The 42,052-nt window shown below is 44.3% G+C and carries 39 protein-coding genes and 1 riboswitch; of the genes, 23 read left to right on the top strand and 16 right to left on the bottom strand.

The window, feature by feature from the left end; translation table 11 throughout:
* Positions 1-513: 513 nt before the first annotated feature.
* From alr to cobK, 10 genes are all read left to right on the top strand, one after another.
* A complete protein-coding gene (gene alr / locus AC3WVG_RS04430; protein WP_488796972.1) occupies positions 514-1,629 on the top strand; it encodes an alanine racemase in 1,116 nt (371 codons plus the stop codon).
* Positions 1,630-1,673: 44 nt separating this feature from the next.
* Complete coding sequence (locus AC3WVG_RS04425) at positions 1,674-2,897, top strand: mechanosensitive ion channel family protein (RefSeq protein ID WP_488796971.1); 1,224 nt, start codon at positions 1,674-1,676, stop codon at positions 2,895-2,897.
* Positions 2,898-2,968: 71 nt separating this feature from the next.
* A complete protein-coding gene (locus tag AC3WVG_RS04420; RefSeq protein WP_488796970.1) occupies positions 2,969-3,823 on the top strand; it encodes a DMT family transporter in 855 nt (284 codons plus the stop codon).
* Between the two features lie 129 nt (positions 3,824-3,952).
* A riboswitch (cobalamin riboswitch) is annotated at positions 3,953-4,147 on the top strand.
* A gap of 239 nt (positions 4,148-4,386) precedes the next feature.
* The gene (locus AC3WVG_RS04415) at positions 4,387-5,274 is read left to right on the top strand and encodes a sirohydrochlorin cobaltochelatase (protein WP_488796969.1); all 888 of its coding nucleotides are present in this window, start codon (positions 4,387-4,389) and stop codon (positions 5,272-5,274) included.
* A gap of 47 nt (positions 5,275-5,321) precedes the next feature.
* The gene (gene cobI / locus AC3WVG_RS04410; RefSeq protein ID WP_488796968.1) at positions 5,322-6,092 is read left to right on the top strand and encodes a precorrin-2 C(20)-methyltransferase; all 771 of its coding nucleotides are present in this window, start codon (positions 5,322-5,324) and stop codon (positions 6,090-6,092) included.
* Between the two features lie 352 nt (positions 6,093-6,444).
* Complete coding sequence (gene cbiD / locus AC3WVG_RS04405; RefSeq protein ID WP_488796967.1) at positions 6,445-7,494, top strand: cobalt-precorrin-5B (C(1))-methyltransferase CbiD; 1,050 nt, start codon at positions 6,445-6,447, stop codon at positions 7,492-7,494.
* An 18-nt stretch (positions 7,495-7,512) separates the two neighbouring features.
* Positions 7,513-8,163, top strand: a complete 651-nt coding sequence (cbiE, locus tag AC3WVG_RS04400; RefSeq protein ID WP_488796966.1) for a precorrin-6y C5,15-methyltransferase (decarboxylating) subunit CbiE — start codon at positions 7,513-7,515, stop codon at positions 8,161-8,163.
* On the top strand, positions 8,144-8,923 hold the full coding sequence (locus AC3WVG_RS04395) for a cobalt-precorrin 5A hydrolase (protein ID WP_488796965.1): 780 nt from the start codon (positions 8,144-8,146) through the stop codon (positions 8,921-8,923). Before cbiE ends, AC3WVG_RS04395 begins: the two co-directional genes overlap by 20 nt.
* Complete coding sequence (gene cobJ / locus AC3WVG_RS04390; protein ID WP_488796964.1) at positions 8,878-9,639, top strand: precorrin-3B C(17)-methyltransferase; 762 nt, start codon at positions 8,878-8,880, stop codon at positions 9,637-9,639. Before AC3WVG_RS04395 ends, cobJ begins: the two co-directional genes overlap by 46 nt.
* Before the next feature lie 58 nt (positions 9,640-9,697).
* The gene (gene cobK / locus AC3WVG_RS04385) at positions 9,698-10,459 is read left to right on the top strand and encodes a precorrin-6A reductase (protein ID WP_488796963.1); all 762 of its coding nucleotides are present in this window, start codon (positions 9,698-9,700) and stop codon (positions 10,457-10,459) included.
* A gap of 31 nt (positions 10,460-10,490) precedes the next feature.
* Here the strand turns inward: cobK and AC3WVG_RS04380 are convergent, their stop codons facing one another.
* From AC3WVG_RS04380 to AC3WVG_RS04370, 3 genes are all read right to left on the bottom strand, one after another.
* The gene (locus AC3WVG_RS04380; RefSeq protein WP_488796962.1) at positions 10,491-11,213 is read right to left on the bottom strand and encodes a putative periplasmic lipoprotein; all 723 of its coding nucleotides are present in this window, start codon (positions 11,211-11,213) and stop codon (positions 10,491-10,493) included.
* Between the two features lie 544 nt (positions 11,214-11,757).
* The gene (locus AC3WVG_RS04375) at positions 11,758-12,573 is read right to left on the bottom strand and encodes a ZIP family metal transporter (protein ID WP_488796961.1); all 816 of its coding nucleotides are present in this window, start codon (positions 12,571-12,573) and stop codon (positions 11,758-11,760) included.
* Positions 12,574-12,575: 2 nt separating this feature from the next.
* The gene (locus AC3WVG_RS04370; RefSeq protein ID WP_488796960.1) at positions 12,576-12,752 is read right to left on the bottom strand and encodes a hypothetical protein; all 177 of its coding nucleotides are present in this window, start codon (positions 12,750-12,752) and stop codon (positions 12,576-12,578) included.
* 13 nt (positions 12,753-12,765) lie between these two features.
* Here AC3WVG_RS04370 and AC3WVG_RS04365 point away from each other — a divergent pair, with 13 nt between their 5' ends.
* A complete protein-coding gene (locus AC3WVG_RS04365; protein ID WP_488796959.1) occupies positions 12,766-13,194 on the top strand; it encodes a hypothetical protein in 429 nt (142 codons plus the stop codon).
* Here AC3WVG_RS04365 and AC3WVG_RS04360 read toward each other — a convergent pair.
* The 8 genes from AC3WVG_RS04360 to rfbC all read right to left on the bottom strand — a co-directional run bounded on the left by AC3WVG_RS04360 (position 13,145) and on the right by rfbC (position 22,390).
* The gene (locus AC3WVG_RS04360; protein WP_488796958.1) at positions 13,145-13,516 is read right to left on the bottom strand and encodes a hypothetical protein; all 372 of its coding nucleotides are present in this window, start codon (positions 13,514-13,516) and stop codon (positions 13,145-13,147) included. The two genes, AC3WVG_RS04365 and AC3WVG_RS04360, sit on opposite strands and share 50 nt — an antisense overlap.
* A 254-nt stretch (positions 13,517-13,770) precedes the next feature.
* Complete coding sequence (locus AC3WVG_RS04355) at positions 13,771-14,496, bottom strand: class I SAM-dependent methyltransferase (RefSeq protein ID WP_488796957.1); 726 nt, start codon at positions 14,494-14,496, stop codon at positions 13,771-13,773.
* Positions 14,497-15,436: 940 nt separating this feature from the next.
* Positions 15,437-16,666 (bottom strand): menaquinone reductase integral membrane subunit QrcD, encoded by a 1,230-nt coding sequence (qrcD, locus tag AC3WVG_RS04350; protein WP_488796956.1) that lies wholly within the window; start codon positions 16,664-16,666, stop codon positions 15,437-15,439.
* A 3-nt stretch (positions 16,667-16,669) separates the two neighbouring features.
* Positions 16,670-17,437 (bottom strand): menaquinone reductase iron-sulfur cluster-binding subunit QrcC, encoded by a 768-nt coding sequence (qrcC, locus tag AC3WVG_RS04345; RefSeq protein ID WP_488796955.1) that lies wholly within the window; start codon positions 17,435-17,437, stop codon positions 16,670-16,672.
* Between the two features lie 31 nt (positions 17,438-17,468).
* The gene (qrcB, locus tag AC3WVG_RS04340) at positions 17,469-19,523 is read right to left on the bottom strand and encodes a menaquinone reductase molybdopterin-binding-like subunit QrcB (RefSeq protein WP_488796954.1); all 2,055 of its coding nucleotides are present in this window, start codon (positions 19,521-19,523) and stop codon (positions 17,469-17,471) included.
* Positions 19,524-19,537: 14 nt separating this feature from the next.
* The gene (gene qrcA / locus AC3WVG_RS04335) at positions 19,538-20,101 is read right to left on the bottom strand and encodes a menaquinone reductase multiheme cytochrome c subunit QrcA (protein ID WP_252380684.1); all 564 of its coding nucleotides are present in this window, start codon (positions 20,099-20,101) and stop codon (positions 19,538-19,540) included.
* Positions 20,102-20,338: 237 nt separating this feature from the next.
* On the bottom strand, positions 20,339-21,748 hold the full coding sequence (locus AC3WVG_RS04330; RefSeq protein WP_488796953.1) for a mannose-1-phosphate guanylyltransferase/mannose-6-phosphate isomerase: 1,410 nt from the start codon (positions 21,746-21,748) through the stop codon (positions 20,339-20,341).
* Between the two features lie 84 nt (positions 21,749-21,832).
* On the bottom strand, positions 21,833-22,390 hold the full coding sequence (rfbC, locus tag AC3WVG_RS04325) for a dTDP-4-dehydrorhamnose 3,5-epimerase (RefSeq protein WP_488796952.1): 558 nt from the start codon (positions 22,388-22,390) through the stop codon (positions 21,833-21,835).
* 86 nt (positions 22,391-22,476) lie between these two features.
* On the opposite strand from rfbC, the gene bioF reads away from it, so the two are divergent.
* From bioF to AC3WVG_RS04310, 3 genes are all read left to right on the top strand, one after another.
* On the top strand, positions 22,477-23,649 hold the full coding sequence (bioF, locus tag AC3WVG_RS04320; protein ID WP_488796951.1) for an 8-amino-7-oxononanoate synthase: 1,173 nt from the start codon (positions 22,477-22,479) through the stop codon (positions 23,647-23,649).
* A 120-nt stretch (positions 23,650-23,769) separates the two neighbouring features.
* Positions 23,770-24,399 carry an alpha/beta fold hydrolase gene (locus AC3WVG_RS04315; RefSeq protein WP_488796950.1) on the top strand — a complete coding sequence of 210 codons (630 nt, stop codon included), beginning with the start codon at positions 23,770-23,772 and terminating at the stop codon, positions 24,397-24,399.
* Positions 24,371-25,114: a methyltransferase domain-containing protein gene (locus tag AC3WVG_RS04310; RefSeq protein ID WP_488796949.1), complete on the top strand. Its 744-nt coding sequence runs from the start codon at positions 24,371-24,373 to the stop codon at positions 25,112-25,114. Before AC3WVG_RS04315 ends, AC3WVG_RS04310 begins: the two co-directional genes overlap by 29 nt.
* Before the next feature lie 3 nt (positions 25,115-25,117).
* Here AC3WVG_RS04310 and AC3WVG_RS04305 read toward each other — a convergent pair whose 3' ends face one another.
* Together AC3WVG_RS04305 and bioB are read right to left on the bottom strand one after the other, a co-directional pair.
* Complete coding sequence (locus AC3WVG_RS04305) at positions 25,118-26,296, bottom strand: ATP-binding protein (RefSeq protein WP_488796948.1); 1,179 nt, start codon at positions 26,294-26,296, stop codon at positions 25,118-25,120.
* Positions 26,297-26,534: 238 nt separating this feature from the next.
* Complete coding sequence (gene bioB / locus AC3WVG_RS04300) at positions 26,535-27,515, bottom strand: biotin synthase BioB (protein ID WP_488796947.1); 981 nt, start codon at positions 27,513-27,515, stop codon at positions 26,535-26,537.
* Between the two features lie 536 nt (positions 27,516-28,051).
* Between bioB and lysS the strand changes: the two genes are divergently transcribed.
* From lysS to AC3WVG_RS04255, 9 genes are all read left to right on the top strand, one after another.
* Positions 28,052-29,557 carry a lysine--tRNA ligase gene (gene lysS / locus AC3WVG_RS04295; protein ID WP_488796946.1) on the top strand — a complete coding sequence of 502 codons (1,506 nt, stop codon included), beginning with the start codon at positions 28,052-28,054 and terminating at the stop codon, positions 29,555-29,557.
* A complete protein-coding gene (locus tag AC3WVG_RS04290) occupies positions 29,557-30,786 on the top strand; it encodes a lipoprotein-releasing ABC transporter permease subunit (RefSeq protein ID WP_488796945.1) in 1,230 nt (409 codons plus the stop codon). The genes lysS and AC3WVG_RS04290 overlap by 1 nt, the downstream gene beginning before the upstream one ends.
* Complete coding sequence (locus AC3WVG_RS04285; RefSeq protein ID WP_488796944.1) at positions 30,779-31,459, top strand: ABC transporter ATP-binding protein; 681 nt, start codon at positions 30,779-30,781, stop codon at positions 31,457-31,459. Before AC3WVG_RS04290 ends, AC3WVG_RS04285 begins: the two co-directional genes overlap by 8 nt.
* On the top strand, positions 31,449-34,148 hold the full coding sequence (bamA, locus tag AC3WVG_RS04280) for an outer membrane protein assembly factor BamA (protein WP_488796943.1): 2,700 nt from the start codon (positions 31,449-31,451) through the stop codon (positions 34,146-34,148). The genes AC3WVG_RS04285 and bamA overlap by 11 nt, the downstream gene beginning before the upstream one ends.
* 92 nt (positions 34,149-34,240) lie before the next feature.
* Complete coding sequence (locus AC3WVG_RS04275) at positions 34,241-34,786, top strand: OmpH/Skp family outer membrane protein (protein WP_488796942.1); 546 nt, start codon at positions 34,241-34,243, stop codon at positions 34,784-34,786.
* Entirely contained in the window at positions 34,786-35,811 is a 1,026-nt protein-coding gene (gene lpxD / locus AC3WVG_RS04270; protein WP_488796941.1) for a UDP-3-O-(3-hydroxymyristoyl)glucosamine N-acyltransferase, read from the top strand. Before AC3WVG_RS04275 ends, lpxD begins: the two co-directional genes overlap by 1 nt.
* Positions 35,812-35,854: 43 nt before the next feature.
* On the top strand, positions 35,855-36,319 hold the full coding sequence (fabZ, locus tag AC3WVG_RS04265) for a 3-hydroxyacyl-ACP dehydratase FabZ (protein WP_252380424.1): 465 nt from the start codon (positions 35,855-35,857) through the stop codon (positions 36,317-36,319).
* On the top strand, positions 36,319-37,107 hold the full coding sequence (lpxA, locus tag AC3WVG_RS04260) for an acyl-ACP--UDP-N-acetylglucosamine O-acyltransferase (protein WP_488796940.1): 789 nt from the start codon (positions 36,319-36,321) through the stop codon (positions 37,105-37,107). Before fabZ ends, lpxA begins: the two co-directional genes overlap by 1 nt.
* Positions 37,108-37,110: 3 nt before the next feature.
* A complete protein-coding gene (locus AC3WVG_RS04255; protein WP_488796939.1) occupies positions 37,111-37,947 on the top strand; it encodes an LpxI family protein in 837 nt (278 codons plus the stop codon).
* A 40-nt stretch (positions 37,948-37,987) separates the two neighbouring features.
* Here the strand turns inward: AC3WVG_RS04255 and thrC are convergent, their stop codons facing one another.
* The 3 genes from thrC to tyrS form a co-directional block, all read right to left on the bottom strand.
* Entirely contained in the window at positions 37,988-39,436 is a 1,449-nt protein-coding gene (thrC, locus tag AC3WVG_RS04250; RefSeq protein WP_488796938.1) for a threonine synthase, read from the bottom strand.
* 147 nt (positions 39,437-39,583) lie between these two features.
* The gene (locus tag AC3WVG_RS04245) at positions 39,584-40,453 is read right to left on the bottom strand and encodes a 4-hydroxybenzoate octaprenyltransferase (RefSeq protein WP_488796937.1); all 870 of its coding nucleotides are present in this window, start codon (positions 40,451-40,453) and stop codon (positions 39,584-39,586) included.
* Positions 40,454-40,729: 276 nt separating this feature from the next.
* Complete coding sequence (gene tyrS, locus AC3WVG_RS04240) at positions 40,730-41,932, bottom strand: tyrosine--tRNA ligase (protein WP_488796936.1); 1,203 nt, start codon at positions 41,930-41,932, stop codon at positions 40,730-40,732.
* Positions 41,933-42,052 lie beyond the last annotated feature (120 nt).

Raw genomic sequence — 42,052 nt, 5'->3', positions numbered from 1 at the left:
GACTGCCTTAACTACTCAAAAGTATCGGCTGGTATATCTTTCCTAAAAAGTGACCAAAATTTAACCGGACACTAGTGGGTTAGCGTAAAAATTAAAACTTTCCATAGGAATTATTAGATCTAAAAAAACTTCCTTTTTGCCAACCTAATATAATTACTTTATTTCCATTAAAAGACTATATCGCTTCTTTTAGTGGGTACTCGTGAGTACGTTAAAAACTGAGCCAACTCAAGTCTTACATAGTTCTTGTCGGGTGCATCAGCTAGTTGCTCTGATTACGTCATTCTGAGCAAAGCGAAGAATCCCGTTCGCTACGGTAGAGATTCTTCGGTCGTTTCGCTCCCTCAGAATGACGAGAAGTGAAAAATACTTTTGAGCTAGAACACTAGCGGATGCACCCAAGCAAACGGAATCATGGGCGCGCACTGTTTTCGCTGGCATAATAATGGTTTACAAAGCAAAAGAGAAAAAATATACACCAAAACAAAATCTGCTGGATTAAAGTGAGCAAATATGTCTACTATCTGGTATAATTTGGTAAAAACAAGGATAAACTTGTCCAAGATCAGGGCAAATTTTTTGTTTTTGAAAAGCAAGGCCCCTAACCCTATCCCTGTGATCAAAGCTGATGCCTACGGTCATGGCCTGGCCCCTGTGGCCACGACTCTGGCCCAGGCCGGGGCCCAAATACTGGCTGTTGGTACCGTTGATGAGGCAGTGGTATTGCGGGAGGTTCCTTTTGACGGGGAGATCATTTCTTTACTCGGACCTGTGACAAAAGAAGACTATGAAAAGATTGTGCCCCATAAAATCATGCCTTTTATCTATACGTGGGAGCAGTTGGCCTATTTAAACGAAAACAGCGATAGGCAGATACACATTGTTCTTAAATTTGATACAGGCATGGCCAGACTAGGCTTTACCAGGGACGATGTCCCTAAACTCATCGACAAGCTTAGATCCATGCCCCACGTGCGAGTAAAGATAGTCTGCTCTCATCTGGCCACGGCTGATGATCCGGAAACCAGGGAATTTGTCCTGGCCCAGGGCAAAAAATTTGATGCTATTTGTCTGGATTTAAACAAAGGGGGCCTGTCGTTTGCCCGGGTTCTGGTTAATTCTGCCGGCATCCTGGGCTACCCTGAACTTCATTATGATGGCCAACGTCCAGGAATTTCCCTGTACGGCTCTAATCCATTTTGGGGAACCAAATGGGAGGCAAAGGGGCAGGAGCTTACTCCGGCAATGGAGGTCACGGCCCCGATCCTTTCCGTACATGACCTGTCCAAAGGACAAAGTATAAGTTATGGTCAAACTTTTACTGCCCCGCGAGACATGCAAGTGGCTCTCGTCGCCTGTGGCTATGCAGACAATTACTCCCGCTCTCTGTCCAACAAAGGATGGATGCTTGTTCATGGCAGAAGGGCGCCCGTTATCGGCCGCGTCTGTATGCAACTGACAGCCATAGACATAAGCCATATTCCGCAGACCAGACCGGGGGACTTAGCCTATGTGTTGGGTGGACAGGGTAAAGAGAAAATCTTGCCAGAAGAGCTGGCCAAATGGTGGGGTACCATCACCTATGAGGTTTTTTGTTTACTAGGTCAAAACTCTAGGGAATATGAGTAAGCCTCGATGTTCAGGAAGGCTAAAAGGTTAAGAGGGGAAAAGTTATGCTGGATAAAATCTGGGATGGAATAAAAAATATCCCTTATGGTATCGACCTAATTAAATTAGCCTTTATCTTTATGGTCAGCTGTCTAAGTTATGTAGCGAGCAAAAAATACCTGCTCGGCTTGATCAATAAAATTCTTACAAAGACCAAGACCAAATGGGACGATGTATTGATCAAGAACAAGGTGTTTAACCAGTTGATCTTACTGATCCCGGCCATGGTCTTTTATTATGGTCTAAAGGCCCTTCCCACATTATTTCCCTATGGCCAAAAACTTGTCTATATTTATGTAACCATAATTATCATTCTTGTCGTAAACAAACTTCTCGATTCCTTTGTTGACATCTACAATACCTACCCCATTTCAGCCAAACGCCCCATCAAAGGTTATCTGCAACTAGTCAAAATTTTTGTCTATATTATTGGGGGAATTTTTCTTATCGCCCTTATCCTGGATAAATCTCCATGGGGCCTGATAAGTGGAATTGGTGCTTTGACCGCCGTGCTCATGCTCATTTTTAAGGATACGGTTTTATCCTTTGTGGCCAGCATTCAAATTGCCAGTTACGACCTTTTGCGAAAAGGTGACTGGATTGAGATGCCTGCGTTTGGAGCTGACGGCGATGTCATTGATATTGCCCTGCATACAGTCAAAGTGCAAAATTTTGACAAGACCATTGTGGCAATCCCTACCTTTAAGTTTTTGGATCATTCCTTTAAAAACTGGCGGGGGATGGAAGAGACCGGAGCACGCAGGATTAAAAGATCTATTTTAATTGACCAGTCCAGTATCAAATTTTTGGACGACGAGCTCATGGAGCGTTTATCAAAAATAGATATTATCAAAAGTTATCTAGAGCAAAAAAAGATAGAAATCGAAGAGCACAATAGAAATGTAGGAGCCAGTCCGGAATCAGTGCTCAATGGCCGGCGCCTGACAAACCTGGGTACCTTGCGGGCCTATATCCTGGCTTATCTTAAGTCCCATCCCAAAATCAGACAAGACCTGACCCTGATCGTGCGTCATCTACAGCCTACAGCAGATAAAGGTCTGCCACTGGAGGTTTACTGCTTTGTGAATGATACCGATTGGGCCAATTATGAGGCTATCCAGGCCGATATATTTGACCATATCCTGGCCGCCTTGCCAGAATTTCATTTGCGGGCCTATCAGCGCAACGCCCTGGTAGATCACAGGGTTATAAACCAGGCTCAAACATAATGTGTCCTTCACGTGAATAACTTTATTAAACTTCCTCACCTAGGCCCGAAACCTGCATACTAACCGAACTGATGTGGATTGTTCTCTCTTTGTTTACCGCCCTTTGCGAGGCCATTAAAGATGGCCTCTGTAAAAAAGGGCTACAGGGTAATGATTTTCTGGTCATTGCCTGGGCATGGAAGGCATTTTCCCTGCCGTTTCTCCTTCCTTTAAGTTTCATAACCCCTGTCCCTGATTGTTTAAATCTGCGTTTTTTGGGGATCCTGGCCCTTGGAGGCGGATTAAATATCCTGGCCACAATCTTGTATATCCGGGCCATTCAAGCCTCTGACCTATCCCTGACCCTGCCTCTCCTTAGTTTTACGCCGGTTTTTTTGCTCTTTACTTCTCCGCTCATGGTCGGCGACAAGCCAGAACCTACTGGTTTTTTGGGCGTGTTTCTGATTTTTCTGGGTTCATATATTTTAGGCAGCTCAAAGCCTGGCTTTTGGGGGCCCATCAAGGGACTATTTTCAGAAAAAGGCCCCAGACTTATGCTTTGTGTGGCCCTTATCTGGAGCATCGCCGCCAATGTGGATAAAATGGGTATAAGGGAGACTTCCCCTTTTTTCTGGGCCTTTAGCGTTCAAGCATTTATTGCTTCCGGCCTGACCTTGCTTTTATTCAGGCAACAAAAAAATATTTCCCTTGGTTCCAGAAAAAACATCTTTTTGCTGAGTCTAATCGGACTATTTACTGCAATGGGGCTCATTTCGCAGATGTCGGCTGTAAACATTGGCCTGGTCCCTTATGTAATAGCCATCAAGCGATTAAGCATTGTTTTTGGGGTAATTATCGGTGCAGTGGTTTTTAAGGAAAAGGATTTAAAGCTAAGGCTTTGCGGGGCAATGATTATGCTGGCAGGAGTCTTTTTGATGACGACTTAATTCGATTTAGTTTCGCCTGGATGGACTGAACCGCTTCAACTTCCTGACTTTACCCCCACCCCACTCACCTACTCAACTATTCAACTAATTCCCTTGCCTTCCTCTGCGTCCTGAGCTAAAAAATTATCATTGTTCATTTTATCTTTTGGTGCTTGTAAAGCTTAATAGGGAATCCCGTGAAAATCGGGAGCGGTCCCGCCGCCGTGATTCCCACAAAAGTCAGTCTCCGTGTGTGCCACTGTCCTATTTTGAGTTCTCAAAATGGATGGGAAGGCCGAGGCTGATGGGATGAGCCGGAAGACCTGCCAAAAGATGTCCATTTCTCCTGAGCAACGGGGGCTTTGTTCAGGAGGCCGGGTGTATAGTTACCTGCTGGAAGCGATCAAGCTCAAAATTTAAGCTTCATAGACGAAGAAAAATTGATACCGGGCGCCCAAACTTCATAAAATTTGAATGCCCGGCTGAAAGAAGCTATAAGCTACCTAGCAGGCCTGTCGCATTTATCCCCATATACACCATTTAGATTTAGTTATTAGCCCCAAAAAAATTTTGGGAGGTTTATTATGCGTAATTTTTTGGGATTGCGGGTTTTACCCGTTGTGGTGGGATTGTTTTTCTTACTTACTTTGGCAAGTGATGTCCTGGCTCATGGCCATAGGCAAGAGAAAAAAATAGGTATTTTATTGGTGGCTTTCGGCACGACTTATACGCAAGCTCAAAAGGCCTTTACCAATATTGAGAGAAAAGTGCGTCAAGCCTTTCCGGGCATACCTGTCTACTGGGCTTATACCTCCAAGATTATCCGCCATAAATTGGCTAAGAAGGGGCAAAAACTCCTTTCTCCGGCCCAGGCCTTGGCCAAAATGATGGATGAAGGCTTTACCCATGTGGCTGTGCAATCATTGCACACTATTCCAGGCGCGGAATATGATTATCTGGTGCAAGTGGCGCAAAGCTTTTCAGGTCTGCCCAAGGGCATGCAAAAAATTTTGGTGGGTCATCCGTTATTGGCAACACACGAAGATTTTCAAAAAACGGTTCAGGCCCTGCTCCAAAATATCCCGACACAAAGGAAACAAAAAGAGGCAGTTGTTTTCATGGGTCACGGCACACATCATCTGGCCAATGCCTGTTATCCGGCCCTGCAATATTATCTTTGGCAAAAGGACAAAAATATTTTCGTGGGCACTGTAGAAGGTGCGCCATCCCTTGAAGATACTGTCAAGGAGCTAAAGAGCCGCGGAATAAAAAAGGCGTATCTCCTGCCGTTCATGTCTGTGGCTGGTGACCATGCCCGCAACGATATGGCCGGAGATGAACCAGACTCCTGGAAGTCAGTGCTCACTGCACAAGGAATAGAATGTATACCGGTACTTAAAGGCACGGCTGAATATGATCAGATTGTGGATATCTGGGTCGAACACTTAAAAGCTGTAATGGACCAACTTTAAAGTACGAAAAGGGGTTTAAACCCCGCATCTACAGGACAAATCAGTTTATGCATCGCTATTTTACTTATCCTGAGAAAGGACATTTTTATGCCTTGGGTGTTGGCCCGGGAGCGCCAGACCTTTTGACTATCAGGGCAGTGAACATGATTAAAGGGGCAGATGTAGTCATCTGCCCCTGTTCAGCCCGTTCTAAAACCAGCCTCGCTTTAGAGGCGATCAAGCCATGGCTTGATCGCCAGGAAATAGTCGAGCATGTCTATCCTATGGCTAGGGATGAACAAAAGACCTGGAAATCATGGGAGAAAATGGCCTCGTTGGTTGTTAAGCGATGCAATCAAAAGCAAACAGTAGTGCAGGTTACACTAGGTGATCCGCTGGTCTATAGCACCAGTTGCTATCTTCTGCATCTTTTATCCAAAAGAATGCATCGCTCGATGATCCATGTGGTACCTGGCATCACTGCATTTCAGGCCGTGAGTGCAAAGCTTGGTTATCCTCTGACCATGCAGGAAGATAGACTTTTACTCGTCCCTGGCACAGACATGCAGGAAGTAGAGAAATGCCTTACCAGGTGTGAAACACTGGTGTTATATAAGGTGGGCAAAAAAATTTCCGAGCTTTACGCTCTTCTTAAAAAACATGGTTTGGAACATAGGGCCAAAATGGTCTGTTATGTAGAACAGGAAGATAAAGAGTTTGTCTGTGAAGACCTGGCCCAGGCTTTGAAATCCATGCCCGGCTACCTGGCCACAGTGATTGTGAATATTGGAAGAAGGAAGTGGAATAACCATAAAAGAGCCTGTGGCCGAAGCTTTTAGGCTTAATTCCCATGGGGTTTATTCCAGTCCTGGTTTCTTTCATGCTGGTACAAAGACTTGGACCAATCTAAAGTTTGCTTGCGGACAGAGCATAATGGGATATTTTGGGTAAACAAATATTCTTTTTATTGTCGATAGTTATGATCAATATCGCAAAATATTCAGCCCATGCATCCCGATGCTCTGTTTTTCCGCAAGCTTTATTAAGATTGGGTTACCCAAGCCGTTTGTAATGCATTTCAGAAACCAAGACTCTCAATCAGCGGTTAAAATAGGGTGTGGCCACTGGCTCAATAGAGAAGAGGTAAAAAGGTTAAGAGGAAAAGAGGTCTGGAAGAAGGTGTAGCCGGTAATGAGCAAGTTAAAAACAGGCCTGAGCACTGGCACGTGTGCAGCTGCCGCGGCCAAGGCTGCGGTTTTACTACTTAGCGGCAGCGTAAGCAAAGATGAAGTTCAGGCAGTTGAAATTACCCTGCCCACGGGCAAAAGAATCAATGTCCCTATTAAAGGGTGGAGCAAGCAGGATAATTTGGCCTGCGCCTGGGTAGAAAAGGATGCCGGCGATGACCCGGATGTAACTCATGGTCTGGAGGTTCATGTTCAGGCAAGATTTAGCGAAAGCGAAGGCAATGAAATTGAGTTCGTCCGCGGCAAAGGTTTAGGCGTAGTAACCAGACCAGGACTACCTGTACCAGTGGGTGAGCCAGCCATAAATCCCGTTCCAAGACAGATGATTGTCCAGGCCATCAGGGAAGTAACTGCTTTTGGTGTACAAATAAAGATCTCCATTCCCGGCGGCGAAGAAGTTGCTCACAAAACCTTTAATCCCCGTTTGGGCATTAAAGGCGGCATCTCGATTTTGGGAACCACTGGTGTGGTCAAGCCCTATTCCGTTGCAGCCATTAAAGAAACCATAGGCTTAAATATTAATATGGTTTGGGAAATGGGTTACAGGGAACTGGTCCTGGTACCGGGAAATATCGGGAACAGGGCTGCAACGAATCTTGGATTTAATACGGACCTAATTGTCGAAGTAAGTAATGAATGGGCCTATGCTCTGGACAAACTCAAAAACTATGACTTTAGAAAAGTAACTATCCTCGGCCATGCTGGAAAACTTTTAAAATTTATTAACGGTCACTTTCAGACCCATAGCCAAAATTCCCCTTCAGCAGTGCCCATATTTCTAGCCGCAATAAAGCAGGTACTGGGCATCAAACTTACGGATGTAACTACTGTGGAAGGAGGATTTTCCTGTCTGGGTGCCAAAGAGCGACAGGTTATTGGCAACCACCTTGCCAGGCAGGTATTCGAAAAAGTACAGCAAAGGCTAAATACCGTTCCTCTCTTACAAGTTGTTTTAATCAACCTAAAAGGTGAAATTGTAGGCAGGAACCTTTGATATCGTCCAAGTCGCATCATGATCAACAAGCTCAATAAACCCAAAATCACTATTATTGGCTGCGGACCGGGGGGCAAAGAATTTTTAACTTTGGCCGCGCTAAAAGAAGTGGAGAAAGCAGATATTCTGGTTGGTGCTCCCAGACTACTTGAACTTTTTCCAGAGTTTAAAGGCCGGGTATTTTCCTTAGGTGCGAACATAGACCAGGCCATTGAGTTCATAGAGACCAGTTTTAAAAACCAAAAGATAGCCGTGCTCGTCAGTGGCGACCCCGGCTGTTTTAGTTTCAGCCAGAAGGTTGTGCACAAATTTGGCCGTGAAAATTGCCATCTGGTTCCGGGAATTAGCTCGGTGCAACTTGCCCTCTCCCGGCTTAAGCTCGAGTGGACAAAAGCGAAGATCGTCAGTGTACACGGACGCGAACCTGAATTTAAGGCCAGCGAACTTTTATCTTATCCGGTAGTTGTTATTTTATTGGGTAAAGATTTAACCTGGTTTAAACCATTATGGCCAAAGCTTAATAAAAATTTTGAGGTGTATTTGGTGCAAAATTTAAGTCTTGAAAACGAGAGGCTGGACAAGCTCAGCCAAGAGACTGATTTAAATCAATCCATATACGGCCAAGCCATGTTAATTCTGGAGGCTAAAAGTGAATCTGGCCTTGGTTAGTCTGTCTCTTCCCGGGGCCTACCTGGCAAAAAAATTGGCTGCTGAAATGAATGGAGAAATTTTTGTCCATCAAAAATGGGCACGGGAGACTCAGACCATTAGCTGTAGCTATTTTGAACGCATTTTTGACCTTTCTAGCGATCTTTTCCAAAATTTCAAAAGAATCGTCTATTTTGCCCCCTGTGGGGTAGTGGTGCGGGCCATTGCGCCTTTTCTGAAAAATAAACTGGACGACCCAGCCGTGGTAGTTGTGGATGCAGGTGCCAGATATGCCATAAGCCTGCTTAGCGGTCATGAAGGCGGCGCAAATGCCCTGGCCTGCCAGGTGGCCAACATATTAGGCGCCGAGCCGATAATTACCACTACGACCGAGGCCGTTAAGGATATTATAGCCGGCATCGGGTGCAGAAAAGGGGTGCAGGCCGAGGAGATTATTACCTGCTTGCACATGGCCTTAAATAAAGTAGGCAAAAAACTGGATGCGGTGCGTATGCTATCGTCGGTTGATTTGAAAAAGAACGAGACCGGCCTTATTTTGGCGGCCCAAAAATTAAATTTGCCGCTCAGATTTATCCCGGCCGAGGAGATCAAAAAAACCACCTTCAAATTTAACACGTCTGAGTTTGTCCAGCAAAAAATAGGACTGCCTGGTGTTGCCGAGCCTGCTGCTCTTTTGGCCGGGACGCGAACCAGGTTGATACTGGAGAAGACCATATGCAACAGAGTGACCATTGCCCTGGCCCAGGAAAACTTGCTGTAGTCGGCATAGGTCCGGGGCATAGATTAGACCGCACTTTCCGCTGTGAACAGACGATATTGAATAGCGATGTTGTGGTCGGGTACCCTCGCTACCTGGAACACATCAAGGACCTGCTACCGGGAAAGGAAGTTTATTCCTCTGCCATGACCAAGGAGGTTGAGCGCTGCCATCTGGCTGTAGATAAAGCTCTCGCTGGCTACTGGGTAGCCTTGATCTCTTCCGGTGATGCCGGGGTCTATGGCATGGCTGGCCTGGCCCTGGAAATTCTGGGCCAGAAAAACGAATTTTTACCCGTGGAGATCGTGCCTGGGGTCACAGCCGGTCTGGCCTTGGGAGCCAAGCTTGGTGCCCCGCTCATGCTTGATTTTGCCTGCATAAGTCTCAGTGATCTTCTGGTGGACTGGAGTGTAATCGAAAAAAGACTCCATGCCGTTGCCCAGGCCGACATGACCACGATCCTGTATAATCCCAAAAGCAAAAAAAGGGTCTGGCAAATTCAAAAGGCCCGAGAAATCTTTTTATCTTATCGCTCCCCCAAAAATCTGGTCTCCATTGGTACTGATTTAACTCTTGATGAGGAAAAGGTGATTATCACTGACCTGGAGCACATGCTGGAGCACGAGATAAACATGCGCTCGGCAATTATTATTGCCAGCAGCGAGACCAGGAAAATCGGCCCCTGGTTAGTCACGCCCAGGGGATATTCTCTTAATTAATGTTGGATGTTGAATGATGAATGTTGAATTCTAGACGCCAGTCTGTGAGTGTTGTGGTATGAAAATTCTCCATCTGGCAGGCACAGCAGAGACCAGAGAGATCGCCAGACCCCTGGCTTTAGCCGGCTATAATGTTTTGGTGAGCACGGCCACTGATGAGCCTCTGGATTTAGGAGCCCAAAACATAACCAGACGGACTGGTGCGCTGAGTGAAGAACAGCTTTTTAGGCTCCTTGCTGATAAAAAATTTGTGGCCGTTGTTGACTCCACTCACCCCTATGCCCAAGAAATTTCCCACCAGGCCTTTAAAATATGCCAAAGGCTTAATCTGCCCTATTTTACATACAGGCGGGCTGTAACCACAATCTCATATGATAAAGTTGTCTGGGCAAACGATCATAGTGAGGCAGCAATGCTTGCCGCTTCGTTTAATCGACCCATCCTACTCACCATTGGCTCTAAAAATATTGCCCCTTATGTTGAAATGGCCCGGAAAAAAGGACTGAAAATCATTGCCAGGGTCCTGCCCAGGCAAGAGTCACAAGAAACATGTCTTGGAGCCGGCTTAAAACAGGAGGATATAATTACCGCCAAGGGTCCATTTTCGGTAGAGGAGAACCTGTCTCTTTTACGCAAATATCAAATCGGCTGTATGGTAAGCAAGGATAGCGGACAGGCTGGCGGAGTACCAGCCAAGATTGAAGCCGCCAAAAAGGCTGGTGCTTATGTGGTGATGGTCAGACGGCCAGATAAACCTGAAGGGATAAGGTTTTTAAATCCCGACGATTTAGTGGAAAAGTTAAAAAACTTGATAGGTTAAAAAAGGAGGCCAAAGCCTCCTTTTTTTGTCTCTATCTCTGTTTGCTTGCGGACGGGGGATCCAGAAGTTTTAGTTCATAAGAATAGATTTCTCCATCCGCCCTGACCGCGATTCTTATCCGGTCTATACCCTGGTTGCCTGGCAGGTAGATGTAGCCCATGCGGGTAATATTGGCAGGGATAGAATCTTCTTTCCAGGCATAATCGTAAATTTCCTGCTCGATCATCACTTTTAATTTTCTTTCGGCCTCGGGCACGGATGATACACCCAGGGCCATTCCGCCAATTCCCGCTCCAATGGCTGCACCGGAAAGGGCATTGTCTCCGCCAATGACAGCAAACAAGGCACCTAATCCTGCCCCTACAAACGCACCCAAAGAGCCTGAACGCAGGGCATTGCGCGTTGTTTGCTTAAAAGATTCCGAGGCAAACACAAGACGCAAGGCCTCGTCTTCCGTATAGGGCAAAAATTCGCCTGTTTTCCCAATACCGCGGATCTCATCTTTGCGTACAATAGGCATGGCAAAATCTTTATTTTTAAAGACCAAAAAAACAGGCTCCAGATTTGCTTTGGTGTAATTCAACCCCTGGCCTGAATAAACATAACGCAAGGCTGCTATATCCCACTTTTCAGTATGCACTGCGCCCTGGATGGTACTGGGGTCAACAACTCTTCTGGGCTGAGGCAGTGGATGGGTCGGTGCACAGCCTACAATAAAACCGACCAACAAAATAAATAAAAAAATCTTCTTCATATTTTCCTCCTCTCTTATAAGGCAGAACTCTGGGTGTTGAATATCAAATCGTCAGCCCTAACCCTATTAATTTTAATTCCAGCGGAAGTTCTAATCCTTTTGGGACATAACGAGCCAGTAGAAAATCCATTTTTCAGAGCTTGTTTACACAGTTTTTGACTTTTGTCCGTCCTAGCCAGTTCATGTTGCCGTCGTCAAGAAATCATTCTTTTGCAGTTGATACCAGGACAAGCTTGTTCAGGTTGTTTTGCTTCCGAATAGACTTTTCCGAGGCCCCAGAAATATTATCATAAATTATTGCACAAAACCAGTTCATAATGATGATTCTTCTTCAAATGACGTTAATCAGCCGGGCAAATGCAGTAACTCAAACCTCGGGAAAGCTACAGACAAGAAAGCCGTGCAGATACTCTGTGCTTTGGTAATAATCCGGAATCCGGCGGCAATCAGGGGAAAATTCTACTACGGAATCCCAATATCCACTGACCACCCTACCTACTCAACCACTCACCTAACTCACCTACTCAACCCAAGTTCAGACCTATCACCCAAAAGATACATCGAGAATCATCATTACCGAAAAACCGAGCATTGTTGCCATTGTTACTAAGTCGATGTTTGCATAATTTCTTTGAGATTCCGGAATTAGTTCCTCCACCACAACAAAAATCATGGCTCCTGCAGCAAAACAGAGAGCGTATGGTAAAATATTTTGCATTTTCAGGACAAATAGTGCTCCGATAACTCCAGCAATGGGTTCAACCATACCGGAAGCCTGACCCATCAAAAAACTTTTCCACTTACTCATCCCGTCTCTTCTCAATGGTATTGATACAGCAGTCCCTTCAGGAAAATTTTGAATCCCAATGCCGATTGCCAAAGCAATTGCACCTCCAATTGTGGCAGAAGAAAGATTAGCAGCTACAGCTCCAAAAGCAACACCAACAGCTAGGCCCTCAGGTATATTGTGAAGGGTTATGGCAAGTACCAGAAGGACACTTCGTTGCCACGAGGTCTTTATCCCTTCACTTTTATCAACACTTAGCCCTGGATGAAGATGTGGCAAGAATTTGTCAGTCAGTCTCATAAAAATCCCACCACCCATAAATCCGATGACTGCGGTCAGCCATGGAATATGTCCCAACTGTTCCGCCATCTTTATGCCTGGTGCGAGAAGAGACCAGAAGCTTGCAGCAATCATTACGCCGGCAGCAAAGCCAAGCATTGAATCCATAATCTTTGGGTTTACAGCTCTTGTAAAAAAAACCAGCGCTGCTCCTGCAGCAGTTACGCTCCAGGTAAAGAGTGTGGCAATGAGCGCCTGCATAACAGGATTGAATTGTTGTATGAAATCTATCATTTTTAGTCTCCTAGCTTAGCTGCCTTTTTCTTAAAATCCGCCCTGGTACCACGCCACCCCTTGGAAGCATTGCTTGGTAATTTACAGCCGTCAATGGCAAACTTCTCCCTGCCGATCAATCCCTGCTCATCACAGACCAGAAGCGCTTCCAGAAAGAGCTGAACGTCCTCTTTATCCATGCTGGAAATAAGGTTGACAATAGTTGTGAAATGGGGCGGGTATCAGGGAAAAATTCTACTACTGAATCCCATATCCACGGACATTCCTATCCTACTCAACCACTCACCTACTCAACTACTAAACCAAACTCCAGCCATCGGATGCACACATCCTGGGGTCGTAGGCAGGAGCACTGGTATCATCGTTTTCGAACCGGTCGTTAAAGATGGAAAGGGCGAGTTCGTGGTCAATCAGATGACTCAGGGTGTACTCGAAAATGCCGGGGATGGGAATGAATTTTCCCTGGGCATAGAAGTAATATACAGGCTCAACGATGGAAATCACCTGCTTTTTCCCAGAGCGAAGCGGCGGGAAAAAGTCAGGCGCATTGACTTGTTAGGTGTTTTTAATTTTAAATTAAAGGATATTTATTTTCGATTGCGCCATTCTTTTTTATTATAACGTGCAATTCAACATCTGTGATATTGCCTTTAGGGAATATACGCACCAGCCAAACTTTTTTGTCAGATAAATATTGTGCATCAAAACCTATTCGAAAATCTTGAGACCATTTTTTAACAAATTTTTGGACTTCTTTATCTTGTTTTGCGATCGCTATAGCTTCTTTTGGGGTATCAATTGGTAATTCGATTTTAGGCGTATTGCAGGCACCAATGAAAACGATTAAACAAATAAGGATGTTTATTTTTATAATTTTTCTATTCATATATTTTTTATCTAACGAGCCCGTAGAAAAACCTTTTCTTAAAGCTTGTTTATACAAATTTTGACTTTTTCCGTCCTGCCCGGTTCAAATTGCCGCTATCAATAATTCATTTTTCTCTTGGTGCCGGGTGAAGTGACAGGTTATCCATTCGAGTTGTTCCTCTCTCCTCTCGTCAGACTTTGCAATGACCCTCCTCAGTCAATGGACAATGGTCGTTTTTACTCTTAAATTAGGTAGAAGATAAAAAATTTTCTCCCATCTTGGTTTACTTCTTACATAACAACGTTTGTTATATGAAAAATCCCGTTACATCATTTCTTACCACCATAAAATGAAAAAATTCCATATCTATAGAAACAATCCACATCCCTAAATCCAATATCTGTCAGAGCTTTCAACTGGTCTGCTAACGTGTCTATATTACGATAATGACTAGGTTCTATGTACCTTCGAATAATGTCTGTATAATCACCTTTTGACTTCAATTTCGTTTGTTGCTCATATATCCATTCTTTCCACAATGTCAGATACCAATTCTCAAGAGACTTTGTTGGTGAAAGGACAACATCCATATTTAGGAAATACCCACCATCTTCTAAGTGGAGATAAATATAATTGAAGAGAGACTTCTTCTCATCCATTGTTAAATGATGAATGGCAAAGGAAGAAACGATGAGATTAAACCTAGGGAGTTTGATATCTCTGTCATGTAGCAGATCTTTAAAAGTTGCTCTAATGAAACAAAGATTCTCAAAACCAAATAGTTTTTCTTGAGCTTTATTTAACATGTCTTCTGAGGCATCAACCAATGTCCCTGATATCGAATTGTCAATTTTCAAGAGCTCATGGATCAAGATTCCATCTCCGCAACCTAAATCTAACACTCTATTTTGCTTATTCTCACCTAAGAAATGCTTATAAAAAGATTTCAAGATCTCAAGTAACCTTCTCCTCTCTACTATTTGAATGTCAGCTGCTTCAAGATACTTATAAGCATACTCCTTTTTCGACCAGCGTGTCCTATCGAAATTTGCCATAAGACTGCTTTCCTTTTATTTTATATAACTTATTTTATATAAAATCTCTTATCTCATTCTTAGACAAAGTCTAACTATATTTTTTCTACTGAATCAAGTAAAAATTTCATACTTCAAGGCCAATCAACATCGCCTTAAAAGTACCATATTTCATTATGTTACGCTAAATCAATATTACTTTCCTCCTGAAAAAAATCTATATCTCGGTCAGTCCTCTTCTCTTAAATTCCTAGCTAAAAATCGACCTCTCATTTAATTTAGGTTGTATAATCTATCAATAAATTAAGTTATAGTCATGACTATGATAAAAAATATATATACTTCTATCAACACTATATATCATATCTTATTCTTACTGAATTTAAAAAATATCTCTCAAGTCCTGGATGAATAAAACAAAATGCTATCCCTTATTATCTCAAATGGAGGTCAGACTTTTACGCTTTCACAGGCAATACAACAGGCAAAGGGGCGTATCCGGTACCTGCACCTGTCGGGAAAAAGACTAATGCATTTTTTTAACCGCAGACCCACGCAGACTAACGCAGACATTCTTGTTCGGCAGACTTTGCCGAACAAGAACTAGACGGCCTTACAGGCCGTGGTTAAGCTTAGAAACTATCAGTTTCCGGGTGTGATGATAGCCGTATCAGATACGATAAGAGCCGAAATTCAAATATCCTTCCCGGCCTGAAAGGCCGGGACAAGTAGTGCCCCCGGCAAGTCGCCGGGCGCACTTGTCTGCGTCCGTCTGCGTGGGTCTGCGGTTAAAATATATGCTTTCAAAAATTGCAAGTGCAGCTAACGGATGCACCGAAGTTAAGCTGGTTCTGATAAATTAAATGGCGTGCATAAACTAATAGCAATGCTGATTTATGGATATCCACAAAAAAAGGCCGCCCAAAAGGGCGGCCTTTTTGATCTTTAATCATCAAGCTCTTTATGAATTCAACTTCTTCTCCTGCGGAAATACCGGCAGGTAACGATAGGATAGGCTCAGGACCAAAGCACCGTAGGCAACGATTTCAAAGGTGGTGGCCCACTCAGCCCAGTTAGGTGCATAAGAATACCATTTGTCAAAAGGCATGACCGGAAAGGCAATTGTCTGCACGGTAAAGACGAAACGGTTGATGCAAACACCTATACAATCCAGGATGGCAGCAATGTACAGAAGTGCTGGAATGTTGCGGAATTTGGGGACGATCAAAAGGATCGCGGGAATGATACCACACAAACCGAGTTCAGCCCACAAAAGCCATTGACCATAAACATCATTAAACATCTGGTCAAAGGTCAGGCCCATTCTGGGCAGAGTGTCAGTAGCCCAGAACCAGGTGTCCAGAATTTTAAAGAAGAGATAGGCACCAAGGAGTGTGCCGGCAATCTTACCCATTAATGCCTTTGTCTTGTAGTCAACCAGTTTACGTCCTGTTATTACTTCCATCAGTGTAGCTACAAGCATGGTAAAAGCCGGGCCGGAAGCAATAGCAGAGAATACAAAGAGGAAGAATGTCCATGGCCAGATAAAAAAGCCTTCACGAAAAGCAAAGGGACGACCAAAAAGGACACCGTACATACCACCAAGAGAACCCTGATGGAATGTGGATAAAAATGTTCCAATACCGGCAAAAAGTGGCATATAGACATGGAAGTTGTGAGCCAGATGATGGAGAAAACGAATTTTATTTAATTTTCTGTTTTCAAGAATCAGAGGAATGTACTCTATAATCAGAACTGTGCAGTAACAGGTAATACAAAAAATAACTTCAGTGAGCATTGAATGCACATTTGGATGCCAGTAACCAAACCAAGCCCTTAAGGGCTGACCAATATCCAATGTTAAAATGAGCATGGCTCCGGAATAGCAAATGAAGCCAACAATAACGGCCAGATTAATGATATTTTTCAGTTGATCGACGCGGATAATGTATTTTAAAAATCCGGAGAAAAATGCCCCGGCCCCCAGAGCAATCACAGCCAGGTCAAAGGTGATCCACAAGCCAAATCCAAAATAATTATCCAGCCCTGTTACCCCTATGCCGTTAGCAAAAATTTTTATAGTGGCATAGAGACCCCAGAGCAGAACAGCTCCGATAAGTCCCAGCCAGACTATAAATTTGCCAAACGAGCAACGTTCAACTCCTTCGGGTATCCATTCTTTATCCAGCATGGTCTATTCTCCCTTGGTCTTTTCGTTTTCCAGGTAGTTATCACCCTGTCTGCGCACCCATTCCCTTTTGCTCATGTAATAAACCTGGGGTTCGGTGCCCAGCCTTTCTAATAGTCTAAACGCGTACCTGCTTTTTGCCAGTTTAGCTACTTTGTGTTCAGGGTTATTCAAATCACCAAAGACAATGGCTCCGGTGGGACAAACTTCAACACAGGCAGGGATATAATCTTCTTCTTCCAGATGCATTGGATCACGGCCTTCCATACGTGCCTTCTCTTTGGCTGCTGCAAAACGATGGTGACAGAAAGTACATTTTTCTACTACACCGCGGGGCCTAACCGAAGTAGAAATATTTAAGGTCTTGTCCATACCTTCAGGCCAAACCGGGTCAAACCAGTTGAAATAGCGGGCGTGGTACGGGCAGGCAGCCATACAGTACCGGCAACCAATACAACGAGGATAAATCTGGCTGACAATACCGCCTTCTTCATCTTTTGTGGTCGCCACTACAGGACAAACAGTTGAACATGAAGGTTTGCCACATTGCATACATGGCCGTGGGAGATAAGCAATATCATGTTCAGGAAAGTCTTTGCCATTGGAAAGCTCATATACGAGCATCCATGTCAAGGTGCGCAATTTATTAGATCCTTCAGTTACGGGGGCAATGTTGTTTTCTGCCTGGCAAGCAACCATACAGGCTCCGCAGCCTGTGCATTTGTCCAGATCAACAACCATTCCCCACTTAACTTTAAACTCTTTAACTTGCATGGGTTACCTCTTTTAAATCTTTATCTTGAATTTAGGCTTTAACAACTTTTACCTGGGAATTATTCCACACATAAAGACCAGTGGTTTTCTCCTGAGTCACGGTGAGCACGTTAAAAACATTATCACCCTTGCCTTTACTAAAGTCATCCCAGGCAGTGTGGCCAAAACCTAAAGGTGCAGCAACAACATCATTCATTACTGTTTCAGTGATGTTGACCAAGGCCTTGCACTGACCTGCAGCCGAAACCAGTTTGACTTTCTTATCTTGTTTAAGCCCAAGCTTTTTGGCTGTGGCCTTGTTCAGGTGCACATAAAAATCTCTTCCCTTGAGTTCGTTTTCTCGGATTGTAACCACTCCAAATGGAGGGGTGGCCAGTTTAGTATTACCAATATAAGGCTTGGCCTGAGGAGCAAGATAGATCGGATATTCGGTAGAAGCCATTTTCAGACCGCCTGACAGAGTCTGAGTTGGTAAGGACAGAGTAGATTGAAAAACCTTTTTGTCCCCTACATATGCCTGACCGCCTTGCAATTCTTCCCAATCTGCGCCCAGCTTTCCAGCTTTGGCATTTAACACATCCTCAAAAGAAGAAATACCCAAGTCAACTCCCAGTGCTTCGGCCAGTTCCAGAATAAAATCCGGAGTCGGTTTGGCATCAAAGACAGGCTTAATCACGGGAGTACTTACACTGTAAGTAACTGCACCTGCACCAAAGGGAGTGTATGCGTCATCAAGTCTTTCCAGGAAGTGCGGAGTGGGTAAAATCAGATCCGCTTTGGCTGCGGTTTCGTCGAGGAAAGTGCTGAAGCTTACTTTAAATGGAATCTTATCTAAGACCGAAGCTACCTGAGAGGCTTGTGGCAAGGCATACAGTGGATTCGCCTCATAGATAAACAGGACATCGGGCCGTTTAGCACCTTTTTGCACATCACTAATAAAATTGATCAGGCTATTTTGTCTAAGTTGATTCAAGTCAGGTGCTTTATCCACGGCCTGAACACTAGGCAGAGCCACCAGACCTCCAGGCTGATTCAAACGGCCCAGAAGTAGATTCAGGAAAATGCCTGCTACCGTATCCAGGCTACCGCTTCCCTGTCCAAAGTCGGAACCGGAAACAATGACCGGCCTCCTGGCGGCTATAAGTTCGGCAGCTACTTTCTTGATATCATTTGCAGGAACACCGGTTAAAGCTTGAACTTTAGACGGTGTATAATTGGTCAGAATATACTCTTTAAAGTCGGCAAAACCTTTGGCGGAACATGTTTTCCCTGCTTTCAGAATATAATAAGCCAGACCTAAGGCAAATACACTCTCTTTACCGGGTAGAACTGGAACCCATTTATCAGCAACAGAAGCTGATCCCGTTTGTACCGGACCTACGTAAATATATTGACCTTTTTTCTGGCCAAAGGCCTTTTGGTTTCTGACCACTGTGCCCCAACTGGATAAGAGGTCTGCCCCCAGCATAAGAACGTAGTCGGAATTCTCCAGGTCAAAGCCAACCTGACCCTGACCACCCATCATTTTATTCCAGGTGGTGGCATAGGCAGTCGCATCACTCGGCATAAAATAGTAGTCAGAACTGCCCAGAGCAGCTAAAAATGCTGCCAAGACTTCATTGGCTGTGCCGTTCTCATCACCGCTAATAAGTGCTACGTTGCCACTGCCTTTCTGGGTGGACAGTTTTTCTGCCAAAATTTTCTTGGCCTCATCCCAGGAAATGGACTCAAACTTGCCTCCATTATTTTTCAATGGCCCTTTCACTCTGGCAGGGCTATATAAAAGTTGAACAGCAGCGGCCCCTAATGGACAAATTCCGCCCTGACTCAAAGGATGACTGAAGTTTCCTTCGGCAGTAACTGGCCTCTTGCCTACGGTATTGATATCCAATCCACAACCTGCAGGACACAGCTTACAGGTTGTAGGAGTAACCCCCTTGGCCCCATATTTTAACTTAGGGATCCACGGCCAGTTCTGGCTCCAAATGGATACATCATCGAGCAACTTCCAGGGCACAGGGGTAAAAAGCGTACCGGCTGCGCCGCCAACTAAAAATGTGATGAATCCTCTGCGATCAAGTCCCATATTTCTACCCCTCTTTATTTATGACAAATATAACAGGCATTACTGGCGCCATTTTGGGCATGGCATCTCTCACATTGCCACATTTTCATTGTATGCTTACTGTATCCGCTCAGTTTGTTTTCATAAAATACAGGCGGTGTATCAGTGTTAGCCACATCCAGGTGACATTCGGTACAATCAAAATCCTGGTGAGCAATATGGGAGAAGTAAACATTGTCTGGCTGTTTCTGATAAACCAGCCAAGGTACTTCCTTTTCTTCGTTGACATACTCTTCCACAAATTTTGCCTCATCAGGATCTTCACCCATCACTTCCATGTGACACTCAGCACACTGTTCAGTCGTAGGCAGACCGGCGTACGAGCCATCTTCCCTGTAAGAATGACATTGCTCGCAGTCCATGGCCTGGTCCTCCACATGAACCTTGTGACTGAACCGGATGGGCTGAGCCTTTTCACTATACAGCACCTTGGGGAATCCCCACCAACCGAGGACGAGCGCACCCACAAAACCGACAATAAAGGTTACAAAAGGGAGCACTGCGCAACTCTTTGTTTTTGCCACTTTTTTTCCCTCCATACCACATTCCTCATTGAAATTTGAAAATTGCACACCAATACCCCAGGCTAAATCCCCGCCACACTATGCAAGGTAGCACTTGAGTGTCAAGAGTTTAGGAAAAAATTCACGAAGTATTTATACAAAAACTTAATGTTTAAAATTCAAGGTTCAAAGCAAAGAGCGCAAAAGGATAAGCTCATGTCAAACTACACAACTTTTTATCCATATTAAGCGCCTCATTGTTACCACCCACCTTTAGCCTTTTGCCCTTGCCCTGTGTCTCCCATAAACATCCTCAAAGCGAACAATATCATCTTCTTCCAGATAAGGTCCGCTCTGTATTTCAATAATTTCTACGGGTACTTTTCCCGGATTGGCCAACCTATGCCTGGTTGCTTTGGGAATATCCACAGATTGGTTTTCACAAAGTAAAATCTCTTTGTCCCCGACAACTACTTCTGCTGTACCTTTAATAACTACCCAGTGTTCACTCCTGTGGTAATGCATTTGCAGACTGAGTTTAGCTCCCGGCTTAACTACGATACGCTTAATCTTATAGAATTTACCCTCCTCCAGTACCGTATAACTGCCCCAGGGTCTGTTCACAGTCACATGGGCCTCGACCAGTTGGCTCTCCTGCTCCTTCAGGATAGAAACAACATTTTTTACTTTTTGCACCTCTTGTTTGGGACACACCAGAGTGGCATCCCTGGTCTGGACAACAATCATATCTTTGAGACCTATGGCAGCAAGCTTGCCACCGGTGGAAAACAAAAGACTATCTTTGCACTCCAGAGGCAGGACATCGCCATTTATGACACAACCGTTCTCGTCCTTCTCCCCCAGTCTGTACAGGGCCTCCCAGTTACCCAGATCGTCCCAACCAAAATCAGCCGGCACAACCGCAGCATTTTCCACCTTTTCCATTATGCCATAGTCTATCGAGATATCGGGGATCCTGCCGTATCCCTGTTCCAATGGTTTATCTTTTCTGTTTTTCCACCACTTAAACAGCTCGGGTTGCAGAGTCTCGACAGCCTGAATAAAATTTTGCCCTGGAAACATGAACATGCCACTGTTCCAATAATATGTACCCTGCTTCAAATACTCTTTGGCGGTTGGCAAATCTGGCTTTTCTACAAAGGCCTTGACTTTAAATGCACCCTCTTTGATTTCTTCTCCTACGGCAATATAACCATAGCCTGTTTCAGGCTTGTAGGGTTTAATGCCAAAAGTCACAAACCAGCCATCTTGGGCAAGACTTGCAGCCATATGCATATCTTCTGTCCAGGCCTTTTCATCCTGAATCTGATGGTCTGAAGGAAAGACACCTATAATTGGCTCTTTTTCCTGGTCAATAATCTTATCCAGACCAAGTAAAATGGCTGGCAGGGTATTTCTGCCTACTGGCTCACTTAAAACCTGAGCATCCAGGTCCGGGCTTAACTCTTTAAGTTGACTTCTGACCTCAAATACATGTTCCTCATTGGTGACTACAAAAATCTTTTCCGGTGGAAGTAACTTTAAAATCCTGGATATGGTCTGCTGCAACAGGGATAAATTCCCATTTATAGACAAAAGCTGTTTAGGCAACAGTGTCCGGGACAGAGGCCAGAGCCTGGTTCCCGACCCCCCTGCCAGGACAATAGCAAATACATTTTCCATTATTTAACTCCCGTGAAATCAGTATATTATTTTTACATTCAACACATTCAAAAACTCATCTTTGCCTATTCACTTTTTTATATTTCAACCTTCATAAACAAACGGATTTTCAAATTCCCGAAAAAGGGGGAGGTGTTTGTCCCTTTCCGAAAGAATAGGGCTATCTGTCGGCCAGGTGATATTCAGATCAGGATCTGCATAGTATATACCGCGGTCATGCTCAGGGGCATATGGTGCATCAACCTTGTACTGAAATTCTGTATTTTCCTCCAATGTCATATACCCATGAGCAAATCCTTTGGGGATCAATAATTGTTTGAAATTTCGAGCCGAAAGTTCTATCTTGAACCACCTGGCATAGGTGGGTGAGCCTTGACGCAAGTCCACGACCACATCTAGTACGGCTCCTCTGGTTACCCTGACCAATTTGGTTTGGGCAAAAGGAGGAATCTGAAAATGGAGTCCGCGTAAGACCCCTTTGGCTCTTGAAAGGGCATGATTGTCCTGGATAAAATTGTAATTGAGCCCCTGTTGTTCAAAGGCGGCCTGGCTAAAGGACTCCATAAAATACCCACGATGATCCTCAAACACCCGGGGTTCAATAATAAATAAACCTGGAAACTCAGTAGAGATAAATCGCATTCTTTTCCCCTTTATTATTAGGCCGAGATTAGTAACTTAATTTCAGCCAGGAAACAAGAAAAAAGTGGAAAACCCAGTGCAAAACAGTGAACAAAAAACAGTTAAGCAAACAACTTTGCTCTTCCCTTAATGACCTAAAAAAGCAAAATCTGCTGCGGTCCATTCCTGATATAGAGCATGGCGCGGACCTATATCTTGATTTTAAGGGGAAAATGTTACTCAACCTGGCCTCTAATAATTACCTGGGCCTGAGTCAGACAGAAGTATTAAAGAAAGCAGCGTGCGAGGCCATCAAACGCTGGGGTACTTCTGCGGCGGCTTCACGTCTGGTCACTGGAAATTTTTCCCTGTACTGCGAACTGGAAGATGCTGTTGCCAGGTTTAAAACACAGGAAAAAGCCCTGGTCATAGGCTCCGGGTACATGGCTAATTTGTGCCTTGTAACCAGCTTGGCTCAAAGAAAAACTATTATCTTTTCAGACCGCTTAAATCACGCCAGCATTATTGATGGAATTATTCTTTCCCGAGCCAAACATATCCGGTACCGACACAATGATATCGAACACCTACATTATTTGTTAAAAAAACACGCTTCATGTGCACAAAAAATTTTAATTACGGATACTGTCTTCAGTATGGACGGAGACCTGGCCAGGCTGGAAGAGATTGTAACTCTTTGCAAAAAATTTAATGTCCTCGTCGTGGTTGACGAAGCACACGCCACTGGAGTGTTTGGCAAGGGACGGGGACTAGCCCATGCCTTGGGTCTGGAAAAGGAAATAGAGATACACATGGGCACATTCAGTAAGGCCCTGGGCTCGTATGGAGCTTATCTGGCTGGCGCAAAAGACTCCATAGAGTGGATAACGACCACGGGCCGGCCCTTTATTTATTCAACAGCCTTGCCCCCAGGTGTCATCGGGGCCAACCTTGCAGCCATAGACTTGGTCAGTCAAAACCCGGAGCAGGGTCAGAAACTACTGGATATGAGCGAGTATTTGCGTGCTGAACTTCATCGGCTGGGTTTTGATCTGGGCGACTCCGGGTCCCAGATTATCCCTGTTATCCTGGGTGATATCGAGACAACACTTAAGGCGAAAGAATTTTTATTAACGAAAGGCCTTTATATAGCTGCCATTCGTCCACCCACTGTGCCACAAAATACCGCCCGGCTGCGACTATCTCTGCGCGCTGATCTAAAAAAAGAACACTTGCAGCAAATTGTGCGGGCCTTTGAGGAGCTAAAAAAACAGTTATGAACTTTGGGAGATTCTTCACCCTTACGCTCCGTCCAGAATGACGACGTAAGCAGCACGTCATTCTGAGTCCCGCCAAAAGCGGGGCGAAGAATCTCCATATTCAAAACTCAGAACTCAAAAATGAACTCATCAACAGACTCAATTTTTATCTCAGGCTGGGCTGGGTATCCGTTTCTTTATCCCCGCTTCAGCCAAAACACCCGGTTTTTGCTGCCCTTTGTCCAGGACAGTCCGGGAAAAATACTAAATCAGGTCCGGGATTTTAAAGGCTCAACCATTATTGCCTGGTCCACTGGCGCACATATTTTACTGTCCCAGCTCAGTGAGATTAAAGATAAAAACGTATTCCTGCTGGCCCCATTTTTAGACTTTACTTCTTTTACTCCCGGATGGATTTTAGACAGGATGATCCAGGGTATAAAAGAAGACGTGCACAAGGTGGTGAGCAAATTCTGGAGAAAATGTGGCATTAAAGTACAATATATGGCGCCCGAAGAGGATAGGCCAGGGCTGATAGATGGACTAAATTTTCTGGCTTGTTCGAAAATTAAACTTGAAATCTCAGACTTGAAATCTAAAATCTTCATTATCCATGGCCAGGAGGATAAAATTGTTCCTTTAAGTGCATCTGAACAACTAAACTCTCTTCTACCGGAAGCAGAACTTATTGTTATCCCGACCGGGCATTATATTCCTGAAGAAACAATAAAGCAGCTTGTTTATGCAAAAACAGATACAAAAATATTTTGATCAGGCAAAAGACACTTACAAACAAGAGGCCCGTATACAGAAAATAGTGGCCAAAGAGTGTCTTGAATTGCTTAACAGGAACGACTTCGAACGGATCCTGGAGATCGGTGCTGGCGGGGGCCTTTTAACAGAGGCGGCCAAAAGCAGGCTAAAAAGTAAGCATTACGTAGCAGTTGACCTTTCCCTGGCCATGCTAAAAACCATTCAGGAAAGAGACGTCGTCCGAATCCAGGCAGATGGAGAAAGGCTACCGTTTAAGCCCGGATCATTCGACCTCCTTTTGAGTTCATCCACCATGCAATGGTACCAAAAAGGCGTACAAAGTATCGCTGAAAATCTTACGTACTTAAAAAAAAACGGCCAATTTGCCCTGGCCTTTTTTGTTCGGGGAACATTCAAGGAACTCGCCTATGCCAGTGAAGTTACCGGGTTTGGCTCGGTTTATCCCCTTGCCCGGGCCAAAACATATATAGATTTTTTTTCTCGCCTGAACATTAATTTTGACACCTCTAAAAAGACCTACACCCTTTACTACCCATCGGTCAGGGAGTTTTTGCAAAGCCATAAAAAGACCGGGGCCAGATACACCCGGCAAAAAAAGGCTTTAAGCAAAAAAAGGTACCTGGATTTTTGTAAAATCTATACGCGGACTTTTGGAGAGGAAGGCAAAATCCCTGTAACCTATGTGGTTTTGTATTTATGGGGAGGGGTCTAACTACTAAGCCAGGAGTAACCTTTTCAACTCCTGCATCCTCTTAATTGGATTAAACACCTGGATATTATGTATTTGAAACTGCTCTTCCCCATTATATAAGACAACCCCATATTCCAGACAGTCAGACGTTATGGACTGAAACCTTTTTATCCCTTTTAAAAAATCCCGGGAAAAGGTGGCGGCAGACTTTATTTCTACAGGCAGCAATCTGCTATGAACACGGATAAGGAGGTCAACCTCATTGCCTTTAGAGTCTCTAAAAAAATAAACATCCGGTCGCGTGCCCTGATTGTAAAAAAATTTCAACACTTCAAGGATAATCAAATTTTCATAAAGACCGCCTCGCAAAGGATCTCTGGCAGCCTGCTCAGCCGTGCGAATGCCCAATAAAAATGCCGCCAGTCCTGTATCCATAAAATATATTTTGGAAGACTTAATGACTCTTTTGCGAATGTTGGCAAAATAAGGTGCTAATTCAAAGACAATAAAAGATGCCTTTAGTACACTGATCCAGTTTTTGATTACGGTAGAGGAAACGCCAACATCGTTGGCCAATGAGCTATAGTTCATTACCTGACCTATTCGCCCGGCCAACAAAACCAGAAATTGCTGAAACCTTGAAAGGTCTTTGATGTTAATCAATGCCCGCACATCACGCTCAACATAGGTCTGAACATATCCATTAAAAAATCGCTCCGGGTTAAGATTCTTGACCATAAGCCTGGGATAACAGCCTTTCACCAGCCAATCAAAAACATCCGGACCAGGATGAACCTGTTCAATCTCTTCTAAAGCCAGGGGCAATAAGTGAAGAATCGCTGTCCTGCCCGCCAGAGACTGACTTATTTTACTCTGCAAATCAGGCTGGTGACTGCCGGTCAAAATAAACATGCCTGGCTCATTAACATTATCAACAATACCCTGAATATAAGATAGTAGGATCGGCACACGCTGGATTTCATCCAGAATCGCACCCTGCTCCAGACGAGACAAAAAGGCGCGCGGGTCCATTTCCGCTGCCAACCTGATTTCCGGATCTTCCAGAGAAAAATACGATTTGTCGGGAAACACAGACCGGACAAGAGTTGTTTTTCCTGACTGCCGTGGCCCCAGGATAGTGACAACAGGATATTCCCTGACGCAATCAAGGAGTTCTTCTGTCAAAAGTCGTTTGATGAACATAAATAAAAGCAATACTTATTCTTGGTGCAAATTTCAAGTGCAACTTAAAATTTGCACCAAAGTTCCTCCGGTGCATCCCTGATATGCGCTACTTCAGAGTCAGTGGCCAAACCCCATTTTGACTACCAGATTAGAAATCCTGGTTTCTTGAAAGCATTTACAACAGCTTGAAAGAAATCAGGATTGAAAAAAAATTATGAAAAATTGTCCACTTAAGTAAAGATTCAGCCACAGACTCTTACGATGCTTGCGAGCGCGGTGAAAAACCAAGGTTTTCTAAAAGCTGAAGATCTTCTTCCAATGTTCTGCCTGTAGTGGTCAGATAGTTCCCGGTCATGATTCCACTTGCTCCTGCAAAAAAGACCAGGGGATGAAGCTCTTTTAGATTCTGCACCCGTCCACCACAAATAATTATTTCCTTGTCCGGCAAAACGTAACGCAGGATACTGATGATCTTTAAACACCTTAACGGGGTGAGATAACTCCTGTTTTCCAGGGGCGTGCCAGGAATCGGGACCAGGAAGTTTACGGGTACTGCATCTACATCAAGACTTTTGAGTGTCTCTGCAAGTTCAACTACCTGGACATCACTTTCTCCAAGGCCAAAAATCCCGCCCGAGCATACTGACAACCCTGCTTCTTTGGCCTGCTTTATAGTCTGAATGCGCTGAGCATACTCGTGGGTAGTACAAATACTCGGGAAAAAACTTTCTGCTGTTTCCAAATTGTGGTGGTACCTGGAAAGTCCTGCCTGTTTAAGCCTTGCCAGGTCATCCTTATGAATAATTCCGAATGAGGCGCAAAGATGGATATTTTTATCTTTTAACTCATTAAATACGTCACAAATACGGTCAATTTCTGTGGCAGATAAACCTTTACCCGAGGTAACAAGAGAGTATCTGTGCACTTCTGTTTCTGCCAAGGATTGACCCAAAGAGATTAATTCCTGGCTGTCTTTTAATGGGTAACTAGGAACATCGGTTTTAAAGTGGGCTGATTGGGCACAAAAATGACAATCTTCAGAACATCGCCCGGACTTGGCATTGCAGATGGTGCACAGATGAATCTCCCGGCCAAAAAAGTGTTCCCGGATAAGGTCTGCCCCGGCCATTAAAGCAGAGACCTGTTCGTCTTTAACCTGGGCAATACTCTCCAACTCCCCGACGGATAAGTCCTGGTGGATGGCTTTCTCTGCCAAATCTAAAAAAAATTTACGCATAGGCTTAGCTGTTTGAACTGGTTAGCTGGTTTACTGGTTGAATGGTTGACTATTCCATTCCACCATTCAAGCTTCAACTATAAACCATCAACTATCCCCTATCAAGCATCAACTATCCGCGACTACGTCTTTGATAATGTTAATATATCGAGACCGACCAGTTAAAGCTCGTTCTCACGAACTACTCTTTATTATATTCTCACACTCCCTTCACTTCTCACCCCTCAAGTCCGCTTTATTCTCCTAAGTACTTCTTATCCTCAACAATCCCTCCTGGGCTGACTTAAAAGGCAATCTTCCTTGACGCTGTCTTCGATTTCAAATAATCAACTGGGTTTTCATAAGCTTAAAAAGTACGTGAGCAAACACCGACCGTTTAACCGTTTAAAAGAAGTTAGGAACATAGGAAGTTAAGAAGTTTGGAGAATACCGAAAGGACCAGTTCATCCTTTCCCACCAATCTTCCCAGCTACCCAACTTCTTAACTTCCCATTTCAGCCACGTACTAGAAAATTAAAGAATAGAGGTAAGTTAAGTTGAACAAGGAGCATTCAAAAGAAGAAAGTCAAATCTTAAAGCACCGCAGGGAAAAGGCCAAATTTCTTCAAGATGCTGGGATCCCTCTTTACCCCAATACCTTCCGTAAAAACACCGATATTGCTGATATTTTAGACAAATATGGGTCATTTACTGTTGAGCAGTTGGAAGAGGTAGGAAACGACTTTTTGGTTGCCGGCAGGATTGTGGCCCTGCGATCTTTTGGCAAGGTAACTTTTTTTCATATCCAGGACCATACGGGCAAAATCCAGGTCTATGCCCAGCGCGATCTTATCGGCCCTGAGAATTATAAAATTTTCAAAAAATACGACATCGGGGACATTGTTGGAGTCAAGGGAGGCCTGTTCCGGACCAAGACCGGGGAGCTAACCATCAAGGCCGAGCACATTGAACTGGTGACCAAATCCATGCGCCCGTTGCCGGAAAAATACCATGGTCTTAAAGACGTTGAGACCAGGTACAGGCAGAGGTATGTGGACCTCATCGTCAATCCCCGGGCCAGAGAAATTTTTATCAAACGGACCCAAATCGTCCGCTTTATCCGCAATTTCCTGGACTCCAAGGGATTCATGGAAGTAGAGACCCCCATGATGCAGCCTATTCCGGGTGGGGCAACTGCCAGGCCTTTTGAAACCCATCACAACGCCCTGGATATGAAGCTTTATTTACGCATTGCCCCGGAACTTTACCTGAAAAGACTTTTAGTGGGTGGTTTTGAGCGAGTTTATGAAATCAACCGCAACTTCCGTAATGAAGGAATCTCCACCCAGCACAATCCAGAGTTCACCATGCTCGAATTCTATATGGCCTATGCTGATTTCCACATGCTCATGGAACTTACTGAAGAACTATTTTCCAAGCTGGCCACGGAAATCTGTGGAAGTCCCAAGATCACCTATCAGGGCCAAACCGTTGACTTGACACCTCCCTGGAATAAACTTTCTTTTTATGAATCCCTGGAAAAGATAGGTGGGCTTAAGCCAGAGGATTATCAGGATTACGACCGGGCCAAGGAATTGGTGCAAAAGCTAGGGGAAAATGCTCAGGTGGGCGAAAAGCTGGGCAAACTCCAGGCCAAACTTTTTGACATCCTGGTTGAACCGAAACTTGTCCAGCCCCATTTTATCTATCACTACCCAACAGATATTTCCCCGTTATCACGAAAAAATGAACAGGATCCAACCATAACTGACAGATTCGAACTATTTATCACCGGTCGGGAAATGGCCAATGCTTTTTCTGAGCTCAACGATCCCTTTGATCAACGGGCCCGTTTTGAAGAACAGGTCAAGGAAAAAGAAGCAGGTGATGACGAAGCTCACCGTATGGACGAAGATTATATCCGGGCCTTGGAGTATGGTATGCCCCCGGCAGGCGGCGAAGGCATTGGTATTGACCGCTTGGTCATGCTCCTTACTGACTCACCATCTATTAGGGAGGTCATTCTTTTCCCTCTACTAAGACCAGAGGTTACATCCGGTTAATGAACTTTGAACTCTTTGTCTCTCTTCGCTACCTTTTGGCCAGGCGCAAGCAAGCCTTTATCTCCATTATCTCCCTTATCTCCATTTTAGGGGTGGCCCTGGGGGTAGCCTCTTTAATTGTGGTTCTGGGAGTAATGAACGGGTTTAGCCAGAACCTGAGGGACAAGATCCTGGGAGTCAATGCCCATGTCATTGTTAGCAGCTTCCAGGGAGGCATCGCGAACTACAATAAGCTCAGCCGGAAGATAAGCTCTCTCTCTGAAGTTAAAGGCATAACACCTTTTATCTATACTGAAGTTATGCTCAGCACCCAGGGAGGGGTAAAAGGAGTGGTTTTGCGCGGCATTGATCCTGATGTAGCGGGGCAAGTGCTCAGTCTGGCCCAAGACATGCGTAAAGGAAAGCTTGAGGACTTGAATAATCAAGGTCCGTTTCCTGGGATAATCATTGGCCATGAACTGGCCAGCCGTCTAGGGCTAGTCATCGGCAGCAAGGTAAACCTCCTTTCACCTACAGGCAAAAAATCAGCCGCAGGCTTTTCCCCAAAAATAGAAATATTCGAAGTTCGGGGCATTTTTAAGACCGGCATGTACGAATACGATTCTTCGCTGGCCTATACCACCATCTCGGCCTGCCAGAAGATGTTAGGTTTTAAAAAAGACCTGGTCACCGGGCTGGAAATCCGCCTCCGGGACGTATACAAGGCAGAAGTCATTGGCCAGAAAATCCAAGAGCTACTCGGAGGTTATCCTTTTTATGTGCGCAATTGGATGGAGATGAACCAGAACCTGTTTTCAGCGCTCAAACTGGAAAAGACAGCCATGGGTGTCATCTTGATTATGATTGTTCTGGTCGGTTCATTTAGCATCATTACCACTCTGGTCATGTTAGTTATGGAAAAGACCAAAGACATTGCCATTATGATGTCCATGGGTGCAACTACAGCGATGATCCGGCGTATTTTTATGTTTCAGGGGCTGATTATCGGCCTTATCGGCACTAGCCTGGGGTATATCCTGGGTTTGTCTATCAGCTTGCTCCTAAAAAAATATCAATTTATCAAGCTGCCGGCAGATGTATATTATTTAGATCACCTGCCTGTTCTTCTGGAATGGCCGGATATGATTGTCATCGGCCTGGTGGCCATGCTTCTTTGTTTTCTGGCCACTATTTATCCTGCCAGACAGGCGGCACGCCTCAAACCATCTGAGGCCTTAAGATATGAGTGATACTTTGTACGCCCTAAAGGGCCTGGGTAAGGAGTATAAAACCCCTTCTGAGCAAGTAACGGTGCTCAAGAAAATTGACCTGGAGATCAGACAAGGAGACAGTGTGGCCATTTTAGGGACCTCCGGCTCTGGCAAAAGTACTTTGCTCCATATCCTGGGCACGCTTGATTCTCCATCCTGGGGGAAAATCACCTTTAGGGGTTATGACCTAACCCAGATTGATGCTAAAACCAAAGCTAATTTACGCAGAAAAGAAATTGGCTTTATTTTTCAGTTTCATCACCTTTTACCCGAATTCAATGCCTTAGAAAATGTAGCCATGCCAGCCATTATTTCAGGGATAAAAATGAACATGGCCAGGGAAATGGCTGCCAAAGCCCTTGAACAGGTAGGTTTAAAACACCGCGTAGACCATAATGTGACAACTTTATCCGGTGGAGAAAGACAACGCGTAGCCATAGCCAGGGCCATCCTGCTTAAACCCCGAGTCCTTCTGGCTGATGAACCAACAGGCAATCTGGATGAAAATACCGGTGAATCCATAAGTCAACTTCTGATTAAATTAAATCAAGAGCTGGGCATGACCCTGGTCGTTGTTACTCATAATAATAGTTTGGCCCAAAAAATGAACCAAAAACTAAAACTTCATCTGGGAGTATTGCATGAGATGTAGGGCACGAACCACAGGACCTGCCTTAGGCAGAAAAAGAGTGAAGTTAATCGGCTGGTTCTTTATACTTTTTCTCTGGCTAACAGCTTCTGCTTTTGCCCAGGACCTAACCAAAATCAGACTTATGGTCCTGCCTTTTGAAATAAATGCAGGCTCTGACCTGGACTATCTGCGTGAAGGACTGCCCAAGCTCCTGATTCAATCTCTTCGCGAACAGGGTTTTATCGTTCAGGATTTTCAAGAGACATTAAAGATAGTTGAAGACCAGCAGGTAGATTATCTGGACTTGGCCACCGTCAAAGACCTGGCCCTGCTGGGGAATGCCCAATATGCTGTTTATGGCAATTTCAACCAGGTTGGGGAAACCATCAGCATTGATGCCCGGCTGGTTGAAGCTTTTGGACTCAAAACCCCCAAGGCCCTTTTTGTGGTCAAAAAAGGGACCATCAATATCTTGCCGGCCATTGAAGAGTTAGCAGCAAAGATAAAATTAGAGCTGCTCAAGAAAGAGCGCATTACTGAAATTGAGGTCAAGGGGACTAAAATCCTGGATAAGGACGTGGTTTTACTTCGCTTAAAAATCCAGAAAGGTGATATCTTTGACCCAAAACAAATCAATACGGAACTAAAGAGACTGTTTGACCTGGGCTACTTTGAGGATGTGCAATTCAAAGTAGATGACCTGCCCGAAGGCAAAAAAATCACCATCATTGTGAAAGAAAAGCCTTTAATCCAGGCTATTAGCGTTATCGGGGCCGATGCCATTGACGAAGATGATATTTTAGAGGTCATGTCCACGAAAACCGGCTCAGTTTTAAACCCCAAGATCCTTGCCGAAGATTTAAACAAAATCCGGGAATTGTATCGTAAAAAAGGATATTACCAGGCCAAAGTAACCTATGAACTGGAACAGACCGACACCAGGCAGGCCCGTTTAAACATAAAAGTCAAGGAAGGGGAAAAATTATATATCAAAAAAATTCGCATTGAAGGGGCCAAACAACTAGACCCGGATGATCTCAAGGATCAATTGGCCCTGGCTGAACGAGGCTTGTTCTCCTGGCTGACGGGTAGCGGAGTGCTAAAAGAGGAACTTTTAGAACGTGATGCGGCCGCCCTGGAGGCTTACTATGGCAATCGCGGCTTTCTTGATGCCCGGGTGGGCCAGCCCGAAATAGAGTTTAAAGATGATGGCATCTACATAACCTTTAAGGTCATAGAGGGTCAGCGCTACAAAGTAGGAAAAGTCGATTTTAAAGGGGATATCCTCGTTAGTGAAGACAGACTAAGGAACATAATCAAACTGGACGACCTGGCCAGGGAGGATGAATATTTTGACCGCTCGGTCATGCGTCACGATTTACAGACCCTGGCAGACTATTATACTGATTTTGGCTATGCCTTTGCTGAAAGTGATGTTAAATTGGACAAAGACAAAAAAAACAATAAGATCAACGTAACTTATATCCTGAACAAAGGGCAAAAAATATTCATCCGCAGGGTAACCATTGAGGGTAACACAAAGACCAGGGACAATGTTATACGGAGAGAAATGCGACTAGCCGACGGAGACCAATTCAGTGGAAGCGCCTTACGACGATCCAATATCCGTCTCAATAAACTGGATTATTTTGAAACCGTAGAAATAGAGACTCTGCCCACGGACAGCCCGGATCAAATGGACTTAAAGGTAAAGGTCAAGGAGAAAGCAACCGGGATGCTCTCGTTGGGGGCCGGATACTCATCTCTGGACAAGTTCTTTGTTTCCGGTCAGGTCCAGGAACGTAATCTTTTTGGCAAAGGGTATGTCTTGGGGCTTAAAGGAACTTTTAGTGGCAGAAAGACAACCTATGATTTCAGCTTCTGGAATCCGCATCTCCATGACTCCAAGCTGGGGATAGGAGGAGACTTATACCTGATAGATGAAGAATTCTTTGATTATGACAAAAAATCAACGGGGGGCAAAATAAAATTCGCCTATCCATTAGGTGAGTACACAAGGCTTTATTGGAACTATCGTCTGGAACAGTACTCCATTACTAATGTCAGTGATAGTGCAGATGAGGACATTAAAGCTTTAAAGGGCGAAAACTGGGCCAGTGCTCTTTATGTAGCAGCCTCCAGGGATACAACCAACAGACGTCTTAATCCATCCAAGGGTAGCATCAACAGCCTGTCCATAGAGTATGCTGGCGGCCTGATCGGTGGAGATGATAACTTTATCAAGTATATCTTTGACAGCAGCGTTTACTATCCACTCTTCAAGGAAACAATATTTCACTGGCATGGTCGTGCCGGCTATGTGATGCCCAGTAGCGACGATGAAATTCCCTCTTTTGAACGTTTTTATATAGGCGGAATTAATAGTGTTCGCGGGTATCCCGGACGAGAAATTGCTCCTAAATACGACAATGGCGACTATAAAGGTGGAAACAAGGTCTTTTTCACCAACTTTGAATACCTTTTCCCATTAAATAAAGAAATAGGCCTTATGGGGCTTGTCTTTTTTGATGCTGGTAATGCCTGGGATGAAACCGAAGGCATTGACCTTGACTTGTACAAGAGTGTCGGTGCAGGTATTCGCTGGTACTCGCCTCTTGGTCCCCTGCGCCTAGAATATGGCTATGGTCTGGATGAACTTGACGGTGAAAAACACAGCAAACTCGAATTTAGTGTTGGTCAGTTCTTTTAGGGAGTGTAAAACGTGAGTTTGGAGTTGATTCAAAACTTTCCTGCTCTCAAAATTTTTTCAAACTTCAAACTCAAACCGAAAGGAGTTTAGCAATGATGAAAAAAATTACCCTGGCTTTAATCTCTATTCTTTGTTTTTCCAGTTTCGCCCTGGCTCAGACAAAATTGGCCATCATTGATATGAAAGAAGTCATTTCCAAATCAGAACCAGGGCAAAAGGCCATGAAAGAACTAAAGAAAAAATTTGACAAAATGAAACAAGGCCTGGACCAAAAGAAACAGGAACTACAAGCTCTGCGTGAAGAGCTCCAAAAGCAAAGTCTGGTTCTCAGCCAGGAAGCAAAACAGGACAAGGAATTGGAGTTCAAGCGCAAAGTCAGAGACTTTCAAGACATGTTTCAAAATTATCGACGCAAAATCCGTATGGAAGAAAAGAAACTGAGCGATCCGATCATTGAACAACTCGTTCAAGTAATCAAAGAGTATGGTAAAAAACATAAATATACAGCCATCTTTGACACCAAATCCAGCGGACTACTCTACGCTGACGATGCCATAGACATTACTAAGGAGATTATTGTTGAACTGAATCGTGCCTGGAGGGCAAAACAAAACTCAAAAACCGGAAAGAAAAAATAATGCTTCTTTCAGAACTAGCACAAAAACTGGGACTTAAACTCGTTGGCAATGACCTGGAAATAACCGGAGTCAACACCTTGGATAAGGCCAGAGAAAACGAAATCTCTTTTTTGGCCAATCCAAAATATATACCATTATTAAAAACAACAAAAGCCGGCGCGGTCATTGTCGATGAAAAGCACGCCAGCAAGCTCAGGCGAGCTTTGATCAGTACCAACCCTTATCTGGACTTTGTGCGCACAGTACAGTTATTTGCAAAGCCTCAAGGCTCATTTACTGGCCAAAGTCCTCTGGCTTTTATCCATGAAGCTGCCGAAGTCCATCCTTCAGCGACCATCTATCCACATGTCTATATCGGACCGGGAGTAAAGATTGGAGAAAACACTCAAATCTTTCCTTCGTGCTATATTGGCGAAGACAGTGTTATTGGCGATAATTGTATTATCTACCCAAATGTAAGCATAATGGCCAGGACCATAATCGGGAACAAGGTCATTATACATGCCGGTGTAGTTATAGGTAGTGATGGCTTTGGCTTTGCCCAAGGCGAGTTGGGCCTGGAAAAATTCCCTCAGGTTGGACAGGTGATCATTGAAGACAATGTTGAAATCGGAGCCAATACAACCATAGATCGAGCGGCCTTGGGTGAAACAAGAATAGGCCAGGGCACAAAAATAGATAACCTGGTGCAGATAGGACACAATGTTAAAATAGGCGAAAATTCTATTCTTGTTGCGCAGGTAGGTATCGCCGGCAGCACAACTTTAGGCAAAAACGTAATTCTGGCCGGACAGGTTGGAGTAGCAGGGCATCTGGAAATAGGCGACAATTGCCGGGTAGCCGCCCAAGCAGGTGTTGGCAAAACCCTGCCACCGAATACGGACGTAGGGGGCAGTCCGGCTATGGAGCACAGCGCTTACTTGCGTAGTTCTGTCCTTATGCCCAAACTACCTGAACTTTTTAAAAAAATTAGACAACTTGAAAAAGAAATTCTGTGCCTAAAAGAAGAAAATAATAAAAAGTGATGTTCATGGAAGTTACGTATCATAAATATAAAGGAGATAAGATATGAAAGGCCCAAGTCACGGTGAAATTGTAACCAAAGATATCCTGAACCTCCTCCCGCATAGATATCCGTTTTTGCTGGTAGACAGGGTACTGGAATTTGAGCCTTTTAAATATTTGAAAGCCATTAAAAGTGTTACCATAAACGAACCTTTCTTTCAGGGTCACTTTCCAGCATTTCCGGTCATGCCTGGTGTTTTGATTTTGGAATCACTGGCCCAGGCCGGTGGAATTTTAGTGGTCAAAAGCATCCCTGAAAAGATGGAGGGCAAAATCTTTTTATTTACAGGCATAGAAAAAGTCCGTTTTCGTCGCTCTGTGTTTCCTGGAGACCAAATGGTTCTGGAAGTAGGTTATGAAAGGCATAAACTAAATCTGTGGAAAATGAATGCCAAGGCTCTGGTCGATGACAAAGTTGTTGCCCAGGGCATTCTGACTGCAGCTATTGCCGACCGGGGGGAACAGTAGTGGCAACCAATATCCATCCTACAGCAATCATACACCCCGGTTGTGAGTTGGGCCAGGATGTCCAGATCGGACCTTACGTTATTATTGAAAACAAAACCATTATAGGCGACCGAACCAGGATCGACGCCTTTGCCCAAGTCAAATCTTATACTCATATGGGCACTGATAACCATATATACTCCTATGCCTGTATAGGAGAGGTCCCCCAGGATTTAAAATTTAAAGGTGAGGAAACCTGGCTTAAAATAGGCAACAACAATAAAATCCGGGAATACAGCACGTTAAACAGAGGGACCGGAGAAGGTGGAGGAGTAACCACAATAGGCTCAAACTGTTTTTTTATGGCCTATACCCATGTGGCTCATGACTGTCACCTTGAGGACGGGGTCATCCTGGCAAATTGTGCAACTTTAGCCGGTCATGTCCATGTAGGACAAAAATCAGTAATCGGTGGTCTCTCAGCCGTGCATCAATTTGTCCATATTGGGGAATATGCATTTATTGGGGGTAAAACAGGAGTTGCCCAGGACGTGCCCCCGTTTATGCTTGTAGCTGGCGAACGGGCCAAGGTTTATGGCCCCAATACAATTGGCCTACGCAGGGCAGGATTTTCCAAAGAGCAAATATCAGCACTAAAAAAAGCCTACCATACCCTCTGGCGCTCTGGTTTAACCCAGGAACAAGCCCTGGAAAAAATCCAGGCAGAGTTTGGCCAGTTGGACGTAATTCAAAAGTTTGTCCAGTTTGTCAAAAACAGCCAGAGAGGCGTGGTCTCTCCCAATCCTTAAAAAATGTCTGAAAACAAAGTCTTAGGCCTAATTGCCGGCGGGGGCCAGTTTCCTTTTCTGGTAGCTGAAAATGCCCAAAAAGAGGGGTTCAGAGTCGTTGCTGTTGGCTTTGTCCATGACACAGACCCGGGCCTGGAAAACAAGGTCAACTCCTTTTTATGGCTGAAGCTTGGTCAGCTAAACAAGCTGATTAATTTTTTTAAAAAAAACAATGTCCAAGAAGTAGCCTTTGCCGGCCCCATCAATAAGCCTCGTGCTCTTGATATCAGGCCAGACCTTAGAGCAGCCAAACTCTTGTTTAAGCTTAAAAGCAAAAACGACGACGCCATTTTAAGGGCAGTGGCAGCTGAACTTGAGCAGGAAGGCTTGGTAGTTGTTGCGGCCAATAACTTTGTTCCCGAGCTCATCTCTCCAAGAGGTCAAATAAGCAAGAGAAAACCAAGTCCTGGAGAAATACAGGATATCATCTTTGCCTGGCCCCTGGTTAAAAAGCTTGGCGAGCTAGATATCGGTCAATGCATAGTTGTGCGGGAACAAATGGTTGTGGCAGTGGAAGGCATAGAGGGAACCAATGCCACTATTTTACGGGCCGGAGAGTTAGCGGGCAAAGGTTGCACGGTGGTCAAGGCATTCAAGCCAGGACAAGACAATCGAATTGACCTTCCTGCACTTGGTCCAAAAACCATTGAGGCCATGGTTAAAGCCCAGGCAACCTGCCTGGCCTATGAAGCAGGCAAAAGCCTTTTTTTTGAGCTGGCTCAAGCTATCTCACTGGCCGACAAGCATAAAATAGCCATTATAGGCGTTGACGAACAGTTATTACAAGGGCTTAAGGACTGATTTTTTTAAAATAGCTCTCTCAAAACTCAAACCCCGAAAATCAACCCTCCTTTTTACTCAACCCCAGTATTTCCACGATTCTATTGCCAGCTTCTAAAGTAAATTCCCTACCTTGTAAGCTCTTCTTTTCTTCTTCGCCAAGGACTTGTCTAGGAGTATTAATAAATTCCTTTTTAGGTTTGATTTCATAGTCAGGAGGAAATGAATCCTCAAAATACATTTGCTGGAAGCCTATAAATTTCAGACTATGCGCCGTTGCATCTAAAATAGCCAGCTCATCCTTATCCAAGAGACCGGCCTCTTTAGCCCTGATAAGTCCAGCCAGGCACTCACCTCCCTGGGTACAAGCAATGTGCCCGTACCTGTTGGCTAAAAGCATACCTTCGATGATCTCCTGCTCTTCAACCTGGACCACGTTAAAGATACCTGGCCCGCCAACCCGCTCATACTCTTCTACCAAAGCCTTTACCCTGGGGAAAGAGACAGGATTGCCAATCATTGCGGCCTGGGCCACACTTGGACTTACTTTAACCGGAGCAAACCGGCGCTTTCCAGGTTCCTGGACATAATATTTAAAAACCGGATCGGCATGACTGGATTGGACACCAATGATCCGGGGCAACTCATCTATAATGTTTAATTTCTTCAATTTTAAAAATCCGCTCATGATAGCGGTTATATTTCCGGCATTGCCAACGGGCACAAAAACAGCCTTGCCCTGCATATCCCAGTCATACCACTGGGCTACTTCATAAGCATAACTTTCCTGACCAAGGATGCGCCAGGCATTTTTAGAATTTAAAAGTGCCACTCGAAAATTATCAGCAAGATATTCCACCACCTTCATACAATCATCGAATACTCCCGGAATCTCCAGCACAACAGCGCCACTACCAAGAGGCTGAGCTAACTGCTGGATAGTAACCTTGCCCTGGGGTAAAAGAACCACGGATTTAATCGGATCCCCGACATAGGCAGCATAAAGGGCTGCTGATGCTGATGTATCACCAGTGGAAGCACAAATAGTCAGTACCTGGTCCCAATTTCTCTTGCGCACCAAAAATTTTAAATAACTAAAAGCACAAGCCATGCCTCTATCTTTAAACGATGCACTAGGATTTTGACCATCGTTTTTATAAGCTAATGGCTGGCCAATTTCCTTTGTTAGAGTCGGGCTTGAGGTAATAATTGGTGTGTTGCCCTCTCCCAGGTAAACAATATCTTCTTCTTCCACTACCGGGGCTATAAGCTCATAAAAACGAAAAATGCCTCTTAAGGCGTTCTTTTTTGTTCCGGTTCGCTGATCAAAAATTTCCTGCCACTTCTTTCCTGATATTTCTTTTAAGTTTTCAAATTTTTTATCGTTTAATAAAAAAACTCCCTTACAGTTCGGACAGGTGTAATACAGTTCGTCTGCCGGGAACTTTTTCCCACATCCCAGACAAGAGTATTCCAATTCACCCCGATATTCTGGAAATTCATTATGCATTATAAACTCCCTTTGATTTAAAGGAAGATTAGAAGTCAGGAAGTTAAGTTGTCTGGAGAATGAGGATGAACTTATCTACTCGCTCTCTTCCAAACCTCCTGTCTTCTTATCTTCCCAACTTCTTCTTCCTTCTTCTTCCAGACGAATTCATGTTTTAAAAAATAAATCTCCTAATACTCCTGCAAATAAAACCATGGACACAAGTCCATTTAAAGTAAAAAAAGATATGTTAATCCGACTAAGGTCATCCGGAGAAATTATAAAATGCTCCACAACTAAAATCAGGGATACAAAACCCCAGGCAACAAAATAAATCCACTGGGCACCGTAGGCGAGACCTGCCAAAGCAAAAAAAATTACAGTGTTTACATGACTGAAAGCAGAATATCCAAAAGCAGCCTCTAGGCCAAATCTGGCCGGTATTGATTTCAGGTTCCGGCTCTTGTCAAAGTCCACATCCTGGGTTGCATAGAGGATATCAAATCCCGCCACCCAAAAAAGAACACCAAGGGCAACCAGCAGAGGGGCCATATTAAATTCCGGCCTGTAGGCAATCCATCCTGCAATGGGAGCAAGGCCCAGTACAGAGCCCAGAATATAATGGCATAACCAAGTAAATCTCTTGCTATAGCTATAAAATGCCGACCATGCCAGGGCTATCGGAGATAAATACAAGCAAAGTCTGTTCAACAATGCACATGACCCAACAAAGATTAAGGTACAAAAGAGAATAAAGACAAGGGTTGCCTTTATACTGATTTCCCCGGTGACAAGAGGTCTTGTCTTGGTCCGTTCATTTTGGGCATCAAATTTAAGATCTGCCAAACGATTAAAGGCCATGGCAAAAGATCGCACAGCGACCATGGCCAGGGTGAGGGCCAAAAACTTCGCAAGACCAGGCCATCCGCCAGCTGCCCAAAAGAGCCCAATATAGGCAAAAGGTAGTGCAAATACAGAATGCTCGATTTTGACCATCCTGGCCAGGATGACTGTCTTCTTGAATATATCTTTGAACATTTTTAACTTTCCCTCACCCGTCCGCTTCGACTTGCTAGTGACACAAGAAACTTTCCCCCGCCCAGAGTTCCTGACAAGGAACACCTACAGCCTTAACCGGCCATTTCAACAAATACCCTCACAGCTTATAGAGCCTGTGGCCAGACACTATCCTAACCTCTGATTAAAAGTCTTGGTTTCTTTCATGCTGGTACCAAGACAGAAATAACACCATGGCATTTAAGTTGATAAAAAGGTTTGAGCACAGGCTCTATAGCATTTAAGCAACTTTGCTACTTAAGCAACCACCACTTTCAAGAACCTCTTCTTGCCCACTTTAAGCACATGTTCACCAGGGGCAAAGACATGTTCCGGGTCCTTTATTTTTTCTCCGCCGAAAATGGAAATAGCATTTTGTTTACAAAGTCTTTTGGCCTCACTCTTGGAGGCACAAAGTTTACTCTCAAACAAAATTTCCACCAACTTCTTCTTATCCTTCCCGCTAACATTAAAAACAGGCATGTCCTCGGGCAGACCACCCTTGGCAAAAACCTTGTTAAATGCCTCAAGCTCTTTTAATGCCGTCTCCCGGCCATGAAATCTGGCCGTTATTTCCAGGGCAAGTTCCTCTTTGCATTTTTTTGGATGAATCTTCCCTTCTTGAACACCTTTTTTCAACCTCTCTATCTCAGACATGGGCTTGTCAGACAAAAGTTCATAATACCGCCACATGAGATCATCTGAGATGGACATAAGCTTGCCAAACATATCCTTGGCAGGTTCTTCAATGCCAATATAATTGCCCAAGGATTTACTCATCTTCTGGACCCCATCCAGACCCTCTAAAATGGGCATGGTCATAATGACCTGAGGTTCCTGTCCATATTCTCTCTGTAGGGTCCTACCCATAAGCAAATTAAATTTTTGGTCCGTGCCGCCAAGCTCTACATCTGCTTTCAAGGCCACTGAGTCATAACCTTGAACCAGAGGATAGAGAAATTCATGGATGGATATGGGTCTATTTTCTTTAAACCGCTTTTCAAAATCGTCTCTCTCCATCATTCTGGCTACAGTGTATTTTGAGCATAATTCTACAAAGTCTGCAGCAGTAAACTTATCCATCCATGTTGAATTAAAAACAATTTCTGTCTTATCAGGATCTAAAATTTTGAAAATCTGGCGTTTGTAAGTCTCAGCATTGGCCAGAACTTCCTCACGGCTCAACTTTTTCCTGGTTTCGGATTTTCCTGTTGGGTCGCCTATCATTCCAGTAAAATCGCCAATTAAAAAGATAACCTGATGCCCCAGGTCCTGGAAGTGCTTCAGCTTTTGAATAAGCACTGTATGTCCTAGATGCAAATCAGGAGCAGTGGGGTCAAAACCGGCCTTGACCCTTAGGACTTTCTTTTTTTTCAGCTTTTCCACAAGCTCCTTTTCATCGATTATTTCGACACTTCCACGACGGATAATCTCTAAACTTTTTTCAATATCCACAGACATCTTTAACTAACACCCCTTATAATTTAACTCAACTTTCTGACATGATTAACATCCTCAAATTACTGCACAATTGAAGAGTGCATTTTCTGAAATGCATTACAAACGGGTTGGGTAACACAT

The sequence above is a fragment of the Desulfovulcanus sp. genome (assembly GCF_982781345.1).
Note: the sequence above shows the minus strand (reverse complement) of the source record. Positions and strands in the feature narration are given on the sequence as shown.

Excerpts from the sequence above, each read along its gene's own strand:
- AC3WVG_RS04425 (WP_488796971.1), top strand. The coding sequence starts at position 1,674 with ATGCTGGATAAAATCTGGGATGGAATAAAAAATATCCCTTATGGTATC.
- AC3WVG_RS04275 (WP_488796942.1), top strand. The coding sequence starts at position 34,241 with ATGATGAAAAAAATTACCCTGGCTTTAATCTCTATTCTTTGTTTTTCC.
- AC3WVG_RS04245 (WP_488796937.1), bottom strand. The coding sequence starts at position 40,453 with ATGTTCAAAGATATATTCAAGAAGACAGTCATCCTGGCCAGGATGGTC.
- qrcD (WP_488796956.1), bottom strand. The coding sequence starts at position 16,666 with ATGCTGGATAAAGAATGGATACCCGAAGGAGTTGAACGTTGCTCGTTT.
- bioB (WP_488796947.1), bottom strand. The coding sequence starts at position 27,515 with ATGCGTAAATTTTTTTTAGATTTGGCAGAGAAAGCCATCCACCAGGAC.
- qrcB (WP_488796954.1), bottom strand. The coding sequence starts at position 19,523 with ATGGGACTTGATCGCAGAGGATTCATCACATTTTTAGTTGGCGGCGCA.
- cobI (WP_488796968.1), top strand. The coding sequence starts at position 5,322 with ATGCATCGCTATTTTACTTATCCTGAGAAAGGACATTTTTATGCCTTG.
- cobK (WP_488796963.1), top strand. The coding sequence starts at position 9,698 with ATGAAAATTCTCCATCTGGCAGGCACAGCAGAGACCAGAGAGATCGCC.
- AC3WVG_RS04305 (WP_488796948.1), bottom strand. The coding sequence starts at position 26,296 with ATGTTCATCAAACGACTTTTGACAGAAGAACTCCTTGATTGCGTCAGG.
- AC3WVG_RS04290 (WP_488796945.1), top strand. The coding sequence starts at position 29,557 with ATGAACTTTGAACTCTTTGTCTCTCTTCGCTACCTTTTGGCCAGGCGC.
- AC3WVG_RS04310 (WP_488796949.1), top strand. The coding sequence starts at position 24,371 with ATGCAAAAACAGATACAAAAATATTTTGATCAGGCAAAAGACACTTAC.
- lpxD (WP_488796941.1), top strand. The coding sequence starts at position 34,786 with ATGCTTCTTTCAGAACTAGCACAAAAACTGGGACTTAAACTCGTTGGC.
- AC3WVG_RS04380 (WP_488796962.1), bottom strand. The coding sequence starts at position 11,213 with ATGAAGAAGATTTTTTTATTTATTTTGTTGGTCGGTTTTATTGTAGGC.
- AC3WVG_RS04330 (WP_488796953.1), bottom strand. The coding sequence starts at position 21,748 with ATGGAAAATGTATTTGCTATTGTCCTGGCAGGGGGGTCGGGAACCAGG.
- AC3WVG_RS04375 (WP_488796961.1), bottom strand. The coding sequence starts at position 12,573 with ATGATAGATTTCATACAACAATTCAATCCTGTTATGCAGGCGCTCATT.
- AC3WVG_RS04315 (WP_488796950.1), top strand. The coding sequence starts at position 23,770 with ATGAACTCATCAACAGACTCAATTTTTATCTCAGGCTGGGCTGGGTAT.
- bamA (WP_488796943.1), top strand. The coding sequence starts at position 31,449 with ATGAGATGTAGGGCACGAACCACAGGACCTGCCTTAGGCAGAAAAAGA.
- thrC (WP_488796938.1), bottom strand. The coding sequence starts at position 39,436 with ATGCATAATGAATTTCCAGAATATCGGGGTGAATTGGAATACTCTTGT.
- qrcA (WP_252380684.1), bottom strand. The coding sequence starts at position 20,101 with ATGGAGGGAAAAAAAGTGGCAAAAACAAAGAGTTGCGCAGTGCTCCCT.
- AC3WVG_RS04285 (WP_488796944.1), top strand. The coding sequence starts at position 30,779 with ATGAGTGATACTTTGTACGCCCTAAAGGGCCTGGGTAAGGAGTATAAA.
- fabZ (WP_252380424.1), top strand. The coding sequence starts at position 35,855 with ATGAAAGGCCCAAGTCACGGTGAAATTGTAACCAAAGATATCCTGAAC.
- alr (WP_488796972.1), top strand. The coding sequence starts at position 514 with ATGTCTACTATCTGGTATAATTTGGTAAAAACAAGGATAAACTTGTCC.
- cobJ (WP_488796964.1), top strand. The coding sequence starts at position 8,878 with ATGCAACAGAGTGACCATTGCCCTGGCCCAGGAAAACTTGCTGTAGTC.
- AC3WVG_RS04415 (WP_488796969.1), top strand. The coding sequence starts at position 4,387 with ATGCGTAATTTTTTGGGATTGCGGGTTTTACCCGTTGTGGTGGGATTG.
- AC3WVG_RS04370 (WP_488796960.1), bottom strand. The coding sequence starts at position 12,752 with ATGGATAAAGAGGACGTTCAGCTCTTTCTGGAAGCGCTTCTGGTCTGT.
- AC3WVG_RS04355 (WP_488796957.1), bottom strand. The coding sequence starts at position 14,496 with ATGGCAAATTTCGATAGGACACGCTGGTCGAAAAAGGAGTATGCTTAT.
- cbiE (WP_488796966.1), top strand. The coding sequence starts at position 7,513 with ATGATCAACAAGCTCAATAAACCCAAAATCACTATTATTGGCTGCGGA.
- AC3WVG_RS04420 (WP_488796970.1), top strand. The coding sequence starts at position 2,969 with ATGTGGATTGTTCTCTCTTTGTTTACCGCCCTTTGCGAGGCCATTAAA.
- qrcC (WP_488796955.1), bottom strand. The coding sequence starts at position 17,437 with ATGCAAGTTAAAGAGTTTAAAGTTAAGTGGGGAATGGTTGTTGATCTG.
- rfbC (WP_488796952.1), bottom strand. The coding sequence starts at position 22,390 with ATGCGATTTATCTCTACTGAGTTTCCAGGTTTATTTATTATTGAACCC.
- cbiD (WP_488796967.1), top strand. The coding sequence starts at position 6,445 with ATGAGCAAGTTAAAAACAGGCCTGAGCACTGGCACGTGTGCAGCTGCC.
- tyrS (WP_488796936.1), bottom strand. The coding sequence starts at position 41,932 with ATGTCTGTGGATATTGAAAAAAGTTTAGAGATTATCCGTCGTGGAAGT.
- AC3WVG_RS04255 (WP_488796939.1), top strand. The coding sequence starts at position 37,111 with ATGTCTGAAAACAAAGTCTTAGGCCTAATTGCCGGCGGGGGCCAGTTT.